The sequence below is a fragment of the Xanthobacter autotrophicus ATCC 700552 genome (assembly GCF_043194565.1).
GTDB classification, from domain to species: Bacteria; Pseudomonadota; Alphaproteobacteria; order Rhizobiales; family Xanthobacteraceae; genus Xanthobacter; species Xanthobacter autotrophicus_F.
Genome location: NZ_JBAFVS010000007.1, coordinates 57672 through 115342, shown reverse-complemented (window position 1 = coordinate 115342; position 57671 = coordinate 57672). Strand labels below are relative to the sequence as shown.

28 protein-coding genes (2 of these 28 cut by a window edge) are annotated in these 57671 nt (G+C 70.7%); 16 read left to right on the top strand and 12 right to left on the bottom strand.

From position 1 onward, the window contains the following. The 4 genes from V5F48_RS09855 to V5F48_RS09840 all read right to left on the bottom strand — a co-directional run. On the bottom strand, positions 1-296 hold the start of the coding sequence (locus V5F48_RS09855) for an amino acid adenylation domain-containing protein (RefSeq protein WP_394258538.1). It extends 3817 nt beyond the left edge of the window; only the first 296 of its 4113 coding nucleotides appear in the window; it begins with the start codon at positions 294-296; its stop codon lies off the left edge, out of view. A 2-nt stretch (positions 297-298) separates the two neighbouring features. Further along, positions 299-9913, bottom strand: coding sequence for an amino acid adenylation domain-containing protein (locus V5F48_RS09850; RefSeq protein ID WP_394258537.1), 9615 nt, complete (start codon positions 9911-9913; stop codon positions 299-301). Next, the gene (locus tag V5F48_RS09845; RefSeq protein ID WP_394258536.1) at positions 9910-10152 is read right to left on the bottom strand and encodes an MbtH family protein; all 243 of its coding nucleotides are present in this window, start codon (positions 10150-10152) and stop codon (positions 9910-9912) included. The genes V5F48_RS09850 and V5F48_RS09845 overlap by 4 nt, the downstream gene beginning before the upstream one ends. An 82-nt stretch (positions 10153-10234) precedes the next feature. Further along, positions 10235-11974, bottom strand: a complete 1740-nt coding sequence (locus tag V5F48_RS09840) for a cyclic peptide export ABC transporter (protein WP_394258535.1) — start codon at positions 11972-11974, stop codon at positions 10235-10237. Positions 11975-12240: 266 nt separating this feature from the next. Here V5F48_RS09840 and V5F48_RS09835 point away from each other — a divergent pair, with 266 nt between their 5' ends. Both V5F48_RS09835 and V5F48_RS09830 read left to right on the top strand, forming a co-directional pair. After that, the gene (locus tag V5F48_RS09835; RefSeq protein WP_394258534.1) at positions 12241-13344 is read left to right on the top strand and encodes a GNAT family N-acetyltransferase; all 1104 of its coding nucleotides are present in this window, start codon (positions 12241-12243) and stop codon (positions 13342-13344) included. A gap of 73 nt (positions 13345-13417) precedes the next feature. Next, entirely contained in the window at positions 13418-14788 is a 1371-nt protein-coding gene (locus tag V5F48_RS09830) for a lysine N(6)-hydroxylase/L-ornithine N(5)-oxygenase family protein (RefSeq protein WP_394258533.1), read from the top strand. A 141-nt stretch (positions 14789-14929) separates the two neighbouring features. Here V5F48_RS09830 and V5F48_RS09825 read toward each other — a convergent pair whose 3' ends face one another. After that, complete coding sequence (locus tag V5F48_RS09825) at positions 14930-15694, bottom strand: AraC family transcriptional regulator (RefSeq protein ID WP_394258532.1); 765 nt, start codon at positions 15692-15694, stop codon at positions 14930-14932. A gap of 583 nt (positions 15695-16277) precedes the next feature. Between V5F48_RS09825 and V5F48_RS09820 the strand changes: the two genes are divergently transcribed. The 5 genes from V5F48_RS09820 (at position 16278) to V5F48_RS09800 (ending at position 20307) form a co-directional block, all read left to right on the top strand. After that, entirely contained in the window at positions 16278-17741 is a 1464-nt protein-coding gene (locus V5F48_RS09820) for a sensor histidine kinase (RefSeq protein ID WP_394258531.1), read from the top strand. Next, positions 17741-18394 carry a response regulator transcription factor gene (locus V5F48_RS09815; RefSeq protein WP_394258636.1) on the top strand — a complete coding sequence of 218 codons (654 nt, stop codon included), beginning with the start codon at positions 17741-17743 and terminating at the stop codon, positions 18392-18394. Before V5F48_RS09820 ends, V5F48_RS09815 begins: the two co-directional genes overlap by 1 nt. Positions 18395-18515: 121 nt before the next feature. Beyond that, positions 18516-18890, top strand: a complete 375-nt coding sequence (locus V5F48_RS09810) for a response regulator transcription factor (RefSeq protein ID WP_394258635.1) — start codon at positions 18516-18518, stop codon at positions 18888-18890. Between the two features lie 190 nt (positions 18891-19080). Next, the gene (locus V5F48_RS09805; RefSeq protein WP_394258530.1) at positions 19081-19596 is read left to right on the top strand and encodes a hypothetical protein; all 516 of its coding nucleotides are present in this window, start codon (positions 19081-19083) and stop codon (positions 19594-19596) included. Between the two features lie 195 nt (positions 19597-19791). Then, positions 19792-20307, top strand: coding sequence for a Dps family protein (locus V5F48_RS09800; protein WP_394258529.1), 516 nt, complete (start codon positions 19792-19794; stop codon positions 20305-20307). 934 nt (positions 20308-21241) lie between these two features. Here V5F48_RS09800 and V5F48_RS09795 read toward each other — a convergent pair. Together V5F48_RS09795 and V5F48_RS09790 are read right to left on the bottom strand one after the other, a co-directional pair. Beyond that, complete coding sequence (locus V5F48_RS09795; protein ID WP_394258528.1) at positions 21242-21535, bottom strand: hypothetical protein; 294 nt, start codon at positions 21533-21535, stop codon at positions 21242-21244. Between the two features lie 159 nt (positions 21536-21694). Continuing rightward, positions 21695-22882 carry an MFS transporter gene (locus V5F48_RS09790; RefSeq protein WP_394258527.1) on the bottom strand — a complete coding sequence of 396 codons (1188 nt, stop codon included), beginning with the start codon at positions 22880-22882 and terminating at the stop codon, positions 21695-21697. Between the two features lie 146 nt (positions 22883-23028). Here V5F48_RS09790 and V5F48_RS09785 point away from each other — a divergent pair, with 146 nt between their 5' ends. After that, positions 23029-23913, top strand: a complete 885-nt coding sequence (locus tag V5F48_RS09785) for a LysR family transcriptional regulator (RefSeq protein ID WP_394258526.1) — start codon at positions 23029-23031, stop codon at positions 23911-23913. Positions 23914-23955: 42 nt separating this feature from the next. Here the strand turns inward: V5F48_RS09785 and V5F48_RS09780 are convergent, their stop codons facing one another. Continuing rightward, complete coding sequence (locus V5F48_RS09780; protein ID WP_394108434.1) at positions 23956-24327, bottom strand: STAS domain-containing protein; 372 nt, start codon at positions 24325-24327, stop codon at positions 23956-23958. Between the two features lie 271 nt (positions 24328-24598). Here V5F48_RS09780 and V5F48_RS09775 point away from each other — a divergent pair, with 271 nt between their 5' ends. Next, positions 24599-25603, top strand: a complete 1005-nt coding sequence (locus V5F48_RS09775) for a patatin-like phospholipase family protein (protein ID WP_394258525.1) — start codon at positions 24599-24601, stop codon at positions 25601-25603. Here V5F48_RS09775 and V5F48_RS09770 read toward each other — a convergent pair. Both V5F48_RS09770 and V5F48_RS09765 read right to left on the bottom strand, forming a co-directional pair. Further along, the gene (locus V5F48_RS09770; RefSeq protein WP_394258524.1) at positions 25598-27139 is read right to left on the bottom strand and encodes an MDR family MFS transporter; all 1542 of its coding nucleotides are present in this window, start codon (positions 27137-27139) and stop codon (positions 25598-25600) included. The two genes, V5F48_RS09775 and V5F48_RS09770, sit on opposite strands and share 6 nt — an antisense overlap. Then, the gene (locus V5F48_RS09765; protein WP_394258523.1) at positions 27136-27903 is read right to left on the bottom strand and encodes an alpha/beta fold hydrolase; all 768 of its coding nucleotides are present in this window, start codon (positions 27901-27903) and stop codon (positions 27136-27138) included. The genes V5F48_RS09770 and V5F48_RS09765 overlap by 4 nt, the downstream gene beginning before the upstream one ends. A 147-nt stretch (positions 27904-28050) precedes the next feature. On the opposite strand from V5F48_RS09765, the gene V5F48_RS09760 reads away from it, so the two are divergent. Then, positions 28051-29343: a nucleotide disphospho-sugar-binding domain-containing protein gene (locus tag V5F48_RS09760; protein ID WP_394258522.1), complete on the top strand. Its 1293-nt coding sequence runs from the start codon at positions 28051-28053 to the stop codon at positions 29341-29343. Positions 29344-29360: 17 nt separating this feature from the next. On the opposite strand, the gene V5F48_RS09755 is transcribed toward V5F48_RS09760, so the two are convergent. Together V5F48_RS09755 and V5F48_RS09750 are read right to left on the bottom strand one after the other, a co-directional pair. Further along, the gene (locus V5F48_RS09755; protein WP_394258521.1) at positions 29361-31091 is read right to left on the bottom strand and encodes an ABC1 kinase family protein; all 1731 of its coding nucleotides are present in this window, start codon (positions 31089-31091) and stop codon (positions 29361-29363) included. Then, a complete protein-coding gene (locus tag V5F48_RS09750) occupies positions 31091-32626 on the bottom strand; it encodes an HAL/PAL/TAL family ammonia-lyase (protein ID WP_394258520.1) in 1536 nt (511 codons plus the stop codon). The genes V5F48_RS09755 and V5F48_RS09750 overlap by 1 nt, the downstream gene beginning before the upstream one ends. A gap of 314 nt (positions 32627-32940) precedes the next feature. Between V5F48_RS09750 and V5F48_RS09745 the strand changes: the two genes are divergently transcribed. The 6 genes from V5F48_RS09745 to V5F48_RS09720 form a co-directional block, all read left to right on the top strand. Further along, complete coding sequence (locus V5F48_RS09745; RefSeq protein WP_394258519.1) at positions 32941-33705, top strand: thioesterase II family protein; 765 nt, start codon at positions 32941-32943, stop codon at positions 33703-33705. A gap of 225 nt (positions 33706-33930) precedes the next feature. Continuing rightward, on the top strand, positions 33931-35721 hold the full coding sequence (locus V5F48_RS09740; protein ID WP_394258518.1) for an AMP-binding protein: 1791 nt from the start codon (positions 33931-33933) through the stop codon (positions 35719-35721). 7 nt (positions 35722-35728) lie between these two features. Further along, the gene (locus V5F48_RS09735; RefSeq protein WP_394258517.1) at positions 35729-41575 is read left to right on the top strand and encodes an SDR family NAD(P)-dependent oxidoreductase; all 5847 of its coding nucleotides are present in this window, start codon (positions 35729-35731) and stop codon (positions 41573-41575) included. A 9-nt stretch (positions 41576-41584) separates the two neighbouring features. Continuing rightward, a complete protein-coding gene (locus tag V5F48_RS09730) occupies positions 41585-47098 on the top strand; it encodes a type I polyketide synthase (RefSeq protein ID WP_394258516.1) in 5514 nt (1837 codons plus the stop codon). Positions 47099-47101: 3 nt separating this feature from the next. Continuing rightward, entirely contained in the window at positions 47102-55297 is an 8196-nt protein-coding gene (locus V5F48_RS09725) for an amino acid adenylation domain-containing protein (protein WP_394258515.1), read from the top strand. Beyond that, positions 55294-57671, top strand: partial view of an SDR family NAD(P)-dependent oxidoreductase gene (locus V5F48_RS09720; RefSeq protein ID WP_394258514.1) — the 5' portion only. 5530 nt of this gene lie beyond the right edge of the window; only the first 2378 of its 7908 coding nucleotides appear in the window; its start codon is at positions 55294-55296; the stop codon falls past the right edge of the window. The genes V5F48_RS09725 and V5F48_RS09720 overlap by 4 nt, the downstream gene beginning before the upstream one ends.

The window sequence follows — 57671 nt, the reverse complement described above, 5'->3', positions numbered from 1 at the left end:
TGGCGGGCGGAAAGGCCGGCGAACGCGGCGGCCAGCGCATCGGCATCCAGCGGCCCGTCGAGGCGCAGGCCGCCGGCGATGGTGTTGAGGGCGGCGTTGCCGCCCATCTGCTGCGCCACCCACATGCGGTTCTGGGCGTAGGACAAGGGCGCGCGCCCCTGCGGCCGGGGCGCCACCGGGATCGGCAGCAGGCGGAAGTCCACGCCGGCCGCCGCGAGGGCGTCCAGGAACTGGCGGCGCTTCTCCGGCGCCAGCTGGGCGAAGCGGCGGGCGAGGTCGTGCGGCGACGGGGCCATGCTCATCCCTCCAGTTCGCCGAGCAACGCATCCATCTGCGCCAGGGCATCGGCACCGAGCGCCGGTCCGGGTGCAGCCTCGGTGGCGGTGTTTTCGGCGGCGCGGGTTTCGGCCAGCACCAGGGCGAGGCTGCGCAGGGTCTGGCATTCGAACAGCCGCCGCACCGGAACCTCCACGCCGAGCCGTTCGCGGATTTCAAGCCGCACCTGCGTCGCCGAGAGGGAATGGCCGCCGAGGGCGAAGAAATTGTCCTCGCGGCCGATCTCCCCGGCGCCCAGCACGTCGCGCCAGATGGCGGCGAGGGCTTCCTCGTCGGCGCCTTCGGGGGGCGCGGAGGCCGTGCCGCTGGCGCGGGGCTCGGGCAGGGCGGCGCGATCGAGCTTGCCGTTGGCGGTGAGGGGCAGCGCGTCGAGGGCCACCACATGGGCCGGCACCATATGGTCCGGCAGCCCCGCCTTGAGGCGGTCGCGCACCGCTGCCGGATCGAGCGGCCCGCGCGCCACCACATAGGCCACCAGCGCCGGCCCGCCAGGCAGATCGCGCACCACCACGGCGGCGTCGGTGATGGCGGCATCGTCGCGCAGGCGCGCCGCGATCTCGCCCAGCTCGATGCGGAAGCCACGGATCTTCACCTGTCCGTCGCCGCGGCCGAGATAATCGAGGGTTCCGTCCGGCCGCCGCACCGCCTTGTCGCCGCTGAGGTAGAGCCGGCTGCCGGGCGGTCCGTAGGGGTCCGGCACGAAGCGCGCGGCGGTGAGGCCGGGTCGCTTCAGATAGCCCGAGGCGAGGCCCGCGCCGCCGACGCACAGTTCGCCGGGAACGCCGATGGGCACCGGGTCGAGCATTTCGTCGAGGAGATGCAGCGTGAGGTCGGGAATCGGTCCGCCGATGGGGCTGCGGCTCGCGCCCGTCACATCGCCGGGGCCGAGGGGGCGGTAGGTGACGTGCACCGTGGTCTCGGTGATGCCGTACATGTTGACGAGGCGGGCCCTGATGCCGAAGCGCTCATACCAGGGGCCGAGCACGCCCACGTCCAGCGCCTCGCCGCCGAAGATGACATGGCGCAGGGCGAGGTCCGGCGTCTCGGCCCGTGCCAGTGCCGCCTGCAGGAAGGGGCGGAAGGCGGAGGGGGTCTGGTTCAGCACGGTGACGCGCTCGCGCACCACGAGGTCCAGGAACTCTTCCGGCGCGCGGCTCACCGCGTGGGGCACCACCACGAGCCGCCCGCCAAGGCTGAGGGCGCCGAAGATCTCCCACACCGAGAAGTCGAAGCCGTAGGCGTGGAACAGGGTCCACACGTCGTCCGGCCCGAAGCCGAACCAGGGCGCGGTGGCGCTGAGCAGGCGCGCGACGTTGCCGTGGGTCACCACCACGCCCTTGGGGGTGCCGGTGGAGCCGGACGTGTAGATGACGTAGGCGGGTTGGTCCGGGTGCGGCGATGGCCAAGGGCGCATCGCCGCCGCATCCTCCTCGGCCTCCCCATAAAGGTCGAGGAGGATGTGTCGCAGCCCGGTCTGCGGCAGGACAGTGGCATTGGGGGTGTCGGTGAGGATGCAGCGCACGCCGGCATCGGCGATCATGTGGGCGCGGCGCGCCTGCGGATAGATCGGATCGAGGGGCAGATAGGCGGCGCCGGTCTTCAGGATGGCGAGCAGCCCGGCGATCAGGGCCGGGGAGCGCCCGGCGCTGATGCCGACGATGTCGCCCGGCCCGACGCCCTCGTTCGCGAGGCGACGGGCGAGGCGCTCCGCGTGGCGGTCGAGAGCTTCATAGGTCAGGACTTGCGCGCCGCAGGTGACGGCGATGGCGTCCGGCCGCAGGCGGGCCTGGGCGGCAATGCGCTCATGCACCGGCGTGAGGTCCGCGACCGGCACGGCCGCGGCGCCGTGGGCACGGGCGGCGGCAATCTCCGGCGGCAAGGCGAGGCAGAGGGCGGACAGGTCCGCCTCCGGGTGCCCGACCAGCAGGTCGAGGGCCAGCAGCAGGCGGTTGGAAATCTGCTCCACCGCGGCTGGGGAAAAGCGCGCGGCATCGTAGCTCCACGCCAGGCGCGGCTCAGCGTCGGTGATGACACTGAGGGTGAGGGGGAAGTTGGTGGCTTCCTGCGAGATCACCGGGCCGAAGGTGAGCCCGTCCACCGTCCGCGCCTTCAGCGCCGCGTCCATGGGGTAGTTCTCGAACACCAGCAGGCTGTCGAACAGGGCCTGCCCGCTGCGTCCGGCCCAGCGCAGGATGTCCACCAGCGGGGTATCCGCATGGGCCGTGAGCGCCACGGTCTCCGCCTGCACGGCACGCACGAAATCCGCCGCCCGCCCGGACCCCGGCACGGTGAGGATCGTCGGCACGGTGGCGATGAAGAGGCCGAGCACGCTTTCCATGCGCGGGTCGTCGTCCGGCCGGCCGGAGACGGTGGTGCCGAATGCCACGGCGGGTTGCCCCGTCATGTGCTTCAGCACCAGCGCCCAGGCGGCCTGGAACAGGCTGGCGAGCGTCACCCGCTGCGCCTTCGCGGCTGCGCTCAGGCGATCCCAGCGGTCCGCCGCCAGCGGCACCGCGAGGTGCCGGTGAACGGCCGGTGCAGCGGTCGCCGGGGCAAGCAGGGACGGCTCTTCAAGCTGCGCCAGCCGTTGGCGCCAGAACGCCTCGCCATTGGCGCGCGGGGCGGAGAGGGCTGCCACATGGTCGCGGAACCGCGCCGGGGGCGGGGGCACGGGTGCGCCCGCATAGTCGGCGAGCACTTCCGCCATGAGGCGGGCGGAACTCCAGCCGTCCAGCAGCAGGTGATGGGCGGTCCAGACGAGGTGGTGGGCGTCGGCGCCGAGTGGCACGAGGCAGATGCGCATGAGCGGTGCCGCATCGAGCGCGAAGCCCCGTGCGCGTTCGTCCTGCGCAATGGCGTCGAGGGCGGCGGGGTCCGCTGCGTCGATGGGCGCATGGTGGCGCACGCCGAACGGCACATGGCGCCGCACCGCCTGCACCGGCGCGCCGAGGTCGGCGGTCCACAGGAAGGTGCTGCGCAGGATGTCGTGGCGCGCCACGGCGCGCTCCCAGGCGGCGGCGAAGCGGTCCGCGTCCAGCCCGGCGATGGTGACGCGGAGCTGGTTCACGTATGCGCCATCCCCGGCGTCGTCCAGCGCATGGAAAAGGATGCCCTGCTGGGTCGGCGTGAGCGGGTAGAGGTCCTCGATCTCGCGCCAGGGCAGGGCGAGCCGGTCCAGCGCCGACTGGGGCAGGCCGGCAAGGGGGAAATCGGAGGGCGAGGCGCCGTCGCCGTCGAGGGCCGCCATGCGGTCGAGGTCGGCGGCGATGGCCGCAATGAGGTGGGTGAGGGTTGCCTCCTCCCAGCGCGCGGCCGAACTGGTGAGGCGCAGTTCGGCGCCGGCCTCGGTCTCGCTGGCGTCCACGATCAGTTCGGCACCGAGAGGCAGGTCGGGATCGGCCGAGAGGTCCATGGCGTGGAGCTCGAACAGGCCGCCGCCACGGCCCGCATCCACCCGCCCGAGATGGTTGAAGATGAGCGTCGGGGCCGGCGCATCCGCGACCGCCCGGCGAGCCGCCTCCTTGGTGGCGAGGAGGGCGCGGCGCAGGTCGTCCTCCAGCGGCACCGTCGCCGTGGCGAGGGCGGTGAACCAGCCCACCGTGCGGCTGAAATCGGCGCCTGGCACCAGGTCGCGCCCGTGGCGCTCGATGCCCACCGTGAGCTGGGGCAGGCCGCGCAGGCGTCCGGTGGCGCGCACCACGGCGGCGAGCAGCAGGTCGTCGAGCCGCGCATGGTGGGCCATGGCCACCTGCCGCAGCGCCTCCACCTGCGCCGCATCGAGGGCGAGGCGGGTCACGCGGCGGTGGCCGAACGTGTTCGCCCCCTCCGGATGGTCGCAGGGCAGGGGGGTGGCGGTGACCGGGTCGGTTGCCGCCGGCCGGTGCAGGGTGCGGACGGCGAAGGACGTGCCGGGGGCGGGCGAGGCGATAGGGCGGCCCTGCTCCAGGTCGAGATAGGCGTTCTCGATGTCGTCCAGCAGGATGCGCCAGGAGACCGCATCCACCACCAGATGATGGGCGGTGAGGAACAGCCTCTGCGCGCCGTCGTCGAGGTTTGCCAGAAGGGCGCGGAAGAGCGGGCCTGCGGCCAGGTCGAGCGCAGCTTCGAGGGAGGCGAAGAGGGTGGCGGCCTCTGCGTCCACCGCCGCGACGACGGCGAGGGGCGGTGTCGTGGCCGCCGCGGCTTCCTCCTGCCGCCAGTTCCTGTCCAGTCCTCGGGTAAAGCGCAAATGGAGGGCGCCGTGCTGGCCGGTCACATGCCCGATGGCTGCCGCGAGATGGGCGGCATCGAGCGGCCGGGTGGGGCGCAGGACCAGCGTCTGGTTGAAGTGCTGGGGGCGGGGCGCGCCGCTGTCGAGGAAGGCGCGCTGGAGCGGGGTGAGCATGAAGGCGCCGCGCGGCACCTCTGGCGCCGCTGCCGCCGCTTCCCGCCGTGCGGCGGGGGCGAGGCGGGCGAGGGTCTGGTGCTCGAACAGGTCGCGGGCGGACAGCACGAGTCCGGCGCGGCGGGCGCGGGCGACGATCTGCAGGCTCAGGATGGAATCGCCGCCCAGCTCGAAGAAATTGGCGTCGAGATCCGGAACCTCCGGCAGGCGCAGCACCTCCGCCCAGATCCGGGCGAGCAGCCGTTCTTCCTCGGTCCGCGGCGGGCGGGCCTCGGGTGTCGGGGCCGGGCGCCCGGGGGCGGGCAGGGCGGCGTAATCCACCTTGCCGTTGGGGGTCAGCGGCAGGGCCTGAAGCGCCACCAGACGGGCCGGCACCATGTGGTCGGGTAGGCGCCGGCCCAGGGCCTCGCGCAGCGTGGAGGGATCAGGCGCAGCACCCGTCGCCACCACATAGCCCACCAGCTGGGCCGAGGTGCCGATGGTCTTCAGGGCGACGGCGGCCGCTCCCACGCCGGGCAGCGCCCGCAGTGCCGCCTCCACCTCGCCGGGCTCGATGCGGAAGCCGCGCAGCTTGATCTGCCGGTCGGTGCGGCCGAGATACTCCACCGTGCCGTCGGCGCGCCAGCGGGCGCGGTCGCCGGTGCGATACATGCGCCCGCCCGGCGGCCCGAAGGGATCGGGCAAAAAGCGCTCGGCGGTGGCGCCGGGCATGCCCTGGTAGCCGCGCGCAAGCCCGGCGCCGGCCACGTAAAGCTCGCCGGGAATGCCGACCGGCAGGGGATTGAGGGCGCCATCCAGCACATAGGCGCGCCGCGCACCGACAGCGCGGCCGATGGGGGCGCTGGGGGTGTCGATCGGCGTCGCCGCAGGCACCTTCCAGGCAAGGGGCGAGATCACCGCCTCGGTGGGGCCGTAGCCGTTGATGAGCAGGCGGGGCTTCAGCGCCCGCGCGATGCGGGCGAAGCTCTCTGCGGGCATGGCCTCGCCGCCGAAGGACAGGATGTCCACGCCGGGGGCGTCGCCGCGCGCCTGCGCGGTCTCGGCCAGCGCGTCGAGGTAGGCCGGCGGGAAGCCGCCGTGGGTGGCGCGGTGGCGGGCGAGGGCGTCGAGCGTGTCGGCCGTGGCCCAGGGGGTGCGATCGGTGAGGATGATGGCGCCGCCATGGATGAGCGGCACCATCCAGCGCTCGTGGGCGCCATCGAAGCTCATGGAGAGGAAGTGGAACTCTCGCGTGCGCTCTGAGGTCTCGTAGAGCGCACCGGTGGCGCGGCAATGCATGGCGAGCGCGCCGTGGGCCACCATCACCCCCTTGGGGCGGCCGGTGGAGCCGGAGGTGTAGACCAGATAGGCGAGCTGGTCGGGATGCGTCGCCTGGCCCAGCGGGGTGGCGGATTGGGAGCGCAGGTCGAGACGTTCCGGGTCGAGACGTTCCGGCTCAAGATTTGGCAGGCCCGCGGCCACGCCCTCGCGCGCCAGCACCAGCTTGGTGCCGGCATCGGCGAGGATGTGGGCGATGCGCTCGGCCGGATGATCGGGATCGAACGGCACGAAGGCGCCGCCCGCCTTCCACACCGCGAGCAAGGCGGCGATGAGTCCCGGCCCGCGCGGCAGGCCCACGCCCACCCGCGTTTCCGGCCCCACCCCATGGGCGACGAGCACATGGGCGAGGCGATTGGCCTCGGCCTCCAGCGCGGCGAAGGATGTGACCGCGTCACCGAAGATCACCGCCGGCGCGTCAGGCCGCAGCCGCGCCTGCAGGGCGATGAGGTCCGGCACCGGAAGATCGGGCAGGGCGCTTTGGTCCGGGCATGGTGCGGCGCGGGCGGCGAACTCTGCGTCATCCACCAGTGACAGCAGATCGAGCCGCGTATCCGGTGCGGCGACGGCGGCGCGGGCGAGGGTCGCGAACGCTTCGGCGAAACGGCCCACGGTGGCCGGCTCGAACAGGTCCAGCGCATAGCCGAACGCAAGGGCGAGGCCGCCATCGGCTGTCTCTGCGGTCTCCAGCGCCAGGTCGAACTGCTGGCCGCCGCTGTCGCGGGTGAAGGCGTCAACGTGCCTCCCGGCGCGGCGCGGCAGGTGGGTATAGAGGGTCTGGAACAGCGGGTGCCGGCTGAGGCTGCGGGCCGTGCCGAGGGCGTCCAGCACCCGTTCCAGCGGCACATGCTGGTGCGCCTGCGCCTCCATCACGCCGTCGCGGGCGCGGCGCAGCACTTCGCCGAACGCGGCCGCGCCTTCCACCTGCAGGCGCACCGGCAGGGTGTTCACGAACAGGCCCATGGTGTCGTGGCTGCCGGCCACGGCGCGGTTGGCGAAGGCGAGGCCCACGCACAGGTCGTCGGCGCCCGAAAGGCGGTGCAGCAGCACGTTGAACAGGGCGAGCAACGCCATGGGCAGGGTGGCGTCGGCCGCGGCCGCGAGCGCGCGCAGGTCGGCCGTCAGGGCCGGCTCGAAGGTGATGTCGAGCCGGCCGCCGCGATGGCTCGCTTCGGCGGGCCGCGGCCGGTCGGCGGGCAGGGTGGTGAGCGCGGGGGCGTCCGTGAGGCGCGCCCGCCAGAAGGCGAGCCCCGCCTCGTCGGCGGCGTCTGCCGCCTGCCGGTGGGCATGCGCAAGATAGGAGCCCGCCGGCGGCAGCGCGTGCGGCGCTCCGGCGGCGCGTGCGGCATAGGCGGCGCAAAGCTCGTCGCTCAGGATGTCCAGGGACCAGCCGTCGCAGATCAGGTGATGCAGGGTGACGAGCAGTTCGTCCCGTCCATCCGGCCGGCGCACCAGCAAAGCGCGGGCAAGCGGCGCGATGCCAAGGTCGAACGGCGCTTCCGCCTGTGCGCGGGCGAGGGCGGTCGTGTTGGTGTCGTCATCGTCATCGTTGAGGCCGGCGACGGCGAGGGGCAACTCGGCGGAGGCCAGTTCCTCCTGCACCGCATCGCCGTCCGGCGTGGGCAGGAAGCGCGTGCGCAGCGCCCCGTGGCGGGCCACCAGGTCCTTCAGCGCGGCGGCGAGGGCGTCGGCGTCCACCGGTGCGTCGAAGCGCATGCCTCCGGCCACATGATAAGCGGCCCGGCTCGCCGCGCCTGCGGCCATCTCGGTCACGAACCACATGCGCCGCTGCGCGGGGGTGAGCGGCGCCGGGCCCTGCGGGGTGGTCGCGGGCGCGGCGAATTCGGGATCGGCTGCGGTCGCCGCACTCAACTCCAAAGCTGCAGCGAGGCGGCCGAGGGTGGGGTGGCGGAACAGGTCCGCCACCGGCACGTCCAGCCCGAGCGTCGCGGCGAGGCGCGCCCGCACCCGCATGGCCTCCACCGAATTGCCGCCGAGGGCGAAGAAATGGCTGTCGGCCGTGATGTCCTGCCGCCCCAGCACCTCGGACCAGATGGCGGCGAGCTTCTCGGCCATGCCCGCGGGGGCGGGTGTGGCCGAGGCGGCGACGGGGGCGGCTTCGCCCGCAAGCGTCTCCAGCACGCCGTCGCGCAGGATGGCGAAGGCGTCGAGGGTGCCGTCCCCATAGCCGCGCGCCACGGCGCTGCGCTGCAGCTTGCCGCTGGAGGTGCGCGGCAGGGCGCCGGGCTCCAGCAGCACCACCACCCGCGCCGGCTCGAGGAAGGCGTCGCCCACCACTTCCGACACCAGCGCGGCGATGTTTTCCGCCGACACGGTCTTGCGGGTGCGGCGGGAGATTTCCACGGCGATGCCGATGCCCTCGCCGTCGTCGCAGGCCACCGGAAAGGCGGCGATGCGGCCCTGCCGCACCAGGTCCACTTCCCGCTCGATCACCTCTTCAATGTCGTGGGGATAAAGGTTCTGGCCGCGGATGATGATGAGGTCCTTGGCCCGGCCCGCGAGATAAAGCCGGCCGCCGGACAGGAAGCCGAGATCGCCGGTGCGCAGCGCGCGAACGCCGTCGATTTCCGGGAAGGTGGCTGCGGTGGCGGCGGGGTTGTTCCAGTAGCCCTGGGCGATGCTGGGGCCGAAGGCGATCACCTCGCCCACCCGGCCGCCGGGCACGGGCGTGCCGGTTCCGGGGTCGAGGATGCGCACGCCGTGGCCGGCGGTCGGCACGCCGCAGGCGACCACGCGCACCGCCTCGGCTCCCTCACCCGGCAGCGCTTCTCCCGCGGCGAGCCGCGCGGCGTCGAAGCCGGGCGCCATCAGGCCCTCGCCCCGACTCTGGGCGGTGACGAACAGGGTCGCCTCGGCAAGGCCATAGCAGGGGTGCACGGCCCGCGCGTCGAAGCCCAGCGGCGCGAAGCGCGTGGCGAAGGCCTCCATGGTGGTGGCCCGCACCGGTTCCGAGCCGGAATAGGCGACCTTCCACGAGGACAGGTCGAGCCCTTCCACCTGCGCCGGATCGATGCGTTCGACGCACATGCGATAGGCGAAATCCGGCCCGCCGCTGACCTCGGAGCGGAAGCGCGACATGGCCTCCAGCCACCGCACCGGCCGGGCAAGGAAGTGGCGCGGCGACATGAGCACGCAGGCGCTGCCGTTGAACAGCGGCTGCAGCAGCCCGCCGATGAGGCCCATGTCGTGATAAAGCGGCAGCCAGCTCAGAATGGTCTTGTCCGGCTGGATCGAGAAGCCCGCGCGGATGGCGATTTCGTTGGCGATGAGGTTGCCATGGCTCACCATCACGCCCTTGGGGGTGGAGGTGGAGCCGGACGTGTATTGCAGGAAGGCGATGTCGGACGGCCGGGGCCGGCGCATGGCGAAGGCGTCGCCGTCCGCCACGTCCTCCACGGCGAGCACCGCCGTGGCCGGCTGGGCGGCGAGCAGGCTCTCGGCCGCGGCGCGGTCGCCGGCATGGACGAGGGCGACGGCAGCACCGCAATCGCGCGCCATGGCGGCAAGGCGCGCCTGGTGCTGCGGCCGGTTGGCCTCGGGCGGGAAGGCCGGAACGGCGATCAGCCCGGCATAGAGGCAGCCGAAAAAGGCGCCCACATAGTCGAGGCCGGTTTCCAGCAACAGCAGCACCCGCGCGCCGGGCGCCGCATGGTCCGCCAGCCGGGCGGCGAAGGCCCGCGCCCGGGCGTCGAGGGCGGCGTAGCTCACGGTGCGCTCGCCGTCGCGCGGATCGTCCAGCAGGTGGAGTGCCAGAGCCGCGCCCTGGCGGAGTGCCAGATCGGCAAGATGGGTCGCGATGTCGGCGGGCGGTGTGGTGGAGGCGAGGAGGACGGGCGGCTGCGGCAGATGGTTCACCGGGCGGCTCCGTTGCCGTCCGTGTCCGCCGCCCGGTCGGCGTCCATGGCCCGGCGCAGGCTCGCGGGGCGCATGTCGGTCCAGACCCGCTCGATATGGTCGAGGCAGGCCGCCTTGGTGCCGGTGAAGCCGGCATCACTCCAGCCGGCGGGCACGGGCCGGTGCAGCGGCCAGATGGAATGCATGTCTTCGTCGTTGCGGACCACGCGGAAGACCGCGTTCTCGTCATCGAATGCCATGGCAACCTTCGCGCCCGCTCCGGGCGGATCATGGCCGGCGCCCTGCCGATGGGTGGGTGCGCCCGGCCTCACAGTGGGGGCCTCAAATGGGGGTCGACTGGAAGACGAATGAGCCCTCGGGAAATTTAGGGGTCGTGCTCGGCGCAGGGCGATCGGTGCCGGCGCGCGCATCGGCGGTGATCTGCCCGTTCTCCATGTGCACGATGCGGTCGCCGCAATCGAAATAGCGGTCGTCGTGGGAGATCACGAGCACGGTCTTGCCGAGCGCCTTCAGCTCCGGCAGCAGTTCGCGGTAGAACACGCCCTTGAAGGCAGGGTCCTGGTCCGCGGCCCATTCGTCGAACACCAGGAATGACCGGTCCTCCAGCACGGCGGCGACAAGGGCGAGGCGCTTGCGCTGGCCGGTGGAGAGGTCACGGGTGGAGAAATGCCCGTCCTCCACGCTCACCTTGTGGGTCAGGGCGAGGCGGGAAATCAACCGGTTGGCGCGGGCGTCGAGGTCCGGCGCGCCGGACAGACCCACCAGGCTCTCGAACAGGTGGAAGTCGCCGAACACGGCCGAGAACAGGGCGCGCTGCGCGCTCCGGCTGGTGTCGTCCACCGTTGCGCCATTGAGCCGCACCGTGCCCCCCTCCGGCGCGTAGAGGCCGGTGATCAGCTTGGCGAGGGTGGTCTTGCCGGAGCCGTTGCCGCCCACCAGGAACACGATCTCCCCCGGCGCGAAGGCGATATCCACGGGGCCGAGGCGGAACATCTCCGCGGTCCGCTCGTCCCAATAGGCGTGGGTGACGGCCTCAAGGGCGAGGCCGTCGAACGGCCCTGCAGGGGTTGCCGCCGCGTCGGCGGTGGCGAGGGCGGCTTCGGTGTCGGCAAGGCGCTGGCCGGCGACCCGGGCCAGCGCCAGCCGCGGCAGGTCCTCCATCACGGCGGCCAGCGGCCCGATGAGAAACAGCAGCACCACCGCATAGCCGGTGGCCACCGTTCCGCCGCCGGTGAACACGAACAGCACGAGGCCGATGAAGCCGAACACGATCAGGCTGCCCCAGGCGGAGCCGAGGGCCAGCAGGGTGATGCCGTGGGTGCGCGCCCGCCGCACGCTTTCGATGGCCGCGCCGAGATGACGGGTGCGGAAATCCTCGGCCTTGGCGCGGTTGAGCTTCAGTTCCTTGGTGCCGAGGACCAGGGCCGAGAGATGGGCAAACAGCGTATCCTGTCGCCCGCCAGCGTGCTCAAGGTGATGCCGCGCCCGCCCCGCCACCAGCATGTAGCCGGCAACGCCCAGCCCCATCATCCCCGCCGCGCCGAGGAACAGCGGGGTGGAAAGCCAGGCCAGATAGCCAAGGCACCCCGAGATGGCGACGGCATTGGTGAACAGCACCGGCAGCCGCACCACCACGGTGGCGAGGGTGAAAACGTCGTCGGTGATGAGGGCCTGCAGGCGCGCCGGCCCCACCTGCTCCACCGCGCGCAAAGGCGCGGCTTCCACCCGCTCTGCGATGCGCGACCTCAGGCGGGCCAGCACCTCCTGCCCGAGCCGGCCGAACAGGATGCCCGATGCCGTCTGCAACGCCACGGTCACGGCCGCGACCGCCGCGAAGGCGAGCCCGAGGATCGCAAGGTCGGACCCGTCCGGCGCCAGCGCCAGGTTGATGAGGATGATGAGGGCGACGGCTGAGACGCCGCTCAGGAGGCTGGTGGCCACGGCGGCGGAGAACTCCACCGGGTTCTGCCCGAACACGAAGGCCAGAAGCGAGAAGCCGTTCTCCTGCGGGGGCCGTGATGCGGCGGTGTCCGCGGCGACGGGCGCGGGTGACGGGCCCATTTGTGTTCGGCTCCCTTGGTAGCTCTGGAGCGCGATCCGGGCAAATTGAATCAATTTGCGCGGTGAATCGCCCACCAAACTTAAAGTCTGCAGCCCGGACGCGACCGGACCTGAAGCTACAGACGCTCGGGGAGCGCAGAAATTTAGGGGCGTCGGGCGCGCGCGGCCGGATCGCCGGACAAGTTGCGAGATGTTCCTAAATCGGTGCCCGGCGCATTCGTCTTAACTCCCGGAACCCGATCGACCGACCGGAGGGACAGGACGCCATGGCCGCTGGAGAGATCGTCGTCGACCATCGCGAGGGCGAAGGCATCGTGGCCCGGCGGAGGGACGGCTCGCACCTTGCCCTTGTACCTGATGCCGCGACGGGCGGCTTTGTCCTGTCGGATGTCAGCGCGGTGGATGGCGCAGCGGCCTTCAGCCTGCTGCTGCGCGCGCTGGAGCAGGCGACCGCCATGCGGGCGTCGCCGGGGCCACTGCCTGTTTCGGGGCTGGATGCAGGCAAGGGCGCGAGCAAGGGCGACTTTGCAGGAGTCCTGCGGGCGCGGCTGCTCGCCGAAGGGCTTGCGGCGGTGGGAGGCGCAGGGCTCGATGTGTTCCCGGAGGCGCTCTGGCAGCAGGCCGAGCTGTGGCTGCCGCAGGCGCGGGCGCCGTTCGCGCAGCGCTTCGCCCTCACCCAGGGGCGGCGTCACCCGGTACGCCCGCCCAAGCCGGAAGGCGTTGTCTACACGCGCTTTATTCCCTGGCTCGGCGCCCGCTTCGAGCTGCGCACGGTGGATGTAGCCGCGGACCTTGCGCGCTTCAACCGCTGGATGAACGATCCGCGGGTCGCCGAGATCTGGGACGAGGCCGGCGACCTTGCCAAGCATCGCGCCTATCTCGAAGGGCTCAAGGCCGATCCCCACATGCTGCCGCTCATGGGGGCGGTGGATGGGGTTCCGTTCGCCTATTTCGAGGTCTACTGGGCCAGGGAAAACCGCATCGCCCCCTTCTACGATGCCGGCGATCACGATCGCGGCTGGCACGTCCTGGTGGGGGAGGATGCTTTCCGCGGGCGGGCTTACGTGGCCACATGGCTGCCTTCCCTCATGCACTACATCTTCCTCGACGATCCGCGCACCCAGCGCATCGTCGGCGAGCCGCGGGCCGATCACCACCAGCAGCTGCGCAACCTGGAGCGCTCTGGCTTTGCGCGGGTGAGCACGTTCGATTTCCCGCACAAGCGGGCGGCCCTGGTGATGCTGCTGCGCGAGCGCTTCTTCGGCGACCGCCTGTTCGTGCCCGACGGCGCCCTGCCGGTTCCGCCGCCCCGTCCCGGCCCCGCCCCGGCAAGAGAGGCGGCACCGATCCGCGCCCTGACCGAGGCGTGACAGCCGTTTGCGCCCCCTCGGCGGGACACGGTTTTTTAAAATTCGCATCAGGAAACGCATCAGGAATTGCACCATGACCCATAGCGAGAGCCGCCCATTGCCCGCCGCCCTGCGTTCCGCCGGACCGAGATCCGAAGGCGAGGATTGGATCTACGACCTCGTCGGCGTGGGCTTCGGCCCGTCCAACCTCGCCATCGCCATTGCGCTTGCCGGGGTGGGGGAGGCCGGGCTTTCAACCCATTTCATCGAGAAGCAGCAGAGCTTTGTCTGGCACGGCGGCATGCTGCTGCCGGGCAGCGACATGCAGATTTCCTTCCTCAAGGATCTGGCGCTGCCGCGTGATCCCTCCAGCCCCTTCACCTTTCTCGCCTATCTGCACGAGAAGGGCCGGCTGATGGACTTCATCAACCAGAAGACGTTTTTCCCCAGCCGCCTGGAATTCAACGACTATCTCGGCTGGGCCGCGCGCCGGTTCGACCCGTGCGTGAGCTACGGCGAGCAGGTGGTGGCGCTGGAGCCGGAGGTGTCCGGCGGCGCGGTGGAGGTGGTGCGGGTGATCGCGCGGGGAGCAGACGGGCGCACCCAGGTGCGGCGCGCCCGCAATGTGGCGCTCGCCACCGGCGGCACCCCGCGCGTGCCCGAGCTGTTCGCGCCGTTCCGGAACGTCCCGCGCATCTTCCATTCGGCCGCTTACCTCTCGAACATCGACAGCTTCGCGTTCGACCTCCACCCGGCGCCGCGCATCGCGGTGGTGGGCGCCGGGCAGAGCGCGGCGGAAATCTTCCTCGACCTTTCCGCCCGCTTTCCCCACGGCCATGTGGACATGATCGTGCGCGGGCACGCCCTGCGCCCCTCCGACGATACGCCCTTCGTGAACGAGATTTTCAACCCCGACTTCACCGACTTCATCTTCCACCAGAGCGAGCCGCGGCGGCGGGCGCTGATCGCCGACTTCAAGAGCACGAACTATTCGGTGGTGGACTCAGATCTCATCGCCCGCATCTACAGCCTGCTCTACCAGCAGAAGGTGAGCGGCGAGGAGCGCCACCTGGTGCGGCGGCTCACCCAGGTGACGCGGGTGGCGGAGGCGGACGGCGCCATCGTGCTGGACCTCTCCATCGGCCCCGATGGCACCGAGGGCCGGGCCTTCTACGACGCCGTGGTGCTGGCCACCGGCTATGCCCGCGACAGCGGTCGGGCGCTGCTCGGCGGGCTGGAGCCTTATGTCACCGTCGGCGCCGTGGGGCGCGACTACCGGCTCGCCACCGCCCCCGAGTTCCGGCCGGCGGTGTTCATCCAGGGCACCAACGAAAGCACCCACGGCCTCAGCGACACTTTGCTCTCGGTGCTTGCCAGCCGGGGCCAGGAGATTGCCGAGGCGGTGCTGGCCGCCCGTTCGGCCGCGGCGGTGGCGCCGGTGCGGCGCCAGCTGGGACGGGTGTAGGGCGCTTTCGGGCCGCCGGCGGCTTCAATCCGGTTCGGCGCGCCGCCAGAACCGGCGCCACGCCCGGGGGGAGAGGCAAGCCGGCGAGAACCCGGCCGCGCCGCAGCAGGCCGCCAAGAAGGGATTTTGCGAGGCGACCGGTCAGCGACGCACGGCGTTGGCGCGGCGCCACTGGTAGGGGGTGTCGCCGGCGAAGCGGCGGAAGACCGTGGTGAAATGGGCCTGGGTCTGGAACCCCGCCGCAAGGGCGATCTGCACCAGGGGATCGCGGGTGTCGCGCAGCAGGTCCTGTGCCCGTTCGATGCGCCGCTTCAACAGAAACTGGTGCGGCCGCAGGCCGGTGGCGTGGCGGAACTGGGCGGCGAAATGCATCCGGCTGAGGCCCGCAGCCTCGGCCATCTCCGTCAAGGTCACCGGCTCGGCAAGATGGGCCTCGATGAAGGCCGTCACACGCTTCAGCCGCCAGGCCACGAGACCGGACTTGATCCGTGGCGTCGGCCGCGCCGGGGCTCCGTCCGGGGGAGCTTGTGCCGGCAGCGGCTGCCCATCGTCGAGCACGCCCAGCGTTCCTTGCCCCGGCGTTCCTTGATCGTGCATCCGTGCCATGACGGCCAGGCGCAGCGCGTCGGCGTAGAGGCAGGCGAAGGCATCGCCGGAGCGCTCGGCCGCCTCCAGCGCCAGCGACAGGTGCCGGACCACCGGGTCGGTCGCGACGGCGGCGCCGCGCGGTCCGGTCAAGGCCCCCGAGCGGGCCACCGCAAAGGGGATGGTCTCGGCCGGAACGGTCACGCCGGAGCGATGACGTTCGGCGTGCGCGGCGTTGGTGATGACGGCCGCGGGCAAGGCCTGCTTGGCGCGGGGCGGGAGCGAGCGACCTTCAAGAGACGGCGAGACATGGAAAGACATGATCGGGACCCCATCAGTCTCGGAACTGGACAAGGCTGCGGGCTGTCCTCTTGATGAGGAAAAGGTTCCGCATCCAAATACTTGGAAACTGGATGAGGTGGACCCCGTCTTGCACTCCGGAGGACTTGTCCCGTCGCCGGCTAGAGCACGCGCCGATCAGATTGCATCGTAATCTGATCGGATAACGCGTTCTCTTTCCTTAAGTTTAGAGGGCGGTTCACCGAGCAGATTGCATCAATTTGCTCGGATCGCGCTCTGGCGGTGTTCTCAGAGTATCGATCGGGCGCCGTCACTCCATTCTACATCGGTTTCGCGAGCCATATGATGGGATGGGCCGGGCCATACCTTGGTATGGGACATCGTCCTCCAGGTCTGGCCCGCGCCGGTCGTGTCGTGGCGGGGGCGATGTAAGCAGTCCTGCCGACGCCGTGCGATTGGGACAGGCGTGGACTTTGATACAAGACGCGCCGGGCGCCTTCAGGTAGGTGGGGGCAACGCATCACCTTGCGTGGTGTCTGCAAATCCGCCCAGTATCGAAGCCGCACAGTATCGTATCTGTCGTTTCAATCCACGAAGGCTCCTCATGTCCGCGTCGGGGACCGCCAGCATCCAGGACGGCGCCACCAATCGCTCGCGCGGCTGGCTGGCGCTCGCGGCGCTATGGGCCGCCGCGATCTTCCTGATCGACACCTTTTCGCCGCTCGATATGGCCATCGCCGTGCTCTACGTGGTGGTGGTGCTGTTCGCGGCGAGCTTCGTGGAGAGAGCGGGGCTGCTGATCATCGCCGGCGCGTGCATCGCCCTCACCGTGCTCAGCTTCGTCATCATGCACGCGGACAACTACACCCTCTCTGCCACCATGCGGGGCCTCGTGAGCATCGCCGCCATCACGGTGACGACGCTATTGTCGCTCCGCAACCAGGAGGCGACGCGCTCGCTGCGCGACCAGGCGGCCCTGCTCGACCTGTCCCACGATGCCATCTTCGTGCGCGACACCGCCGATATCATCACCTCCTGGAACCACGGGGCGGAGCAGCTTTACGGCTGGTCGCGCGTCGAGGCGGTGGGGCAAGAGGCGGCGGCGCTGCTGCAGACCCGGTTTCCCGCGCCGCGCGAGCAGATCGTCGCCGAGGTGCTGCGCACCGGACGCTGGGACGGTGAACTCGTCCACATGACGCGGGATGGCCGGTCCGTCACCACCCTGAGCCGCTGGTCGCTCCAGCGCGATGCGCGCGGGCGCCCGATTGCCACCATGGAGACCAACAGCGACATCACCGAACGCAAGCGCGCCGAGAACGAGCTGCACGAGGCCCAGGTGGACCTCGCGCACGTGACGCGTGTGACCACCATGGGCGAATTGACCGCCTCCATCGCCCACGAGGTCAACCAGCCGCTGGCGGCCATCGTCACCAATGGCGAGGCCTGCCTCAGGTGGCTGCGGCGCCCGGTGCCGGACATGGGCGAGGCCGAGGTGTCCGTCGAACGCATGATCGCCAATGCCCGCCGCGCCAGCGAGGTGGTGGCCAGGCTGCGGGCCCTGGCGCGCCGCAGCGAGCCGGTGCATGTGCAGATCGACCTCGGCGAGGTGATCGAGGAGACGGTGATGCTGATCGAGCGGGAGCTGTCCAACCACGGTGTCCGCCTCCACTTGGCCATCGACCCCGCGCTCCCGCCCGTGCTCGGCGACCGGGTCCAGCTGCAGCAGGTGGTCATCAATCTGGCGCTCAACGCCATCCAGGCCATGGACGGCGCGGCCGATGAGCGCCGGCGGTTGCGCATTTCCGCCGCACCCGACGATAACGATGCGCCCGGCGTCGCCATCACCGTCGAGGACGATGGCCCCGGCGTGGATGAGGAGAAGCTTCCGGTGCTGTTCAATCCCTTCTTCTCCACCAAGAAGGACGGCATGGGCCTTGGCCTGTCCATCTCCCGCTCCATCGTGGAGGCCCATGGCGGCCGCATCTTTGCCGCGCGCGGCGACGGCACCGCGATGCGCGGCATGCGCTTCACCCTCGTCCTGCCCCTCGCCAAGGAAAGCGTGTCGTGATCCAGCGTTCGTCGTCCCGTCCCGCGCCGCCGTCCAGTGATCCCGTGGTGATCGTGGTGGATGACGACACGGCCCTGCGCGAGGCGCTGTCGAGCCTGTTCCGCTCCATCGGCCTGGAGGTGGCGCTGTTCGCCTCGGCGGCCGAGTTCCTCGAGGCGAAGCTCCCCGACGTGCCCCGCTGCCTGGTGCTCGACATCCGGCTGCCGGGCGTGAGCGGGCTCGATTTTCAGGCCCAGCTGGCGCGGGCGGGCACCGACATGCCGGTGATCTTCATGACCGGGCACGGGGATATTCCCATGACCGTGCGGGCCATGAAGGCGGGCGCTGTGGATTTCCTCACCAAGCCGTTCCGCGACCAGGACATGCTGGACGCCGTCGCCGCCGCCATCGCGATCGACCGGGCGCGGCGCGACGAGCGCAAGGCCGCCTCCCGCCTCACCACGCTCTACGAGACGCTGAGCCCGCGGGAAAAGCAGGTGATGGCGCTGGTCACCGCCGGCCTCATGAACAAGCAGGTGGCTGCCGAGGTGGGGCTGAGCGAGATCACCGTGAAGATCCATCGCGGTCACGTCATGCGCAAGATGGAGGCGCACTCCCTCGCCGATCTGGTGCGCATGGCCGAGGCGCTGGGCCTCGGCAATGCCAAAGGGTGAGCACGCAAACGTGTGTATGATTCAGATCACAAGGGGGAGGGCGCTATAGTGAGCACCAGTTCCCGCGCAAGCTCGCGCGGGTCGTCCGGTCTCGAGGTAGCCTCAAGTGTCCCTTCTCCCGATGATCACGATCATCGACGACGACGAAGCGGTCCGTGTCGCCACGGAGAGCCTCGTCCGGTCGCTCGGCTTCGGAGCGTCGTCGTTCGCTTCCGCCGAGGATTTCCTGGGCTCGTCCCTGTTGGGCGAGACCGACTGCGTCATCACCGACGTACAGATGCCCGGCATGAGCGGCGTGGAACTGCGCAGCCACCTGCGCGCCCGGGGTGACCTGACCCCGCTCATCTTCATCACGGCCTTTCCGGAGGAGCGCATCCGCCGTCAGGTCGATGCCGCGGGCACCTTCGGCTTTCTCGCCAAGCCCTTCGACGGCAACGTCATGATCGAATGCATCGACCGCGCGCTGCAGGCGAGGTCCGGGCCCGCTCCGGCCTGACGCGCCAGACTACGCCCAGGCGATGCGCTTGCGCGGCCATCCTTCCCTTGAGAAAGGGCCAAGGGGCAACGTCACCGGCTGGCGCCGACCGGCCTGCGCCGGCACGCTGCGGGGGCGGCTGCGTCCGGTCCCGCGCTTTCCGGTCCTGCGGCCCGAAGGTGGCCGCAATTGGCCCTGATCGTCGCCGCGCATGCCGCAGATCGCCCCGCCCTCCCGCCGTCTCTCCCGAAACCCGGTCACCGCCACGCTGCGGACCGTGTTCCGCGTGGTTTGCGGCGTGGTCATCGTGCTCGACGAACTGGTGCGGCCGCTCTACCGCCCGCTCATCCGGCGCATCGCCGCGCTGCACCTCATGCAGGCCTTCGAGGCATGGATCGGGCGGCGCTCGCCCTATGCGGTCCTGGTGCTCATCGGCGTGCCCTATGTGGTGGTCGAGCCGCTGAAATTCCTGGCCCTGATCGGCATCGCCAACGGCCACGGGAGGATGGGGACGCTGGTCTTCCTCCTCGCCAATCTCGTGAGCTTCGTCCTCATCGAGCGTATCTTCACCGCCGGGCGGGGGCAGCTCATGACCCTGCGGCCCATGGCCTGGCTCATCGAGACCGCGGGTGCCGTGCGCGCTTCCGTGGTGGGCTGGCTGCGCCTCGCCGAGCTCAAGGCGCGGCTGCGCGTGCTGGCGCGCTGGGCCCGCCTCCATCTGCGCTGAACAGATGAAACCCGAGTCACAGGCGAAACCCAAGTATGAGCCCGGCACACGATCGGCCGATTCTGGCCCGGGTGCCGGGGCGCTAGGATCCATCTCGTTCCACCGCCTCCAAGCGCTCATGCGGGCGTGACGGAGGATGCTTTGGGCCGCACCGGCCCTGACGCGCGTTTCGATCGGAATGAGAGGATTGCCACCATGACTGCCACCATCGCCAAGGCCCGCCAGGCCGCCCCGCTCCGCACCCCCACCGATCTCGGCCCGGACGCCACCCGCCATATCGCCGCCGCGCTGACGGGGTTGCTCGCGGACACGTTCGCCCTTTACTTGAAGACGAAGAATTTTCACTGGCATATGTCAGGTCCGCACTTCCGCGACTACCACCTGATGCTGGATGAGCAGGGCGAACAGATCTTCTCCACCACCGACGACATCGCCGAGCGGGCCCGCAAGGTGGGCGGCACCACGCTGCGCTCCATCGGCCACATCCAGCGGCTCCAGCGGCTCGCCGACAACGAGGCGGACTATGTCAGCCCGGAAGACATGATCGCCGAGCTGGCCGAAGACAACCGCCGCCTCGTGACCTTCCTGCGGGAGGTCCACAACGTGTGTGACGAATATCACGACGTGGCCACGGCAAGCCTCGTGGAAAACTGGATCGACGAAGCCGAGCGTCGGGCATGGTTCCTCTTCGAAACCACACGCACCCGCTGAGCGATCACCTCACCCGAAAGCCCGCCGGTTCACCCCGGCGGGCTTTTGCGCGTCTGGAACGGTGCTTCCACTGGCATCAACTGATACCAATGGCCCATGAGCTTGACGCGTGGGCCATTGGTCAAGCCCGCGCGGCACTTGAGCGTACCCGCTTGGCATCGGTCAGAGACCGAGGCCGATGGCATGAGAGGCTGCTTGAAGCGTCGTCCGTGGGTGCTCGCCCTGATGGCGCCGTTGCGCGCACGCCGGCAGCCGGCAGGGCTTTGGATGCCTCCTCGGAGGCTGGTCGCGACGGGGGCAAGGTGGTGGGCATGGGGATTGTCTCGGCCGTCCCGGCGCGAGACGCGAGGGCGCTTCGATCGCGACCGGTCGGCTGGCGTTGGAGGGCGCAAAGCGGGGCCGATGCCCTTCTCCTGTTGGCCTCCACGTATCCGTCGGCTTGGCTGCCGGTTCGAAAGGGGGGATGCGGACACGGCTGCGCCCGCGCCCGTCCTTGCGGACAGGGCACGGGCTTGCACGATGCAGACTCAAGCGTTTTCGAGCGAAGTGGATACCGGTTCGCGTAAAGAAAACGCGTAAGCTCAATAATCTAGAGCGTTTTCGAGCGAAGTGGATACCGGTTCGCGTAAAGAAAACGCGTAAGCTCAATAATCCAGAGCGTTTTCGAGCGAAGTGGATACCGGTTCGTGTAAAGAAAACGCGTAAGCTCAATAATCCAGAGCATTTCCTCGATTCAGTGCAACGGGGAAATGCTCCAAAGCAGGCGCCGATCAGGTTTCAGCACAGCTGATCGGACGGTGCAGTCCCATTTTAGGGTCTGGCGATGAATTCATCGAGCAGACAGGTTCGATTGCTCGGATCGCGTCCAGAGGCAACAGGCGGCGGTGAGACCGTCGCCCGTTGTGCCGGAGCCGGCTGGACCGGCGAGGCGTCGTCAGAAGCCCTCCGAGGTTGCATCCTGGGCAGGGCCCCAGTGGGGGTCAGCGGAGGTGGCGGGCATGGTGGCCGGAGCCGGGTGGCGCAGCACGTTCGGCACGTTCACCGTATGCGGCCGGTTGGCGAAGAAGAGGGGGCGGTCGTGGCCGTTGGCATAGTCGTTGGCGAAGACCTGGTACTCCGCTTCGTTCTCCTTCGCGGTGTATTCGTCAGCATAGGCGCTGTTGATGATGCCGATGCCCACGAAGGCCACGGTGCCGAGGGTGGCGAGGATCTTGAGATGTGCGTTCATGGCTTGAACTCCTTGTTGAGTACGAGAACAACTTAGGGCCATGACGCGCTGTGCAAAATTATGCGTTCCGGGATAAGTCTAATCCATGGATATCGAGCCGGCGAAACCTTGGTATGAGGCGAAGCGGGCGCCGCCTCCGGGGCCGGCGCCCGCCCTCTCTCACGCGGGGCGGCGCGTCATCCAGGCCCGCACCTGCAGGGCGGTGGCCACCGCGCCGAAGCCGATGCCGAGCGCGCTGACTGCGGCCCATCCACCGCTGGTCCAGGCGGCCGTCGCGAGGGCCGAGCCCGCCGCGCCGCCGAGGAACATGGCGCCCATGAACAGGGTGTTGAGCCGGGCCCGCGCCGCCGGCCGCAGGGCGAAAACGATGTGCTGGTGCGAGACCAGGGCGCTCTGCATGCCGAAGTCCAGCAGCACGCAGCCCACCACGAGGCCGGCGATGGAGCCCCAGGCGCCGAACACGATCCAGGCAAGGAGCGTCACCGCCGTTCCCAGCACCACCGCGCCGGTGGGGCCGTGGCGGTCGGCAAAGCGGCCGGCGATGGGGGCGGCCAGGATGCCCACGGTGCCGACGAGGCCGAACAGGCCCGCAATGTCGGGTCCGAGCCCGAACTCCGGGGTTTCCAGCCGGAAGGCGAGGATGGTCCAGAACACCGTGAACGCGGCGAAGAGCAGCGCCTGGGTCACCGCCGCCAGCCGCAGCGTCGGGAATTCGCGCCACAGCTCGAAGATGGAGCCCATGAGCCGGCCGTAGCCCATGGCGGAATCGGGCGCGCTGCGGGGCAGGATGGCGGCCATGAGCCCCGCTGCGGTGAGCGACATGGGCACCGCGAGCCAGAACATCTCCCGCCAGCCCGCGTGGGTGGCGACGATGCCGGCGAGGGTGCGACTGAGCAGGATGCCGCTGAGCACGCCGGCCATCACCATGCCCACCGTCGCGCCGCGGCGCGCGGGCGCGGCGAGGTGCGCGGCGAGCGGCACGATCTGCTGCGCCACCGTGGAGGCAAGGCCCACGGCGAAGGAGGCCAGCACGATCACCAGCGCGCTCGGAGCGATGGCCGCCAGGGCCAGAGCGCCGGCGAGCACGACGAACTGCACCACGATGAGGCGCCGCCGCTCCACCAGGTCCCCCAGCGGCACCAGCAGGAACAGGCCCAGCGCATAGCCGAGCTGGGTGGCGGTGGGGACGGCGACCGTGAGGCCACCGGGCAGGTCCTGCCCGATCACCGCCAGCATGGGCTGGTTGTAATAGATGTTGGCGACCGCGATCCCCGCCGCAGCCGCCATCGCAAATGTGGCGCCGGGGCCGGCGGCGGACTCCTCGGACGTGATCTCGTGCGCGGTCATCTCTCCATCTCCGGTTTCGGCACGCCGGAACGGCCGTCTTGAGGCGGTCGTCTTGGGTCGGTCGGCGTCTGTCGCAATGGAAGATAGGGTGTTGCGATCTGGGATATAGTGTCTTCTCGTGATGCACGATCCTATCGGAATTCGTTATGATGGATTTGGGCGCCCTCACCCTCCTTGTGGAGACCGCCTCGGCGGGGAGCCTTGCGGCGGCGGCGCGCCGGCTGCGGCTGTCGCCCATGGCGGCGAGCCGGCTTCTGGCCGGCCTGGAGCGTGAGCTGGACGTGCGGCTGATGCATCGCTCGACGCGTGCGCTCTCCCTGACCGATGAAGGCCTCGCCCTGCTGCCCCATGCCCGGGCCATGCTGGAGGAGCACGCCGCCGGGCTGGCGAGCGTCAGGGGCAAGGGTGCGGGCGCAAGCGGACTTCTGCGCGTGACCACCTCCCATGCCTTCGGCCGGCAGATGGTCGCGCCCCTGGTGGCGGGCTTCATGCTGGCCAATCCGCAGGTGCAGGTGGACCTTCAGCTCACCGACAGTGTCGTGGATATCATCGCCGAGGGCATGGATCTGGCCATCCGCATCGTCACGCCCAGCGACAGCAGCCTTGTGGGCCGCAGGATTGCGGACAGCCCGCGCGTGCTGGTGGCGGCGCCCGCCTATCTCGAACGCTGCGGGTCGCCTTGCGACCTCGCGGCGCTTCAGCAGCACGCCTGTCTCACGGTGAGCGCAGCGCCGCACTGGGGCTTCAGCGCCGGCGGCGAAATCCGGCGGGTGAAGGTGGCGGGACGCTTCACCGCCAATTCCATCGATGCCCTGCACGAGGTCTGCCGCGGCGGCCTCGGCATCGCCAACTTCTCCAGCTGGAACGTGCGGGATGACCTTGCCACCGGCGTGTTGCGGCAGGTCACCCTGGCCGATGCCGCCCCCGAGGCGCTGGGCATCTGGGCGGTCTACCCCACGCGCCGCATGGTTCCGGCCAAGGTGCGCCTGTTCATCGACGCAGTCTCGGCGCGGCTGAAGGAAACCGCCTGAGGTGCGGCTCCCCCCAGGGGTGCATCGGATGGGCTGCCGGTATCACGCGGGCGGGGCGGGGCTGTCCGCGGGGGGAGGCTGGAAGCGCATGAGGGCGTCGTCGAACGTGTTGGCAAACTGAAACAGATGCGCGAGCCCGCTGATGTCGAAGACCTGGAAGATGGTGTAGTGGACGGAAGAAAATACCACCAGCCCGTCCTTGCTGCTGACGAGGCTGTGGTGGCGCCAGAGCAGCCTGAGGCCGGTGCTGTTGATGTAGGTGACGCCGGCAAAATCAATCAGCGTGTTGCTTCCGCCGGTCCCGAGCCAGCTGTCCAGCACCTGGCCCAGCTGGTCGCACCCCAGCGTGTTCAGCTGGCCGGTCAGGTTCACGGTCAGGATGTCGCCGAGGGTGGCATGCTTGATGTCGAGCATCAGTCCTCGTCCGTCTTGTCGCAACGCAAGCCGCCGATGGGCGCGGGCCGTGGCGCTGCACCTGTGCGCGAGGGCATCCTCATGTGGTCCCTGTCATCTGTCATCTGGCGCCATGACACATCGGAAGATGACACATCGCAGGACGGCCCATCCCAAATCGCTCCCGCTCCAGATCATTCGCGCTTCATGACATGTTAACGTGACGGACACGGAATCGGCAGGTTCAGTCCAGCCTCCGGGGTTGTTAGCACAGACGGGGTTGCACGGCTCCATGGCGCCTCTCAAGATCCTTTCGCTCGATGGTGGGACCCGGCCGCTGATCACCTGCCACCTGCTGCGGCGGCTGCTGGACGCGCAGCCGGGGTTGCTGGAAGACGTGGATGTCTTCGCCGGAACCTCGGCCGGTGCCGTCACCTGCGCCATCATCGGCGTGTCCGATACGGTCCGCGAAGGGATCGAGCGGTCCATCGCATTCTGGCAGCTCTGGCACCCGTTCGAGGGGGCGGGGCCGTTCAGCCCGCGCACCTTGGCCGCCATGTCGGGCCTGTCCGCCTTCCTGACCCACGAGAAGCTTTATCAGCACCTGCGCGAACTCCTGGGCGAGGTGCGCCTGCGCGATGTCCGGCGCCGGCTGCTGATGCCGGCGGTGGCCGTCGACAACAAGGTGGGGCTGAAGGAATATCGCCACTGGTCCATCGAGATTCATCACAATCTCGGGGCGCAGGAGCTGCCGGTGTCCCCGCTTCTGGCCGACATCGCGCTCCACTCCAGTTCCATCCCGGTGCTGCACCCGGTGTTCCAGGGGCGCGTGGATGGCGGCCTTTATGCCAACAATCCCAGCATGTGCGCCCTGACCATGGCGATGGATTTCCTGACCGCGGACCTTGCCACCACCATGATCCTCTCGGTGGGCCAGGGGCAGGCCAACAGCTACATGGCGCTGCCGGGCGGCGACGTGGGATACGGCGGATGGCTGCTGAACATGGAGCGCCCCCTCGCCCTCATCAAGCTGGTGATGGAAGCCAATCTGCAGGCCACCACCTACCAGGCCAGCCGGATCCTGGAAGACCGGTTCGTGCGCCTGGACCCGTTCCTCGCCATCGACCTGGAGCCGGAGGCGTCGGTTCCGCCGGAGGTCTTCAACCAGCGGCAGCAGGACATGGCGGAACAGGCGGATATGGGTGCCGCGCTGGCGCAGCTGGAGGAGATCGGCTGGATCGCGGCTCCGGGGTTGGCTGAACCGGCGCCGGCAGGGGCCGGGGCCCCCGGCTCATGACTTTGCCCCGAGCCGGTTGGCCACGTCGGACAATTCCTGCTCCGGCAGCAGCCGGATGAGCGCGACCGCAAGGGCCGCCACCACGCCGGCGGCGGCGAAGATGATGACCATGGCCGACTGGTAGTCCGCCATCACCATCATTTGGTCCGCCGCGCTCAGCTGGGACAATTGCCCGAGCCCGATCGTGTCCATATCCCGCACGCTGTCGCCGACCGGCAGCAGTCCGCCCGCCTGCATGGCGAGGATCGCGCCCGCCACCGCGATGCCGAAGGCGCCGCCCAGCGAGCGGAAGAAGCCCGCTGTGGAGGTCGCGGTGCCGATGTCCTCGTGGGCCACCGCGTTCTGGTAGGCCACCGTCAGGCCAGGCATCAGCAGGCCGAGCCCGGCCCCGAGCGGAAATAGCAGAGCACCCATGAGGTAGGGGGAGGGCAGGGCATAGGCCGCGAGCGCCAGAGCGAACAGCGTGAGCGTCGCGACGCCGACGCCGGTGACCGCGAACACCTTGTAGCGCCCGGTCCTGGTGATGGCCCGGCCGCCATACAGCAGCGACAGCATCAGCCCCGCCGCCGAGGGCACCATGGCGATGCCGGAGGCGGTGGGCGAGAGGCCGCCCACGAGTTGCAGGTACAGGGGCAGGAAGGCCAGCGCGCCGAACACCGCGATGGTGATGAGGGTGGCGACGCTGGTGGCGATCAGCCAGACCTTGTTGCGCACCATGGCGAGGGGGATCAGCGGCTCCTTCACCCTGGCCTCGATCGGCCCCAGCAGCAGCGCCAGCACCACCGCCGCGATGGCGAGGGCGATGACAGCGGGAGAGGTCCAGCTGCCGTGGCTGCCCTGGTTCAGCGCCAGCAGCACGCAGCTGGTGGCGGCCATGATGACGACGAAGCCGAGATAGTCGATGCGGTGGCTGGTGGTACGCACGCCCGGCGGCAGGCCCATCCACAACAGGGCCAGCGCCGCTGCACCCAGCGGCACGTTCACATAGAAGATCCAGCGCCACGACCAGAATTCGGCGATGACGCCGCCCAGCGGCGGGCCGGCGAGGCTGGCGATGGTGAAGACCGCCCCGAACAGCCCCTGGTAGCTGCCGCGCCGCCGCGGCGACACCAGGTCCGACATGGTGATCTGGGTGAGCGTCATCAGCCCGCCGGCGCCGACCCCCTGGATGGCACGGCCGAGGATCAGCTGGTTCATGCTCTGGGCCAGGCCGCTGAAGGCCGAGCCGGCGAGGAACAGCAGCACCGCGACGGTGAGCAGGGGCCGGCGGCCATACATGTCGCTCAGCTTGCCATAGAGCGGCGTCGCGGCGGTGCTGGTGAGGAGGAAGATGGTCAGCACCCAGGTCAGGCTGTCGAGGGCGCCGAACTCGCTGGAGATCAGCGGCAGGGCCGGGCCGACGATATTGGCGTCGAGGGAACTCAGCGCCAGCACCAGCAGCAGGCCGGCCAGCACGCGATGGAATTTTTCCGGCGGCAACGCGATGGCGGCGTCGTCGCTCTCGGCGGGGACGGGAGTGGACGCGGGTGCGCTCACGAGGACGATCCGGCCTGCGCGGCGCAGGGCACCCCGGCGGCGGCGTGCGCCGCCGCGGCACAGCCAAGGAGCAGGTCCGCCACGTCCTGCGGAACGTCGATCATGGCATCGTGGCCAGACTGCAACTCCCGGATGGTGAAGCGTGGGTCGTTGGCGAGCCGCGCCGCGATATCCCGGAAATCGGGCGCCGGGAAGCGCAGGGTGCAGGCATAGGCCAGCACCTCGATCTGCAGCCAGGCGCCGGTCAGCACCGCCGGATCGGTATAGGTGCGCAGCGCCTGGGGCACGCAGCGCCGGTCGACCCAGGCCACGTCCTCGGGTGCGGCCAGCGCATAGAGGGCGGCGGGGGCCGGGGGCAGCACCGGACCGCGCGGCGTCTCCACCACGCGGGAGACGATGGCCTCGCGGCGCTCGGGGGTGTCGAGATCGAGCAGCGAACGGCCATCCTCGGGCAGCAGGGCATCGAGAAAGACCAGGGCGCCGATCTTCTGGGGCACAAGGTCGGCCACCTGCGTCGCCACCGCGCCGCCATAGCTGTGGGCGCACAGCACAATGTCGGCCAGTTCCTCGGCCTCGATCACCGCCAGCACGTCGGCCACATGGGTGGCGAGGCCCACGTCGGGCGAGAGCAGGTGGGCGCGGTCGCCGAGGCCGGTGAGGGAGGGCGCGAACACGCGGTGGCCCTTGCCGGCCAGGATCTCGACCACGCGGCGCCAACACCACCCGCCGTGCCAGGCACCGTGGACGAGGAGAAAATCAGCCATTGTCAGGATCTCGCCGGCAGCGATGATGTCGGGGCATAGGGTGGTTGCTATAGTCACACCAGTTGAGCGTTTTTCTCAAGGTGGGTTCGGGGGAAGCCGCCGTCGCGTCGTGAGCCTGCGGATATTCGCCGGAGCGGGGAGGGGGAGATGAAGCCGCATATTCTGTTGATGGGTGAGGCCGTGACCCTGACCCATGTGGTCCGCCCCACCTTGCTGGCCGATGCGCTCCATGCCGCCGGCTATGGGGTGACGCTGGCGTGCGATCCGCGCTTCAACGCCCTCATCGGCCCGCGGCCCTACCGCACCATTGCGCTGAAATCCTCCATCGATGCCGCCACCAGCACCGCGCTGTTGAAGCAGAACCAGCCCTTGTTCAGCGTCGAGACCTTCAACGCCTATGTGCGCGAGGATGTGCGCCTGATGCGGCTGGTGCAGCCGCAACTGGTGGTGGGCGACATGCGCCAGTCCCTCGCCATCAGCGCGCAGCTTACCCAGGTGCCCTATGTGAACATCATCAACGCCCACTGGAGCCCGTGGTCGGACGAGCCGTTCGCCCTGGTGGACCATCCGCTCCACAAGGTGCTGGGCCGCGAGACCGGAGACCGGCTGCTGGCGCTGATGACGCCCCTCGGCTCCATGATGATGGCGCTGCCCATCAACATCGCCGCCCTCAGCAACGGGCTTTCCCCCATCGGGGCGGGGCTTCGGGAGACCTTCTGCGCCGGGGATTATGTGGTCTATCCCGACATCCCGGAGCTGAGCCCCACCCGCCCCCTGCCGCCCAACCACCGCCATATCGGCCCGCTCGACTTCAGCCCGCAGATCCCGCCGCCCGTGTGGTGGGATGCGGTGCCGGACGACAAGCCGGTCATTTATGTCAATCTCGGCAGTTCGGGCGAGCCGGCCCTGCTGGAGGCCATCCTCGCCGGGCTCGCCGATCTGCCGGTCACGGTGATCGCGGCGACCGCCCACCCCGGCGTCGTGCTGGACGTGCCGGCCAACGCCTTCATCGCCGACTATCTGCCGGGGGATGCGGCGGCCGCCCGCGCGGCGCTGGTGATCTGCAACGGTGGCGCCTCCAGCGGATGCCAGGCGCTGATGGCGGGTACCCCTTTCCTCGGCATCGCCAGCAACACCGACCAGTTGTCCTACGGCACCATGGTGGCCAAGACCGGCGCGGCGGAAAACCTGCGGGAGGACGAGGTGACCGCCGAGCGCGTGCGCGAGACGGTGGCGCGCATGCTGGCATCGCCGGGATACCGCGAGGCGGCGCAGCGCCTGAAGCAGGATTTCGCCCGGTACGATGCCAAGGCGAACTTCGTCGCCTTTGTCGGGGAGATCCTGGCGATGCCGCCGAGAGCTTTTTCGAGCGAAGTGGATACCGGTTCGCGTGAAGAAAACACGTCAACACAAGATTCTAGAGCGACTTCCGTGAGCTGAGGCGAACGGAAAGCGCTCTAGGAACGCCGGCTGATCAGCACCCCGGCCGCCGCTACGGCGATGGCCAGCACCGCCAGCCCCGTGGGGGTGGTGACGATCTCGCCGTGCTGCCCCAGCAGCACCGCGCAGATCATGGCGCTGCCGGCCAGTACCGCGACGCCCAGCCGGTTGGCCGCGCGGGTGAACTGGCGGATATCGTCGCGGCGCCGCTCGGCGCCGTCGGTGCGGATGCGCAGCTTGCCGCGCTCCAGCGCGGTCAGGAGATTGTCGAGCCGCATGGGCAGCCGCACGGTGGCCGAGACGAGGCGCTTCAGCCGGTCGGAATCCGGCTTGAGCTCGTCCGCCACCAGCCGCTGGGCCAGCGGCATGAAGCGCTCGGCGGGATCGAAGGCGGCGTCGATGCCCGCCACCGTCCCCGAGCAGATGCCCATGGCGCGGAAGACGAACAAAAGCTCCGCCTTCATCTTCATGGGCGAGTTGTAGAGCAGGGTCTGGTATTCCTCGGACAGCTCGGCGAACGGCGTCAGGTCGCGCTTGCGCACCTGCCCTACCAGCGCGTGGGGAAACTTGTTGATGAGCGCCGCGGTCATGCGCTCCAGTTCGTCAAGGTCGGTGTTGGGCAACAAGAGGTCGCCTTCCACATAGGACTGGACGATGGTGTAGGCGTCGCGGGCCACCATGCCGGTGGCGTAGGTGGTGAGCGACTGGCGCAGCCGCTCGGGAATCTGCACCGCCATGCCGAAATCGATGAACACCACCTGGAACGGCCGGTTGGCGACGTGCGGAATGTGCACCCGCCCCGAGGCGAGGCTGGAGGGCGACCAGCCCGCCGCGCTCTCGCCATCCGCCGCCAGCGGCCGCACGAACAGATTGCCCGGATGCGGATCGGCATGGACGAAGCCGTGCCGGAACACCTGGTCGAGGTAGCAATCCATGAGCTTGCTGGCGACGCGGCGGCGGTCGATGCCGGCGGCCTCAAAGCCCAGCACGTCGTGGATGGGGAAGTAGGACACATCCTCCATGGTCAGGGTGCGCCGGCCGCTGCGGGACCAGTAGATGGTGGGGGTGTGGATGGCGGGATCGTGGGCGAACTCGGCGGCGAAGCGCTCGCAGTTGCGCGCCTCCGCGACGAGGTCCAGCTCGCGATAGGTCACCGCCGTGAACTCGCTGGCCAGAAGATCGAGGTCCACCCGCTTGCGGATGCTCTCCAGCCGCTTGAGCTTGCGGATGAATTGGCCGACGATTTCAAGGTCGCTGGCGACGATGGCGTCGATGCCCGGCCGCAGCACCTTCACCACCACTGGCTGGCCTTCCGGCAGCACCGCCCGGTGCGCCTGCCCCAGCGAGGCCGCGCCGATGGGCACCGGCTCGAAGCTGCGGTAGAGGCCGGTGATGGGCAGCAGGAAATCCGCCTCGATCTGCGCGACGATCTGCGGGCCGGGCACGGGCGGCACCGCGTCGCGCAGGTCCGCCATGACGGTCGTCACCTCCTCGGGCAGGAGGTCGACGCGGGCGCTCACATACTGGCCGAGCTTGATGAGCACGCCGCCGAGGCGCTCGGCCTCTTGCCGATACTGGCGGGCGAGGGCGGCCCAGCGCGGGGCCGGCGGGCGGCGGAGCCGCTTCAGCGGCCCCCGCGTCATCACGATGTCCCAGAAGAAGATATGGAGCGCGATGCGCAGGAACAGCCGCCGGACCGCGCGGGCGCGCTGCTGGTTGGTCAGGGGCCCGACGGTCTGAGGGGGCATCAGCTGAAGTCCAGGGGCAGGGCGCGCCGCTGGATCATCTCCCTGACGATGGCGATGTCGCCGTCCTGGCGCCGGTCGCGATCATTGAAGGGCACCCGCGCCCGCACCGCATCGCGCAGCAGCCGGCTGCGCGTGTGGCAGCCCTCGCCCCGGCGCAGGTCCACGGCCTGCACCAGCGCCAACAGGCAGATGGCGGCCACCGTCTCGGTCATGTCCAGCACGCGCAGGCTGTCACGGGCAGCGATCGTGCTCATGCTGACCTTGTCCTGGTTGTGGTTCTCGGTGCTGCGGCTGAAGACGCTGGCCGGCATGGTTGCCTTCAGGGCTTCCGCGGTCAATGCGGATGCCGCGATCTGCATGGCCTTGAAGCCGTGGTGCGCGCTGCGCCCGTCGTCGTCCGCGCCCACCAGGTTCTCCGGCAGCCCGTTGCTGGTTGAGGCGGAACAGAGGAGCGCGAGCTGGCGGTCCATGAGGTCGGCGATGTTGGCGGTGGCATTCTTCAGGCCATCGGCCACGAAGCAGGCGTGGCCGCCATAGAAATTGCCGCCGAACAGCGGGTCGCCGGTCTCCGGGTCGATCAGCGGGTTGTCGGAGGCGCCGTTCAGCTCGGTCTCGATCCAGGGCTTCATCCAGTCCAGCGCGTCGATCAAGACCCCCACCACATGGGGGGCGCAGCGGATGGAATAGCGATCCTGCAGCCGGCCCTGGTGCACTGTGCCGGGCTGATACTCGACATCCTGCGCGATCCAGGAGGCGCACAGCATCTGGCCGGGATGGGGCTTGGCGGCGAAGATGCGCGGATCGAAATGGGCGGGGTTGCCGCGCGTCACGTCGCTGGCGAGCGCGGTGAGCGCCGCCGCCAGCCGGGCCAGCCAGCGGGCGCGCTCGAAGGCGAGGGCCGTCAGCGCCACCGAGACGCTGGTGCCGTTCATGATGGCGAGGCTTTCCTTGGGCGCCAGCGCGATGGGGGTGATGCCCGCCGCGCGCATGGCCTCGGCCGCCGGAACGATCCGCCCGCCGCTGTAGACCTCGCGCTCGCCCATGACCGTGGCCGCCACATAGGACAGGGGGGTCAGGTCGCCGCTCGCCCCCACCGAGCCCTCGCTGGGGATGACCGGGAGGATGCGGCGGTCCAGCAGGGTTGTGAGGCGCTCGACCACCTCGAACCGCACCCCCGACCAGCCCGCGGACAAAGAGGCGATGCGCGCCAGCAGCACCGCCGCCGCCTCGGGTTCCGGGAACAGCGCGCCGGTGCCGCAGCCGTGGAAGCGCACGAGGTTGAGCGACAATTCGTCGGTGAGGTGAACCGGCACCTCGGTGACCACCGATTCCCCGAAGCCGGTGGTGACGCCATAGATCCGCTCGCCGGAGGCGATGCGCTGCCGCAGCAGGTCGGAGCCGGCCTCGATGCGCTGGCGAAATGCCGGTGAGCCATCCAGCGCAACGCGGCTCATGCCCTGGGCCACCGCCCACACGTCGGCCGGCGAAAGGCGCTGCGCGCCGACGAGGATCACGGGGGTCCGGTGAACGTTCATGGCGCTTGAATCACTCGATACGGCACGGCTTGTGGCGTGAGACTAGAGCGCGATCCGAGCAAAATGAACCCATTTGCGCGGTGAAGCGCCCTCTAAATGAGAGACGGGAAACGCGTCATCCGGCTCCCGCGCCAAGATTGCGTTGCCAAGATTGCGTTGCAGTGTGATCCGCAGCGGGGATATCTGTTCACCTGCGGAAAGATCGGGAGCGCCGAAAGGCGTCCGATCCGCATGAGGTGCGATGACTGTCCGGGACGCCAGGGGGTTGCATTGCAGTATTATACCGCCACCCACCTCCGTCATGTTGCCATCAGATGAGTCTCGAACCGTCACCCTGGTTTCTGGGGAGCACGACGCGGGGCGCGCGTCGGCTCCGCCTGTTCTGCCTTCCCTTCGCGGGCGGCAATGCCAGCGCCTATTCTCCGTGGCAGGCGGCCATCGATCCCACCATCGAGGTGGTTCCGGTTCAACTGCCGGGCCATGGCGGGCGGATCCGTGAGGCGCCGTTCCAGACCATGGATCAGATGGCCGAGGGGCTGGCCGATGCGATGGTGCGCCGGCTCGATCTGCCTTACGCCGTGTTCGGCCACAGCATGGGTGCGCTCCTCGCCTTTGAAACCCTGCGGCGGCTGCGGGCGCGGGGGGCGTCGATGCCGGCGATGCTGTTCGTTTCGGCGCGCCGCGCCCCCCATTTGCCGTCGTCGCGTCCGCCGTTGCACCTGTTGTCCGACGCCGAGCTGGTGAGCGAACTGCGCGCGCTCAACGGGACGCCCGACGTGGTGCTGGGGGATCGCGAGCTGCTGGACCTGCTGCTGCCGGTGATCCGCGCCGACCTCAGGGCGGTCGAGACCTACCGCTTCCGCGAGGCGCAGGCGTTCGACTTTCCCATCCATGCATTCGGCGGAACGGGTGATTCGATCGCAGAAGAGGATTTGCGGGCCTGGTCGCGACAGTCGACGTCCGGTTTCAGCCTCACGTTGTATGGGGGGGATCATTTTTATTTGAACGACCATCGCATTCCCTTGCTGCGGTCGCTGGAATCCTTGTGCGGTCTTACGCAAGGTGAGCTGCTTCCCTGATCGACCGGAATGACGGCGGGCTGCCACCGGCTCCCCCGCCGCCGCGCCGGAACCAACGAACGGCGGGGAGATGGACGCGGCAGGCGCCCATCTCCCCGCGGCCTTTGGTTCTCGGGTGTCGCTTGACGCCGGCCTGGCCGGTTTGTAGCGTTGCCGAAAAATAATAACGGTTTGAGGTAAAACACCTTTTTCCCGGGCGGAACGTCGAGATCAGGGGGCGATTACTTGAACGTCGCCAGTATTTTTGCCGACATGCCCGGCGACAGGCCGTGCCTGCTGTTCGAGGGTGGGATCTCGTCCTATGCGGACGTTCGAGCCCGAGCCGCCGGCGTGCGCGCGCGGCTTCAGGCCGAGGGCGTGGGGCGCGGGGATTTCGTCGCGCTCGTGCTGCCCAACGGACCGGATTTTGTGGCCGGCTATCTCGGCGTGCTGAGCCTGGGAGCGGTGGCGGTCTGCATCAATCCCATGCTGGCCGCGGCGGAAACCGCCTTCATCCTCGCCGATAGCGGGTGCCGCCTCGCCCTGGCGGAGGGCGAGGTTGCCGGCTGGCTGTCCCTGGGCGGCCTGCGCGTGCTGGATGTCGCGACGGCCACGGCCCCCGGGGCATCCCCCGGGATTTGGGCGGTGGAGGATGTTCCGGACCGGCATCCCGCCGTCGTCGTCTATTCCTCCGGCACATCGGGGCGCCCCAAGGGGGTGATGCTGTCGCATGGCAACGTGACGTTCACCGCCCGTTCCAAGGTGCGCTACATGGGCGTCACCGGTGCCGACCGCCTGCTGCTGTTCCTGCCGCTGCACCATTGCTTCGGCCAGAATGCCATCCTCTGGCCCGCCCTCTTTGCCGGCGCCTGCGTGGTGCTCCAGCGGCGGTTCGACCGCGCTGCGGTGCTACAGGCGCTGCGTACGGAGGGCGTCACCATGGTGTTCGGCGTCCCCACCACCTTCCTCGCGCTGGAAGGCCGCATCACGCCGGCCGACGGCCCGCGCGTGCGCTACTGGTTTTCCGCCGCCGCCCCCCTGCCGCTGGAGGTGGAGGAACGCTGGCACCGGCACATGGGCCTGCCCATCCACCAGGGCTATGGCCAGTCCGAGTGCTCGCCCTTCGCGACCTACAACCACCTCCACGACCTGCGGCGCGGCAAGGTGGGCACGGCCATCGACGGCGTGGACCTGCGCATCGTCGATCCCGCCGACGGCCGCGACCTGCCGCCGGGCGAGGCGGGGGAGATCGTGCTGCGCGGCCCCAATGTCATGCTGGGCTATCTCAACCGGCCCGACGACACGGCAAAGGCCGTCCGTCAGGGGTGGCTGCATACCGGCGACATCGGCCGGCTGGATGCCGAGGGCTATCTGTCGGTGGAGGATCGGCTGACGGACCTCATCATCGTCGGCGGCCGCAACGTCTATCCCGCCGAGGTGGAGAACGCGCTTTACGCCCACCTCGCCGTGGCCGAGGTGGCGGTGTACGGTGTCGCCGATCCGTTTCTCGGCGAGGAGGTCTGGGCCAACGTGGTCCTCAAGGCCGGGGCAAGCGCCGCCGCGCAGGAGCTGGCGGCGATCTGCCGGCGCACCCTCGCCGCCTACAAGGTGCCCACGGCATTCACCTTCGTCGATGCCCTGCCGCGCAACCCTACGGGCAAGATCCTGAAGCGCGAGCTGCGCGCCGCCGCCGCGCGGCCGTCGGCTCAAGACCCGTCGCACCGGGAGCGCGGCGGGGACGCCGGGGGCCTGGAAGGTTCAGGCCTGGACGGTTCAGGTTTGGAGACCTTTGTCCGCAGCTGGCTCGGCGACCACCTCAACCTTGCCCCCGATACCATCGAGCGTGATCGCGCCTTCGCCGAATACGGGCTGGATTCGGTGCTGGGCGTCGCCCTGGCGCGGGAGCTTGCCGCGCCGCTCGGGCGTGCGGTGGACCTGACCGTGGTGTGGGAGGCGTCCACCCTCGCCGGGCTGCTGGCGCGCCTGCGTGAACCCGTCGCCGCGGCCGGGGCCTGCGCCGTTCCTGCGGCTACATAGCCCGGCCATGGCGGAGCCCCTGACATCGCGCGACGGCCTCTCGCAGGCTCGGGCTTCCGCCCCGGGGGAGCCCATCGCCATTGTCGCCGCCGGCTGCCGCTTTCCCGGCGGCGCCGACGACCTGGACTCCTATTGGCGCCTGCTGCGCGAGGGGTGCGACGCGGTGCGCCCGGTGCCCTCTGACCGCTGGGATGGGGATGATCCCGGCGCGGCGCGGGCCTATGCGCGGGAGATGGCCAGCCTCGACGATATCGCGGGGTTCGACGCCGCCTTCTTCGGCATTTCCCCGCGTGAAGCGGCGTCCATGGACCCGCAGCACCGCCTGCTGCTGGAAGTGGCATGGGAGGCGGTGGAGCGGGCCTCATGGTCGCCGCAGGCCCTGGCCGGTTCGAATACCGGCGTGTTCGTGGGCATCTATTCGGACGATTATCCGCAGGAACGGCTCTATCGCCGCGCGGCGGACCAGATCGACGGCCATGCCGGGCTCGCCATGATGCGCAGCCTCGCCGCCGGCCGCATCGCCTATGCGCTGGATCTTCACGGCCCGGCCATGGCGCTGGACGCGGCCTGCGCCTCGTCCCTGCTGGCGATCCATCTGGCCTGCCGCAGCCTGCGCGCGGGGGAGTGCGACCGGGCGCTGGCGGGTGGCGTCAACCTCATCCTGTCGCCACAGATCACGCTGGGCCTGTGCCAGATGCAGGCGCTCTCGCCCACCGGGCGATGCCGCACCTTCAGCGCCGATGCCGACGGCTTCGTGCGGGGCGAGGGCTGCGGCGTGGTGGCCCTGCGCCGCCTTGATGACGCCATGCGCGAGGGTGATCCCGTGCTGGCGGTGATCCGCGGCTCCGCGGTGAACCATGACGGGCGCAGCAACGGCATTTCCGCACCCAACGGCGCCGCGCAGCAGGCGGTGATCCGCGCCGCGCTGGCCGATGCCGGCGTCCCCGCCCGTTCGGTGGGCTATGTGGAGGCCCACGGCACCGGGACCATGCTGGGCGACCCCATCGAACTGCGCGCGCTGGGTGCCGTCTATGGCGCGGATCGCGCCGCACCCTTGCTGGTGGGATCGGCGAAGACCAATTTCGGCCATCTGGAAGCGGCCGCCGGGGTGGCGGGCTTCCTCAAGGTGGTGCTGGCGCTGCGCCATGGGGAAGTGCCGCCGAACCTGCATTTTTCGGCGCCCAACCCTTATGTGCCGTGGGAGGGGCTGGGCCTCGCGGTGCCCACTGCGTCCGCGCCCTTTCCCGCCGATGGGCCCATGCGCGGCGCGGTGAGCGCCTTCGGCATGAGCGGCACCAATGCCCATGTGATCCTGGAAGCGGCTCCAGCTTTGGCGGAGGCGCCCGCGCCGCGCCGGTCCGGCTACATCGCCGCCCTGTCCGCCAAGAGCGAGGCGGCGCTGCGGGCGCTCGCGGCCCGGCAGGCGCAGGCCCTCGCAGCGCGGCCTGGGGCCGATCCCGGCGCGGTGGCGCTGACCCTGAATGCCGGGCGCGGCTGCTTTCCGGTGCGCGCCGCCGTGGCGTTCGCCAATGTGGGCGAGCTGGCCGGCAGGCTGGAGCATCTGGCGGATATCGCCACGGCGCCGGCGCGCCGGCCGCAGGTGCTGTTTTCCTGCGCCGATGGCGACGACCTGCCGGCCGATGACGGCCGCGCGCTCATGGCGAGCGATCCGGCCTTTGCCGCCGCGGTCGCGGCCTGCAAAGAAGCCGGCCTCGCACCTGCGCCGTCTGGCCCGGTGGCCGCCTTGGTGATGGCCTATGCGCTGGCCGTCCTGTGGCGCAGCTGGGGCGTGGTTCCCGACCGCATCGCCGGGCAGGGCGCGGGCGAGGTGGTGGCGGCATGCCTTGCGGGCGTGCTCTCGCTGGCGGATGCCGGCGCCCTGCTGCGCGCGCGGCAAGCGGCGCTGGGGCACGCGGATGTGGAGGCGGGGCGGCTCGATTTCATTGCCGCCGTGCGCGCTCTCGCCCTGAAGCCGCCGGCCGTGCCGCTGGTCTCGGGCCTGCTCGGCCGGGAAGTTGCCGCTGAAGTCACCAGCCCCGCCTACTGGTGGGCGCAGCTCACGGGCGCGTCCGCCGCGGCGGGGGAGAGGGCGCCGGACACGTTCGTGGTCCCCATCGCGCCCTCCGGCGCCGTGTGGGCGGACATTTCCCCGCGTCTTGCCGCCGCGCATCTGGCCGGGCTCGATCCGGACTGGGCGGCGGTGGACGCGCCGCGCCGGCGGCTGTCGCTGCCCACCTATCCGTTCGAGCACGGCAGCTATTTCATCCCGCGCCCCGATGCCGTTTCGGCGCATGGGCCGCGCGGCCTTGCCGGCAGCCGCGTGGACCTCGCGGGACGCGACGAGGTGCGCTTCATCCTCCCCATCGGCGGCGAACGGCATCGTTTTCTGCTCGACCACCGGTTCGGCGGCCGGGCGACCTTCCCCATGGCCGCCTTCGCCGAGGTCGCGCTCCAGAACGGCCGGGCGGCTTTGGCTTCCGATGCCGGGGTCGAGGATCTGGCGATCACGCGCCCGCTGGTGCTGCCGGATCGGGGCGGGGTGGAGGTGCAGACGGTGGTCGGCGCCGACGGGGCATGGCAGTTTTTCGCCCGGAGCGCTGGCGGCGGCTGGGCGTTGCACGCCGCCGCTCGGCTTGTCACCGCACCGGCGCCCGTGGCGGCATGGGGCGCCGGCCTGTCGGCCCCCGCGGTCTCCACGCCGGGCGCGGCCATCTATGGCGGGCTGACGCAGTTCGGCTTCGACTATCGCCCGGCCTTTCGTGGCCTCAAGGACCTGGCGATGGTGGAAGCGGGCGTCATCGCCCATGCGGAACTGCCGCGGGAGGGCGGCAGCGCCGCCGATTATCTCATCCACCCCGCGCTTCTCGATGCGTGTCTCGTCGCGTCAAGCGCGATCCTGCCGCAGCTCGGACCGGGGGTGACCTGGATGCCGAGGGGCATCGGGCGGGTGGCGGTGTTCGCCCCGGCCGGCGGCGCGGTCACCTCGATCCTGCGCCTCGGGGATGATCCAGCCGCGCGGTCCTGCCATGTGGATCTCATCCTGCGCGATGCCGCGGGACAGGTGGTGGCGCAGCTCGACCGCGTGGCCTTCGTCCGGATCGCCCATGGCGCCGATTTTGCGGAAGACGAGGGCATCGCGACCCAGCCGGAGCTGCTGCGCCTGCGCTGGCAGCGGGCGGACCTGTCCGGCGCGCCCACGCCGCGGCTGTTCGCGCTCCTGGGCGACGACGCGGCGCTGGTGCGCCAGTTGGCGGACGCGCTGGTGGCGCGCGGCCAGATGGTGGCGGATGGTCGTCCGGCGTGGGACTTGGATGCCGGTGCCCTCACGGACTGGATTTCCGCTGTCCGCGCGCGAGCGCCGGACGGCCGCTGCCACATGGTCTATCTGGCGACCACGCCGGCCGATCCTGGCGCGGCGGATGTGCCGGCCTCCCATCTCGGCCTGCTGCGGCTCATCCAGGTGGCGGGCTGCTCGGCCGATCGCGCGGCGCTGCGGCTGGACGTGGTGACGCGCGGCACCCAGCGCGTTGCCGGCGAGCCGGTGACCGGCGTGGCGGAGGCCGGATTATGGGGCCTGTCACGGGTGGCGGCGGCGGAATATCCCGATTTCGGCCAGACCCGCATCGATCTCGACCCAGAGGCGGGGGAGGCGGACCTGTCCGATCTCGCCGATTGCCTGATCGCGGCGCCGCCGGGGGAGGACCTGGCCTTGCGCCGGGGGGTGTGTTTTGCGGCGCGGCTGGTGGCGGATCGCCCGGCCGCGCCGGAGCACCCCATCGCGCTGCCGCAGTTCGACGGCCGGCCACCCGGTCCCGACGAAGTGGTGATCGACGTGGTGGCGAGCGGCCTGAATTTTCGCGACGTGCTGCACGGCATGGGCCTGTTGCCCGACAGCGCGGACCAGATGCCCTATGGGCTGGAATGCTCCGGCCTCATCGCGGATGTGGGGCCGGGCGTCGAGGGGCTCGCCCTGAACATGCCGGTGATGGCCGGCCTCACCGTGGGCAGCCTTGCGGGGCGGGTGCGGGTGCCGGCGGCCTTCGTGGTGCCGAAGCCGGAGAGCCTGTCGTTCCGCGATGCCGCCACCCTGCCGCTGGCCTTTCTCACCGCCCATTACGCCCTCGACCGCCTGGCCGGGCTGAAGCGCGGCGAGCGGGTGCTGATCCATGCGGCGGCGGGCGGCGTCGGGCAGGCGGCGATCCAGGTGGCGCAACGGGCCGGGGCGGAAATCTTCGCCACCGCCAGCCCGGCAAAATGGGGCCATCTGCGCCGCCACGGCGTGACCCAGCTGTTCAACTCGCGCACCGCCGACTTCGCCGATGAGATCCGCCGCCGCACCGGTGGGCGGGGGGTGGACGTGGTGCTGAACAGCCTTTCCGGCGAGGCCATCGCCGAGAGCTTCGCGGCGCTGGCCGATGGCGGCCGCTTCATCGAGATCGGCAAGATGGGTATCTGGAGCGCGTCCGACGTGGCGGCGCTGGGCCGCGCCATCGCCTATCACCCCTTCGACCTGTGGGACATCAAGCAGGACCAAGGCCTCATCGCGCAGATGATGGCGGAGATGGTGCGGCGCCTTGCCGATGGCACGCTGGCGCCTCTGCGCTCCGAGCTGTTCGGCATTGAGGATGCGGGCACAGCCTTCCAGCACATGGCCCGGGCCCGGCACATGGGCAAGATCGTGCTGTGGCAGGCGGCGGCGGAGGCCGGCGACACCGTGCGCGGCGATGCGACCTTCCTCGTCACCGGCGGGCTCGGCGCGCTGGGCCTTCATGCGGCGTCGTGGCTGGTGCGCCATGGCGCGCGCAGCATCGCCCTGGTGGGCCGCAGCGCGCCGGGCGAGGCTGCGCGGGAGGCGGTGGCGGCCCTGCGCCGGGCCGGGGCGCGAGTGGAGGTCTTCCGGGCGGACGTGGGCGAGCCGGCGGCGGTGGAGCAAATGCTGGCGGCCGTGCGGGAAAAAATGCCGCCCCTGCGCGGCCTCATCCATGCCGCCGGCGTGCTCGACGACGCGCTGCTGGTGAACCAGAGCCCGGCGCATTTCGCTCACGTCCTCGCCCCCAAGCTGCGGGCGGCATGGCTGCTGCACCGGGCGACCCTGGACGAACCCCTGGAAATGTTCGTGCTCTATGCCTCGGCGTCCGGCCTTCTCGGCCTGCCGGGGCAGGCCAATTACGCCGCCGCCAACACCGCCCTCGATGCCCTCGCCGAGCACCGCGCCGGCCTCGGCCTGCCCGCGCAGGCCATCGATTGGGGGCCATGGGAGGGGGCAGGAATGGCGCAAACGCTGGGTTCTGACAGCATGGGCCGCATCTCGCCCGCGGCCGGGGCGGCGGTGCTGGGGCAACTGATCGCGCGTCGCCCCGGCCATGTGGCGGTGCTGCCCACCGGCTGGCAGGCGGCCTTGAAAAGGGGCGTTGGTCCGTCGGGCCTTCTGGCGGGGTTCGCCGCCGCTGCGCCACCGAAGGAAGGGGCCCCGGCCGCCCCGCCGTTCCGCCTTCGGCTGGAGGCGGCGGGCACGGGGGAACGGGCGCGCCTGCTGCGCGCCCATGTCCGGCAACTTATTGCCACGGCGCTGGAATTTCCCACGCCCGAGGCGGTGGACCCGGCGCGGCCGCTGGAGGACATGGGCTTTGATTCCCTCATGAACATGGAACTCAAGGCGGCGCTGGAGACCGATCTCGGCGTTTGCCTCAAGGCCACGCTCGCCTACGATTATCCGAGCATCGACGCGTTGGTACGCCATCTGGCCGAGGAGGTGCTGGCCTGGCGGGAGGAGGCCCCAGCTGCGGCCCTTCCGCCGGCGGTCGACGACGCCGAAAGCGCGCTCCTCGCCGAGCTCAATGCGTTGAAATATTGAGGCTTACTCATGCCAGACCGCACCGCCGGCAGCGCCGCGACCACCACCGAACGGGCGTTGCGCGCGATCCGCGACCTGCGCGCCAAGGTGGACCTGCTGGAGCGCCGCCAGAGCGAGCCGGTGGCCATCGTGGGCATGGGGTGCCGCTTCCCCGGCGCCGCAGACCTCGCGGCCTTCTGGGACCTTCTGGTTCGGGGTGACGATCCCCTCGGCCCGGTGCCGCAGGACCGCTGGAACATCGACAGCCTCTATAATCCCGATCCCCAGGCGCGGGGCAAGACCGTGAGCCGCGAAGGCGGCTACCTGCCGAACCTCGACAGGTTCGACGCCGACTTCTTCGGCATCACCCCGCGCGAGGCGCCGTTCATCGATCCGCGCCAGCGGCTGGTGCTGGAAACCGCCTGGGAGGCGCTGGAGGATGCCGGCATTCCCGCCGACCGCCTCGCCGGCTCCCTCACCGGCGTGGTGGTGGGCACGCTGACCAACGACTACAACCAGCTGATCACGGCGGACGACCGCTGGGTGTCCGCCGCCACCGGCACCGGCACCTCCAATTCCATCATCGCCAACCGCCTGTCCTATGTGCTGGACCTCCATGGCCCCAGCCTGACGGTGGACACCGCCTGCTCGGGCTCGCTTCTGGCGCTGCACCTCGCCTGCCAGACCCTGCGCACCGGCGAGGCGACGCTTGCCTTGTGCGGCGGGGTGGCGGTGAATCTGGTGCCGGCGCCGGACATCTGCTTCTCGCGCATGGGGGCGCTGTCGCCGCGCGGGCGCTGCCATACCTTCGACGCCGCCTCCGACGGCATGGCGCGGTCCGAGGGCGCCGGCATGGTGGTGCTGAAGCTGCTGTCGCAGGCTGAAGCCGATGGCGACCGCATCTATGCCCTGATCCGCGCCAGCGCGGTCAATCACGACGGGCGCAGCAACGGCATTGCCGCCCCCAACGGGCAGGCGCAGGAAAGGCTCCTGCGCGAGGCCTATGGCAAGGCGGGCATCGCGCCCGGCCGGGTGCAATATGTGGAGGCCCACGGCACCGGCACCATCGTCGGCGACCGCATCGAGCTTCAGGCCCTCGCCGCCGTGCTGGGCACCGATCGCGCGTCGGGGCACGCCTGCGTGGTGGGCTCGGTGAAGAGCAATATCGGCCACACCGAATCCGCCGCCGGCATCGCCGGCATCATCAAGACCGCGCTGGCCCTGAAGCATCGCCTGCTGCCGGGAAACCTGCATTTCGAGACCCCCCATCCAGCCCTGTCGGAAGCGCCCTTCGCGCTGGAGGTGCGCACCGCCACAGGACCCTTTCCCGCGCCGGGGGAGCCCATCGTCGCCGGGGTGAGCGCCTTCTCGTTCGGCGGGGCCAATGTGCATGTGGTGATGGAGGAGGCGCCGGCCACTGTCTCCGCGCCTGCCGTTTCCGCGCCTGTTGTCTCGGCGCCCGCCATCGTCGCGCCCGCCGAAGGTGCGACGACCTTCGTGCTGCCCCTGTCGGCGAAGTCGCCGGATGCGCTCACGGCCCTGGCCCGGTCCTACGTGGCCTTCCTGCGCGCGCCGGACGCGCCGGGGCTCGCCGACATCTGCGCCACCGCCGCCCTGCGCCGGACCCACCATGCGTTTCGCCTCGCAGTGGCCGGCACAAGCCGGGAAGAGATGGCGGCCCGGCTGGAGGCGCATCTCGCCGGCGCGGACGAACGCCACGCGGTGGCCGGCACCGCGCCGGACGGCGAGGCGGGGATGCCGCTCGCCTTCGTCTTCTCGGGGCAGGGCTCGCACTGGCTGGGCATGGGCCGCGACCTCTACGCCGCCGCGCCCGCCTTCCGCGCGGTGATCGACCGGCTGGACGGGCTGGTGCGCGCCGAGGCCGGCTGGTCCCTGATCGCGGAGATGAATGCGGCGCCGGACGCCTCGCGCCTCGACGACATCGATGTGGTGCAGCCCGTCCTCTTCGCCATGCAGGCCGGCCTTGTGGCCCTGTGGCGGGAGCTTGGCGTGGTGCCGGATGTGGTGCTCGGCCAGAGCATGGGCGAGATTTCCGCCGCTTTCGCCGCCGGCATTCTCTCGCTGGAGGATGCGGCGCGGGTCATTCTTGCCCGCAGCCGGCTGCTGCGCACCAAGCGCGGGGTGGGCGCCACCGCCGTGGTGGGCCTGCCGGCGGCGGAGGTGGAAGCGGCGCTGGCGCCGCAGGCCGACCGGCTGGGCGTGGCCGGCGTCACCAGTTTCGCCTCCACACTCATTGCCGGGGATGGCGATGCGCTCAAGGCCTATCTGGCGGAGCTGGAGGCGGCGGGCCTCTTCGGCCGGCTGCTGGAGAATGTGGACGTGCCGGCCCACAGCCCGGCCATGGACAGCCTGCGCCCGGCGCTGGAAGCAGCCCTCGCCGCGATCCTCCCCCGGCCGGCGCAACTGCGCTTCCTCTCCACCGTGACGGTGAAGGACGAGCCCGGCCCGAACCTCGATGCGGCCTATTGGAGCCGCAACCTGCGCGATCCGTTCCGCGTGGCCGATGCGGTGGCCAGGCTCGCCCGCGAGCGGGCGCATCTGTTCCTCGAAATCAGCCCCCATCCGGTGCTGGCGGGGGCGCTGCGCCAGATCCTCCAGCATGTGGGCGCCGACGGCGTCGCTTTGGGCAGCCTGACGCGGGAGGGCGACGGCGCCCTGGATCTTGCCACCGCGCTCGGCGGCCTGTGGGCCAATGGTTTTGCGGTGGACTGGCGGCGCGTGCTGCCCGCGGGGCGCTGCGTGTCCCTGCCGGCCTATCCCTGGCAGCGCGCGCATTTCTGGGTGGACCAGATCGCCGCGTCCACCGGTGGTTCCGCCGGCGCGCGCAAGGCGGGGTCCCATCCCCTGCTTGGCGCGCCGTTCGTGGCGGCGCAGGGCGGCGCGCGCTTCTGGGAGGGGGAAATCGACGCCCTGAGCCTGCCGTGGCTGCGCGACCATGCCCTCTCCGGCGTGCCCGTTCTGCCCGGCGCGGCCTATCTGGAGATGGCGCTGGCGGCGGCGCGGGAGACGCTGCCGGGACAGGGCCTCGTGCTGGAGCATGCCCGCTTCGAGAAGATGCTGCTTTTGCCCGAGGGCGAGGCGCGCCGCCTGCAGGTGACGCTGACACGCACCGGCGGGGATGGGGCGCAGGTGGACGTGCTGAGCCGCCCGCTTCAGGGCGAGGACGACTGGACGCTGCACGCGCGCATCGGCATCCGCAAGGCGGCTCCGGAGGCGGCGGCCGGGCCTGCGCCGGTGCCGGAGGAGGGCGCCGTCGCCGTTGATCTCGCCGGCTTCTACGGCCAGTTCGCCGCCGGGGGGCTCGATTACGGTCCGGGCTTCCGATGCGTGCGGGCGCTGCGCGCCAACGCCAACGAGGCGTGGGCCGAAGTGGCTTTGCCCGAGGGTGCCTCCGACACCGCCTTCGGCCTCCATCCCGCGCTGCTGGACGGGGCGTTCCAGGTGGTGGCCGCCATCGGGACCGATGCGGGCGGGGCGCGGCCGGTCTACCTGCCGCAGGGGGTGGGCACGCTGGCGCAGGTCGCGGCCCTGCCGGCGCGGGTCTTCGTTTATGCGCGGCTCGCGGCCGATGCCGTGCCCGGCGCGCCGCGCCTTGCCGCCGATCTCACCCTGAGCGATGCGGACGGCACGGTGGTGGCGCGCATCACCGGCCTCGCCCTGCGGCGGGTGGACGAGATGCGGCCGCGGGCCAGCGTGTCCCTGCGCGACAGCCTCTATCATCTCGAATGGCCCGAGCGCCCCCGCGCGCCCCGCCCCGTGCCAGCGGATGCCACCGGCCTGTGGCTGCTTTCAGGGACGCCGGGGGCGGTGGCCGACAGCCTCGGCGCGGCGCTGCGCCAGCGCGGCGGGGAGGTGCGTCTGCTCGCGGAGGAGAGCGATATTGCGGACGGGATCGCCGCCGCCGGTGCCGCCTTGCGCGGCGTCGTGCTTCTGGAGGAGGGCGGGGACGGCGCGGATGTGCCGGAGGCCGTGTTCGAGGCGGTGGCGCGGCGTGCCCTTCCCGCCGTCAAGGCGCTGGCGGAGGGGGCGGCGCGGGCTCGGCTGTTCATCGTCACGCGCGGGGCGGTGGCCTGCGATGGGGCGGACCCGGCCCCCGATCTGGTGGCCGCGCCGCTGTGGGGTTTCGGCCGGGTGGTGGGTCTGGAGCACGCCGAAATCTGGGGCGCGCAGATCGACCTTGATCCCGCCGACCCCGCCGGCTCATGCCCAGCGGCGGCAGACGAGATGCTCGACCTTTCCGACGACCGGGAGATCGCCGACCGGGAAATCGCCTTGCGCGCCGGCCGGCGGCGGGTGGGCCGTCTTGCCCGCCTGCCGAAGCCGGAGGGGGCGGCCGGGCCGGTGCTGCTGCGGCCGGATGCGAGCTATCTCGTCACCGGCGGCCTCACCGGCCTGGGGCTGGAGACGGCGCGCTTCCTGGTGGCGCGGGGCGCCCGGCGGCTGATCCTCATGGGCCGCACGGCCTTGCCGCCGCGCGCGGACTGGGCCGCTTTGCCCCCCGAAAGCGAGGCCGGCCGGCGCGTCGCCGCCGTGCGGGGGCTGGAGGCGTTGGGCGCCTCGGTGCGGGTGGAGGCGTTCGACGTGGCGGACGAGGCGCGCCTTGCCGCCTTCCTCGCCGCCCATGGGGCCGAGGCGCACCCGTCCATCCGCGGCGTGGTGCATGCGGCGGGCGTGATTCAGGACGCCCTGCTGCTGCGCATGACGGCAGACGACATCGCCGCCGTGATGCGGCCCAAGGTGGCCGGCGCCCTCGCGCTCCACCGGCAGACGGGCCACCTGCCGCTGGATCATTTCGTGCTGTTCTCCTCCGCCTCCTCGGTGCTGGGGCAGATGGGGCAGGCCGGCTATGGCGCGGCCAACGCCTTCGAGGATGCGCTGGCCGCTTGCCGCCGCGCGGCGGGCCTGCCGGCCACCGCCATCAACTGGGGGCCGTGGGCGGAGATCGGCCTGTTCGCGCGCCTTGGCCTTGCGGAGCGGGCCGGGCTGTCGGGCGTCGAGCCCATCGCGCCGGAGCAGGGCATGGCGGCGCTCGACCACCTCATGGCCCACGGCGCGACCCAGGCGCTGGTGCTGAACGCGGACTGGGCGCAGGTGCCCGCCGCGGCGCGGCTGGAGCTGCTTCAGGCGGCCGCCGCCCCCGACACCGCGTCCACCGCCGGGGAGATCGCCGACCTGCTGCTGATGGCCGCGCCTGAGCGCATGGCGGAGCTGCGGGCGCGCCTCGGCGCCATCGTCGCCGCCGTGCTGCGGTTCGATGCGGGCAAGCTGGACCACCGGCGGGTGCTGACCACTCTGGGCATGGATTCCATCATGGCGGTGGAAATCCGCAACCGCATCAAGCGCCAGTTCGACCTGACGCCCAGCATCGTGGACCTGTTCACCGGCTCGGTGGCGCGCCTGGCCGAGTGGCTGGACGGGGAGCTGGCCGCCGACGACCGCCTCAAGGCGCTTTTGGACGAGATCGAGGATTTGCCGGAAGCGGAAGTCGAGGCGCAGCTCGCGTCCGGGCAGAAGGTGGCCTGACCCATGAACATCGAAGAGCGCCTCGCCCAATTGTCCCCCCAGCAGCGCGAATTGCTGGCGCGCCGGCTCGGGCAGCGGGCGCAGGCCCCGGCCGCGCCGCGCATCCCGCCCCAGCCGCGCGACGGGCGGGGCTTTCCCCTGTCGTTCGCGCAGGAGCGGCTGTGGTTCGAGCACCAGATCGACCCCTTGAGCCCGGCCTATAACGAGGCGGTGGTGCTGCGGGTGCGCGGCCCGCTCAGGCTCGATTTCATTGCAGATGCGCTCGACGATCTGATCGCCCGGCACGAGATCCTGCGCACCGGCATCGTCCCGGCCGCGGGCACGGCGGAGCAGGTGATCGCCCCGCCGGCGCCGCTGCCGCTGGAGCGGCGCGACCTTGCGGGAATGGGCGAAGAGGCGGTGGACGCGGCGATCCGCGAGGCCATCCGCCGGCCGTTCGACCTCGCCGTGCCGCCGCTGCTGCGGCTTTCGGCGCTGGAGCTGGGGCCGGATGACTGCATCCTGGTGTTCGTGGTCCACCACATCGTGCTTGACGGCTGGTCCGCCGCCGGCCTGTTCCGGGACATCTTCGCCGCCTATGGCGCCCGCCAGCGGGGGGAGCGCGCGCCGACCCCCGCGCCGCAGGTGCAGTATGCCGATTATGCGGTGTGGGAGCGCGCGCGCGTCGCGAGCGGCGCGCTGGACGCCGAGCGCGATTACTGGACGCGCACGCTGGCCCATGCGCCGCCGCCCCCTGCCTTGGCGCTGGACCGCCCGCGCCCGGCCCTCAACGGCACCGCCGGCGGGCGCGTGGTGTTCCGCTGCGATGTGGACTTGAGCGCGGCGCTGCGCGCGCTGGCCCAGAGCTGCGAAACCACTTTGTTCGCGACGCTGGCGGCCGCCTATGGGGTGCTCCTGTCGCGCCACGGCGGCACCGACGACGTGCTCCTCGCCGTGCCCAGCACCACCCGCGATGTGCCGGAGCTGGAGCGCGCGGTGGGGCTCTTCATCAACACCCTGGTGCTGCGCCTGAAGCTGGACGGGCAGGCGCCGTTCCGCGAGGCGCTCGGCGCCGTGCGCGATGTGGCGAACGAGGCGCGGGCGCACCAGCTCTATCCCCACGAACGGCTGGTGGAGCACCTGCGGCGGGAGCGGGACGCCTCAGACCCCTTTGGCCCCGTGCCGCTGACGGCGCTGATGTTCGACGTGCAGAAGCTGCCGGCGGGCATCGCGCCGGAAGGGCTCGCGGTCGAGTATCTGGACGTGGACCCCGGCACCAGCAAGTTCGATCTCGGCCTCTCCATCAAGGATGACGGCGCCGAGCTGGTGGGCACCTTCGAGTATTCAGCCGACCTGTTCGACCGCGCGACCGTGGAGGCCATGGCGCGGCAGTTCCAGGCGCTGCTGGCGGATATCGCCGCCCGGCCCGACGCGGCGGTGGCCGACCTTGCCCTCATGTCCGGGGAGGAGGCGCGGGAAGCGCTGGCCGCCGGCCTCGGAGCGGCCATGGAGATCGGCGCCGAGCGGCGGCTGCATGCCCTCTTCGCCGCCGTGGCCGCGCGCCAGCCGGAGGCCATGGCCGTGGCGTGCGGGGCGGACAGCCTCACCTATGGCGCGCTGGATGCCGCCGCCAACCGGCTGGCCCATCGCCTCATCCGGCTCGGCGCAGGGCCGGGGCAGGCGGTGGCGCTGCGGCTGGAGCGCTCGGTGGAACTGATCGTGGGCCTCCTCGGCATCCTGAAGGCCGGGGCGGCCTATGTGCCGCTGGACCCCCATTGGCCGGTGGCGCGGCAGGCTGAGATCATCGCCCAGAGCGGCGCCCGCATCGCGGTGGCGCGTGGGGCGGATGGGGAATTGGGGGACGGGACGCTCGGGGACGGGGAATTGGGTGAGGGGATCGCCCTGTGCGACCCCGCCATTGCCGACGAACCGTCCACGGCGCCGGAAGTCGCGGTGGGGCCGGATGACCCGGCCTATATCATCTACACCTCCGGCTCCACGGGGCGCCCGCGCGGGGTGGTGGTGCCCCATGGCGCGGTGGTCAACCTGTTCCACGCGCTGCGCACCACGGTCCATGCGGGCCTCGGCGCCGGGCCGCTGCGGGTGGCGGTGAACGGGCCGGTGGTGTTCGACACCTCGGTCAAGCAGATCATCCAGCTTCTCGGTGGCCACACGCTGGACGTGATCCCGGAGGCGGCGCGGGAGGACCCGGCGGCGCTGGTGGACTATCTGCGCGCCCATGCCATCGACGTGCTGGACGTGACGCCCACCCACTTGTCCATGCTGCTGGCCGAAGGCCTGCTGGCGCCCGGCCAGGCGCGGCCGAAGGCGGTGCTGGTGGGCGGCGAGCCCATCGACGGGGCCTTGTGGGCGCAGCTTGCCGGGCAGGCCGGCGCGCGCTTCTTCAACCTCTACGGGCCGACGGAATGCACCGTCGATGCCACGGCTGCCGAGATCACCGGCGCCGTGCCCCACATGGGCCGCGCCCTGCCCAATGTGCGGACCTACGTGCTGGACGGCGCCGGCCGCCCGGTGCCGCAGGGCGTGGCGGGAGAGCTTTACATCGGCGGGGCGGGGGTGGCGCGGGGCTATCTGGGCGAACCGGAGCTGACCGCCCGGCGCTTCGTTGCGCTGCCGTTCGACGACGGGCCGGTCTACCGCACCGGCGACCTCGTGCGCCGCCGCTCCGACGGCAGCCTCGTCTTCCTCGGCCGGGCCGACGAACAGGTAAAGGTGCGCGGCCATCGCATCGAGCCGGGGGAGATCGCCGCCGCGCTGAAGGCGGTGGAGGGCGTGCGCGACGCCGCCGTGGTGCTGCACGGGGCGGGCGCTTTGCAACGGTTGGTGGCTTATGTGGTGGCCGATCCCGCCCGCGCGCCCTTGGTGAACGGCGCGCCGCGCCATGTGCTGCCCAATGGGCTGGCGGTGGCTCATCTCAATCGCAACGAAACCGACTTCCTCTATGAGGAAATGTTCGATCTGGAAGCCTATTTCCGCCACGGGGTGGAGCTGCGCGCCGGCGATACGGTGTTCGACGTGGGGGCCAATATCGGCCTGTTCACCCTCGCCGCCCATCTCGCCGCGCCGGATGTGCGGGTGCATGCCTTCGAGCCCAACCCCACCGTCTGCGCGCTGGCGCAGGCCAATGCGGCGCTCTACGGCGTCGCCGCGAGCATCCACAACACGGGGCTTGCCGCAGCGCCCGGCCGGGCCGCCTTCACCTTCTATCCCGGCTTCTCCTTCCTCTCCGGCCTTCATGCCGACCGGGCCGCGGATGCGGACGTGGTGCGCTCCTTCGTGCGCAAGCAGGGCGGCGGCGGGGAGGGGTTCGCCCCCGCCTTGCTGGAGGAATTGCTGGAGGATCGCCTTTCCGGCCGCACCATCGAGGTGGCGCTGGACACCCTCTCGCATGTCATGGCGCGGGAGGGGGTGGCGACAATCGACCTCCTGAAGATCAACGTGGAGAAGAGCGAGGCCGAGGTCCTTGCCGGCATCGCCGCCGAAGACTGGCCGAAGATCCGCCAGGTGGCGCTGGAACTGCACGACATGGACGGGCGGCTGGAAACCGTTCTGGCGCTGCTGAAGGCGCAGGGCTTCACCGTGAGCGTGGAGCAGGACTGGCGGCTGGAGGAGAGCGCCAAGACCAATTATTACCTCTACGCCCATCGCGGCCCGCGCCCCGGCTCCCGCCCGCCCCGCGCCGCCATTCGTCCCGTGCTGGATGCCGAAGGGCTGCGCGCGGCGCTGGCCAGCCGCCTGCCGGACTACATGGTGCCGGCGGATATCGTCTTCCTCGATGCGCTGCCGCTCACCCCCAACGGCAAGCTCGACAGGCGCGCGCTGCCCGCGCCCGTCGCTCCCGCCGTGCCGGAAGCCGCCGCCCCGCGCACCGACACCGAGCGGCGCCTCGCCAAGCTGTGGGCCGAGGTGCTGCATCGCGAGGCCGTGGGCATCCACGACGACTTCTTCCGCATCGGCGGGCACTCGCTGCTGGCGACCCTGCTGATGGCGCAGCTGCGCGCCCGCTTCAACGTGGCCCTGCCCCTGCGCGCTTTGTTCGAGGCGCCCACGGTGGCGCGGCTCGCCGCGCGCATCGAGGCCGAGCCGGCGGCGGATGATGGCGCGGACCCCGTCGCCGGCCTGCCGCAGCTGACGCCGGACCCCGCCGCGTGGCATGAGCCGTTCCCGCTCACCCCCATCCAGGAAGCCTATTGGATGGGGCGCACCGCCACCTTTGAGCTGGGGCAGGCGGCCACCCAGATCTATCTGGAACTGGAGCAGGTGGGCTGGGAGCTGCCACGGATCGAGGCGGCGTGGAACCGGCTGGTGAAGCGCCACGACATGCTGCGGGCCGTCATCCTCAGCGAAGAGCGCCAGCAGGTGCTGGCGCAGGTGCCCTATTATCCCATCGCCTGCGAGGACCTGCGCGGCCGCCCCGCCGGGGAGGTGGAGCGCCATCTCGAAGCCGTGCGCGCCGCCATGAGCGGCCAGACCTTGCCGGCTGATCGCTGGCCCCTGTTCCAGATCCGCGCCACCCTCATGGACGGCGGCAAGGTGCGCCTGCATGTGGGCGTGGACGCCCTGATCGCGGATGCCGCCAGCCTGTTCCTGCTGTTCGACGAATGGCGCCGGAGTTACGAGGCGGATGCCGATCCACGCAAAGAGGCGGCGGATGCCGATCCGCGCCCGCCGCTGGCCATCGGCTTCCGCGACTATGTGCTGGCCGAGCGCGGCCTGCACCAGGGCGCCCTCTACCAGGCCTCCCGGCGCTACTGGTTCGACCGGCTGGACACCTTGCCGCCCGCGCCGGAGCTGCCGGTGGACCGGGCGGCGGCGGCCGCGCTGGACAGGCCCCATTTCGTGCGCCGCACCCGCCGGCTCTCCCCCGCCGCGTGGGAGGCGCTGAAGGACCGCGCAGCCAAGGCGGGGCTGACGCCGTCGCTGGTGCTGATCGCCGCCTATGCGCAGGCGCTGGGCAATTGGAGCGCCAGCCCGCGCTTCACCTTGAACCTCACCACCTTCAACCGCCTGCCGCTGCACCCCGACGTGACCGGCCTGATGGGCGACTTCACCACCCTCACCTTGCTGGAGGCGGACCATTCGCAGCCAGCCTCGTTCCTGGAGCGGGCGCGGGCGCTGCAGGCCCGGCTGTGGGACGATCTGGAGCACCGCTATATCAGCGGCATCGACGTGCTGCGGGCGCTGGCCCAGCGCCGCCGCAGCGGCGTGTCGGCGCTGATGCCGGTGGTGTTCACCAGCGCCCTCGACATCGACCCCGCCGGCCAGAAGGCCCAGCGCTTCGGCGAGGTGGTGGAGAGCGTGTCGCAGACCCCGCAGGTCTGGCTCGACCATCAGGTGATGGAGTGGAACGGCGCGCTGGTGCTCAACTGGGACGCGGTGGAAGCGCTCTTCCCGCCCGGCCTGCTGGATGATTTCGCGCAGGCCCATGGCGATCTGGTGGAACGCCTCGCCACCTGCGACAGCGCGTGGAGCGAAGGGCCGGGCAGCCTTGCCCCCGCCGCCCAGATCGCCCGCCGCGCCGCCGTCAACCGGACGCAGGAAACCTTCCCGCCGCGCCGGCTGGAGGCGGCCTTCCGCGACCACGCAGTCGCCGATCCGCAGGCGATAGCCGTCCTCACCAGCCGCCGCGCCGTGACCTATGGCGAACTCAACCGGCGCGCGGTGGAGATCGCCGGCCTGCTGCGGGCACGGGGCAACGGGCCGGGCCGTCTCGTCGCCGTGGTGATGCGCAAGGACTGGGAGCAGGTCGCCGCCGTGCTCGGCATCCTCATGGCGGGAGCGGCCTATCTGCCTGTCGATCCCGACCTGCCCAGCGAGCGCCGGGCCTATCTGCTCACCCATTGCGAGGTCACCACCGCCCTCACCCAGTCCGCCGTCGACGGGGCGCTGGACTGGCCCGACGGCATCGCGCGCATCGCCGTGGACCTTTTGGATGGCGCCCCCGGCGACGGCGCCGATCCGGCCCCGTCCTCCGATGATCTTTCCCTCGATGATCTGGCCTATGTGCTGTTCACCTCCGGCTCCACCGGGGTGCCGAAGGGGGTGATGATCCGCCAGCGGGCCATCGCCAATTCCATCGCCGACTTCACCCGCCGCTACGGCTTCACCCCGCGCGACCGCACGCTCGGCCTCTCGGCGCTGGGCTTCGACCTCTCGGTGTTCGACATGTTCTGCCCGCTCTCCGCCGGCGGCGCCATCGTTCTGCCGGACGCGGACAAGCTGCGCGATCCCGAGCATTGGGCGGAGCTTGCCCGCCGGCATGGCGTCACGGTCTGGCAGTCGGTGCCGGTGCTGATGCAGATGATGGTGGAGGCGCTGGAGCCGCGGCCCGACCTGTGGCCGGCGTCGCTACGCTGCGTGGTCATGAGCGGCGACTGGATCCCGGTGTCCCTGCCGGACCGCATCCGCGCCTTCGATCCCGCCATCGCGCTCCACGGCCAGGGCGGGGCGACGGAAACCTCCATCAATGCGGTGGTCTATCCCATCGGCGCGGTGGACCCGGCGTCGCGCTCCATTCCCTACGGCAAGCCGTTCGCCAACCAGACCGCTCATATCCTCAACGCCTTGCTGGAGCCGGCCCCGGACTATGTGCCCGGCGAGTTGTACATCGGCGGCACCGGCCTTGCGGACGGCTATTGGAAGGATGAAGAAAAGACGCTGGCCGCCTTCATCCGGCATCCCCGCACCGGCGAGCGGCTCTACCGCACCGGCGATTTCGGGCGCTTCCTGCCCGATGGCAACATCGAGTTCCTCGGCCGGCGCGACACCCAGATCAAGGTGAACGGCCATCGCATCGAGCTGGGCGAGATCGAGGCCGTTCTGGCGCAGCATCCGCGCGTGGAGCAGGCGGTGGCGACGGCGCCGGGGGACGCCCTCGGCCATCGCCGGCTGGTGGCCCATGTGGTGCTCCGGCCGCAGGCCGAGGCCGAAGAGGAACCGGGCGCGGCGCTGAGCACGGAAAACGTGCTCACCGATCCCATGGCGCGGGTCACCTTCAAGCTCGATCGCCACGGCCTGCGCCCGGCGGAGGCGGACGCGGAAACCGTGGCGCTGCCCGGCGGCACCTTCGATGCGGCGCGCCGCTCCGCATGGCTGGCGCGCCAGAGCTTCCGCCACTTCGAGGGCGAGACCGTCACGATGGAGCGCCTGGGCGCGCTTCTGGGGGCGCTGCAGGAATTGCCCATGGAGGGCGCGCCGCTGCCCAAGTTCCGCTACCCCTCGGCCGGCAGCCTCTATCCGGTGCAGGCCTATGTGGTGGCAAAGCCCGGCCGCGTCGCCGGTCTTGCGGGCGGGGCCTATTATTACGACCCGAAAAGCCATCGCCTCGTCGCGGTGGGGCCGGGGGCGGAGATGACACCGCTTTATCCCGGTCCCAATCGGCCGCTGGTGGAGGCTTCCGCCTTCTCCCTCGTGCTGGTGGGGCGGCGGGCGGCGGTGGAGCCCCTGTACGGCCCGCTGTGGCGCGACTTCTGCCTGCTGGAGGCCGGTTATATGGGCCAGCTCCTGTCCTCCGCCGCGCCGGAGCACATGCTCGGCCTGTGCCCGCTCGGCTTCCTCGCCGAGGGGCCGGCGCGGGCGATGCTCCAGCTTGATGAGGCGGACGTGGTGCTGCACAGCTTCGCCGGCGGCGCCATCACCGAGGCCCAGCTGGCGCGCTGGTCGCCGGAGGAGGTGCCGCAGCAGCCAAGCCCGGTGGACGAATTGCGCGCCTATCTGCGCCGCAAGCTGCCCGACTACATGCTGCCGTCGAGCATCGTCCTGCTGGATGCCCTGCCGCTCAGCGCCAACGGCAAGGTGGACCGCGACGCCCTCCCATCCCCCGACGCCCTGCCGGTGGCGGATGCGGGCGCGGCGCCCTCCACCGACGTGGAGAAGACCATCGCGGACGTGGTGGAGGCCGTATTGCAGCTGCCGGCGCTGGGGCTCGACAGCAACTTCTTCGACCTCGGCGCCAATTCGGTGCATCTGGTGCAGATCCACCGCCGGCTGCAGGAGCAGCTGGAGCGCACCTTCCCGCTGGTGGACCTGTTCCAGAACCCCTCCATCCGCCGCCTCGCCCTGTTCCTCGACGGCGGCGCGGCGGAGCTTGAGACCGACCACATCGTCGCGCGTGTCGAGCGCGCGAAGCAGGACCGCGCGCGGCGGCTCGCCCGCCGGCGCGGGGCCGACACATCGACAGAAGCGGAAGCGGCATCATGAGCAACGCGGCCCTCAATGCGCCCGTAGATGCGTCCTCGGACGGCATCGCCATCATCGGCATGAGCGGGCGGTTCCCCGGCAGCCGCGACATCGCCGCCTTCTGGCGCGCGCTGGTGGAGGGCCGCGAGTGCATCACCCGCTTCACCGATGAGGAGCTACTGGAAGCGGGCATTCCCGCCGCCGTGCTGCGCCAGCCCAATTATGTGAAGGCGGGCTCCTATCTCGACGAAATCGACCTGTTCGACGCCGCCTTCTTCGGCATCAGCCCGCGCGAGGCGGAGCTGATGGACCCGCAGCAGCGCCTGTTCCTGGAGCATGCGTGGCTGGCGCTGGAAGACGCCGGCATCGTGCCCGAGCGCTTTGCGGGCGAGATCGCGGTGTTCGGCGGCGCCAGCTTCTCCACCTACGGCCTGCTGCACCTGCGCGCCGAGATCGGCTCCGTGGGCAGCCTGGAGACTGTGCTGGGCAACGACAAGGATTATCTGGCCACCCGCGTCTCCTACAAGCTGGGCCTGCGGGGCCCGAGCGTGAGCGTGCAGACCGCCTGTTCCACGTCGCTGACCGCCGTGGCCATGGCCTGCGACAGCCTGCTCAACCTGCAGGCGGACGTGGCGCTGGCGGGCGGGGTCACGGTGAAGCTGCCGCTGAAAAGCGGCTATCTGTTCGAGGACGGCAGCATCCTGTCGCCGGACGGCCATTGCCGGGCGTTCGACGCCAAAGCGCGGGGCACCATCTTCGGCAGCGGCGTGGGCGTGGTGGCGCTGAAGCGGCTGGAGGATGCGGTGGCTGACGGCGATCTGATCCACGCCGTGATCCGCGGCTGGGGCGTCAACAATGACGGCGACCACAAGGTGGGCTTCTCCGCCCCCAGCGTGGACGGGCAGGCCCGCGTCATCGCCACCGCGCTGGCGCAGGCGGGCATTGCGCCGGACACCATCTCCTATGTGGAGGCCCATGGCACCGGCACGCCGCTGGGCGACCCCATAGAGGTGCGGGCGCTCACCCGCGCCTATGGCTCGGGGGCGCGGCGCGCCGACAAGTGCGGCATCGGCTCGGTGAAGACCAATGTGGGCCACCTGGAATCGGCGGCGGGCATCACCGGCCTCATCAAGGCGGCGCTGGCGGTGAAGCACGGCGTGATCCCGCCGAGCCTGAATTTCGAGACACCCAATCCCGAGATCGACTTTCCCGCCACCCCGTTCCGGGTGGTGGACCAGCTGACGCCATGGCCGGCGGAAAGCCATCCCCGCCGCGCCGGGGTGAATTCCTTCGGCATGGGCGGCACCAATGTGCACATGTTGCTGGAGCAGGCCCCCGCCGTGGCGGCGCCGCCGGCGCAAGTTGAGCGGCCCGAGCATCTGCTCGTGCTCTCCGCCCGCAGCGCTTCCGCTTTGCGCGATCTGGCGCGGTCCTATGCCGTGGCCGTGGCGGAGGCTGGCGCCGGGCAATTGGGGCATATGGCGTTCACCGCCGCCACCGCACGGCGGCATTTCCCGCACCGGCTGGCGGTGACGGCGCGCGCGGCGGAGGAGCTGGCCGCCCAGCTCACCGCCTTCGCCGATGGCGGTGCCACCGACATTTCCGGCGAGGCGGCGGGGGCGGCGCCGCAGGTTGCCTTCCTGTTCTCCGGACAGGGCTCCCAATATGCCGGCATGGGCCGCGCGCTCTACGAGACATCGCCGCGCTTCCGCCGCACGCTGGATCGATGCGACGCCCTCCTCCGGCCGCTCATGGACCGGCCGCTGCTCAGCGTGCTGTTCCCGGTGCCGGCCGATGAAGGGCTGATCGACGAGACCGTCTACACCCAGCCGGCCCTGTTCAGCCTTGGCTATGCGCTGGGGGACCTGTGGCATTCATGGGGCGTGAAGCCCGCGGTGATGCTGGGCCATAGCGTGGGCGAATATGCCGCCGCGACGCTTGCCGGCGTGTTCACGCTGGAAGAGGGGCTGAAGCTCATCGCCGCCCGTGGCCGCCTGATGCAGGCGCTACCCCGCGACGGGGTGATGATGACCATCTTTGCCGCCGAGGAAGAGGTGGCGGCGGCGGTGGCGCCTTATGCTGCCGACGTTTCCGTGGCCGCCGTCAACGCCCCACGCAGCACGGTGATTTCCGGCCGCCGTGGCGCGGTGGAGGCCATCGCCGCCGCCTTCGAGGCGCGCGGCGTGAAGGCGCGGGCGCTCACCACGTCGCACGCGTTCCACTCGCCCTTGATGCAGCCCATGATGGCGGCGTTCCGCGCCCTGGCGGAAAGCATCGCCTATGGCGCGCCGGACATTCCCATCCTCTCCAACCTCACCGGCCGGCTGGAGACCAATGCGCTGGCGAGCGCCGACTATTGGTGCCGCCACGTGCTGGCGCCGGTGCGCTTCCTCGA

Excerpts from the sequence above, each read along its gene's own strand:
- V5F48_RS09785 (WP_394258526.1), top strand. The coding sequence starts at position 23,029 with ATGATGGATTTGGGCGCCCTCACCCTCCTTGTGGAGACCGCCTCGGCG.
- V5F48_RS09730 (WP_394258516.1), top strand. The coding sequence starts at position 41,585 with ATGCCAGACCGCACCGCCGGCAGCGCCGCGACCACCACCGAACGGGCG.
- V5F48_RS09765 (WP_394258523.1), bottom strand. The coding sequence starts at position 27,903 with ATGGCTGATTTTCTCCTCGTCCACGGTGCCTGGCACGGCGGGTGGTGT.
- V5F48_RS09745 (WP_394258519.1), top strand. The coding sequence starts at position 32,941 with ATGAGTCTCGAACCGTCACCCTGGTTTCTGGGGAGCACGACGCGGGGC.
- V5F48_RS09845 (WP_394258536.1), bottom strand. The coding sequence starts at position 10,152 with ATGGCATTCGATGACGAGAACGCGGTCTTCCGCGTGGTCCGCAACGAC.
- V5F48_RS09790 (WP_394258527.1), bottom strand. The coding sequence starts at position 22,882 with ATGACCGCGCACGAGATCACGTCCGAGGAGTCCGCCGCCGGCCCCGGC.
- V5F48_RS09840 (WP_394258535.1), bottom strand. The coding sequence starts at position 11,974 with ATGGGCCCGTCACCCGCGCCCGTCGCCGCGGACACCGCCGCATCACGG.
- V5F48_RS09825 (WP_394258532.1), bottom strand. The coding sequence starts at position 15,694 with ATGTCTTTCCATGTCTCGCCGTCTCTTGAAGGTCGCTCGCTCCCGCCC.
- V5F48_RS09830 (WP_394258533.1), top strand. The coding sequence starts at position 13,418 with ATGACCCATAGCGAGAGCCGCCCATTGCCCGCCGCCCTGCGTTCCGCC.
- V5F48_RS09810 (WP_394258635.1), top strand. The coding sequence starts at position 18,516 with ATGATCACGATCATCGACGACGACGAAGCGGTCCGTGTCGCCACGGAG.
- V5F48_RS09780 (WP_394108434.1), bottom strand. The coding sequence starts at position 24,327 with ATGCTCGACATCAAGCATGCCACCCTCGGCGACATCCTGACCGTGAAC.
- V5F48_RS09725 (WP_394258515.1), top strand. The coding sequence starts at position 47,102 with ATGAACATCGAAGAGCGCCTCGCCCAATTGTCCCCCCAGCAGCGCGAA.
- V5F48_RS09835 (WP_394258534.1), top strand. The coding sequence starts at position 12,241 with ATGGCCGCTGGAGAGATCGTCGTCGACCATCGCGAGGGCGAAGGCATC.
- V5F48_RS09795 (WP_394258528.1), bottom strand. The coding sequence starts at position 21,535 with ATGAACGCACATCTCAAGATCCTCGCCACCCTCGGCACCGTGGCCTTC.
- V5F48_RS09800 (WP_394258529.1), top strand. The coding sequence starts at position 19,792 with ATGACTGCCACCATCGCCAAGGCCCGCCAGGCCGCCCCGCTCCGCACC.
- V5F48_RS09775 (WP_394258525.1), top strand. The coding sequence starts at position 24,599 with ATGGCGCCTCTCAAGATCCTTTCGCTCGATGGTGGGACCCGGCCGCTG.
- V5F48_RS09820 (WP_394258531.1), top strand. The coding sequence starts at position 16,278 with ATGTCCGCGTCGGGGACCGCCAGCATCCAGGACGGCGCCACCAATCGC.
- V5F48_RS09750 (WP_394258520.1), bottom strand. The coding sequence starts at position 32,626 with ATGAACGTTCACCGGACCCCCGTGATCCTCGTCGGCGCGCAGCGCCTT.
- V5F48_RS09755 (WP_394258521.1), bottom strand. The coding sequence starts at position 31,091 with ATGCCCCCTCAGACCGTCGGGCCCCTGACCAACCAGCAGCGCGCCCGC.
- V5F48_RS09735 (WP_394258517.1), top strand. The coding sequence starts at position 35,729 with ATGGCGGAGCCCCTGACATCGCGCGACGGCCTCTCGCAGGCTCGGGCT.
- V5F48_RS09805 (WP_394258530.1), top strand. The coding sequence starts at position 19,081 with ATGCCGCAGATCGCCCCGCCCTCCCGCCGTCTCTCCCGAAACCCGGTC.
- V5F48_RS09760 (WP_394258522.1), top strand. The coding sequence starts at position 28,051 with ATGAAGCCGCATATTCTGTTGATGGGTGAGGCCGTGACCCTGACCCAT.